Annotated in this window: 54 protein-coding genes (1 of these 54 only partly in view); 23 read left to right on the top strand and 31 right to left on the bottom strand. The window is 65.1% G+C overall.

The genetic code is table 11. The features are described 5' to 3' along the window. Positions 1-315, top strand: partial view of a MarR family winged helix-turn-helix transcriptional regulator gene (locus AC1RR3_RS30970; protein ID WP_492827803.1) — the 3' portion only. Its footprint begins 198 nt before the window's first position; only the last 315 of its 513 coding nucleotides appear in the window; its start codon lies beyond the left edge, outside the window; it ends in the stop codon at positions 313-315. A 168-nt stretch (positions 316-483) separates the two neighbouring features. Here AC1RR3_RS30970 and AC1RR3_RS30965 read toward each other — a convergent pair whose 3' ends face one another. The 5 genes from AC1RR3_RS30965 to AC1RR3_RS30945 form a co-directional block, all read right to left on the bottom strand. Beyond that, positions 484-2,097, bottom strand: coding sequence for a benzoate-CoA ligase family protein (locus AC1RR3_RS30965; protein ID WP_492827801.1), 1,614 nt, complete (start codon positions 2,095-2,097; stop codon positions 484-486). Continuing rightward, positions 2,094-3,248, bottom strand: a complete 1,155-nt coding sequence (locus AC1RR3_RS30960) for an FAD-dependent monooxygenase (RefSeq protein ID WP_492827799.1) — start codon at positions 3,246-3,248, stop codon at positions 2,094-2,096. The genes AC1RR3_RS30965 and AC1RR3_RS30960 overlap by 4 nt, the downstream gene beginning before the upstream one ends. A 193-nt stretch (positions 3,249-3,441) precedes the next feature. Further along, positions 3,442-3,657: a hypothetical protein gene (locus AC1RR3_RS30955; protein ID WP_492827797.1), complete on the bottom strand. Its 216-nt coding sequence runs from the start codon at positions 3,655-3,657 to the stop codon at positions 3,442-3,444. 88 nt (positions 3,658-3,745) lie between these two features. Continuing rightward, entirely contained in the window at positions 3,746-4,579 is an 834-nt protein-coding gene (locus tag AC1RR3_RS30950) for a cysteine rich repeat-containing protein (RefSeq protein ID WP_492827795.1), read from the bottom strand. A gap of 154 nt (positions 4,580-4,733) precedes the next feature. Continuing rightward, positions 4,734-5,735, bottom strand: a complete 1,002-nt coding sequence (locus tag AC1RR3_RS30945; protein ID WP_492827793.1) for an NADP-dependent oxidoreductase — start codon at positions 5,733-5,735, stop codon at positions 4,734-4,736. Between the two features lie 211 nt (positions 5,736-5,946). On the opposite strand from AC1RR3_RS30945, the gene AC1RR3_RS30940 reads away from it, so the two are divergent. Next, positions 5,947-7,245, top strand: coding sequence for a dicarboxylate/amino acid:cation symporter (locus tag AC1RR3_RS30940; protein WP_492827791.1), 1,299 nt, complete (start codon positions 5,947-5,949; stop codon positions 7,243-7,245). Positions 7,246-7,254: 9 nt separating this feature from the next. Beyond that, a complete protein-coding gene (locus tag AC1RR3_RS30935) occupies positions 7,255-8,181 on the top strand; it encodes an amino acid ABC transporter substrate-binding protein (protein ID WP_492827789.1) in 927 nt (308 codons plus the stop codon). A gap of 188 nt (positions 8,182-8,369) precedes the next feature. On the opposite strand, the gene AC1RR3_RS30930 is transcribed toward AC1RR3_RS30935, so the two are convergent. Then, positions 8,370-9,173 (bottom strand): ATP-grasp domain-containing protein, encoded by an 804-nt coding sequence (locus tag AC1RR3_RS30930; protein WP_492827787.1) that lies wholly within the window; start codon positions 9,171-9,173, stop codon positions 8,370-8,372. Between the two features lie 375 nt (positions 9,174-9,548). Here AC1RR3_RS30930 and AC1RR3_RS30925 point away from each other — a divergent pair, with 375 nt between their 5' ends. The 4 genes from AC1RR3_RS30925 to AC1RR3_RS30910 all read left to right on the top strand — a co-directional run bounded on the left by AC1RR3_RS30925 (position 9,549) and on the right by AC1RR3_RS30910 (position 13,506). Beyond that, positions 9,549-10,322, top strand: coding sequence for a ferredoxin--NADP reductase (locus AC1RR3_RS30925; RefSeq protein ID WP_492827785.1), 774 nt, complete (start codon positions 9,549-9,551; stop codon positions 10,320-10,322). Positions 10,323-10,453: 131 nt separating this feature from the next. After that, positions 10,454-11,332, top strand: a complete 879-nt coding sequence (locus tag AC1RR3_RS30920) for a patatin-like phospholipase family protein (RefSeq protein WP_492827783.1) — start codon at positions 10,454-10,456, stop codon at positions 11,330-11,332. A 203-nt stretch (positions 11,333-11,535) separates the two neighbouring features. Further along, entirely contained in the window at positions 11,536-13,161 is a 1,626-nt protein-coding gene (locus AC1RR3_RS30915; protein WP_492827857.1) for an FMN-binding glutamate synthase family protein, read from the top strand. Positions 13,162-13,266: 105 nt separating this feature from the next. Then, on the top strand, positions 13,267-13,506 hold the full coding sequence (locus AC1RR3_RS30910) for a PilZ domain-containing protein (RefSeq protein WP_492827781.1): 240 nt from the start codon (positions 13,267-13,269) through the stop codon (positions 13,504-13,506). 92 nt (positions 13,507-13,598) lie between these two features. Here AC1RR3_RS30910 and AC1RR3_RS30905 read toward each other — a convergent pair whose 3' ends face one another. Continuing rightward, a complete protein-coding gene (locus AC1RR3_RS30905) occupies positions 13,599-14,897 on the bottom strand; it encodes a hemolysin family protein (protein WP_492827779.1) in 1,299 nt (432 codons plus the stop codon). Between the two features lie 245 nt (positions 14,898-15,142). Between AC1RR3_RS30905 and AC1RR3_RS30900 the strand changes: the two genes are divergently transcribed. Together AC1RR3_RS30900 and AC1RR3_RS30895 are read left to right on the top strand one after the other, a co-directional pair. After that, positions 15,143-17,218: a methyl-accepting chemotaxis protein gene (locus tag AC1RR3_RS30900; protein WP_492827777.1), complete on the top strand. Its 2,076-nt coding sequence runs from the start codon at positions 15,143-15,145 to the stop codon at positions 17,216-17,218. Positions 17,219-17,333: 115 nt separating this feature from the next. Next, positions 17,334-18,065, top strand: coding sequence for a sulfite exporter TauE/SafE family protein (locus AC1RR3_RS30895; RefSeq protein ID WP_492827775.1), 732 nt, complete (start codon positions 17,334-17,336; stop codon positions 18,063-18,065). Between the two features lie 15 nt (positions 18,066-18,080). Here the strand turns inward: AC1RR3_RS30895 and AC1RR3_RS30890 are convergent, their stop codons facing one another. From AC1RR3_RS30890 to AC1RR3_RS30870, 5 genes are all read right to left on the bottom strand, one after another. Next, entirely contained in the window at positions 18,081-19,391 is a 1,311-nt protein-coding gene (locus tag AC1RR3_RS30890) for an ABC transporter ATP-binding protein (protein WP_492827773.1), read from the bottom strand. Positions 19,392-19,406: 15 nt separating this feature from the next. Beyond that, positions 19,407-21,143 (bottom strand): ABC transporter permease, encoded by a 1,737-nt coding sequence (locus AC1RR3_RS30885; RefSeq protein WP_492827771.1) that lies wholly within the window; start codon positions 21,141-21,143, stop codon positions 19,407-19,409. 39 nt (positions 21,144-21,182) lie between these two features. Beyond that, positions 21,183-23,189, bottom strand: a complete 2,007-nt coding sequence (locus AC1RR3_RS30880) for a carbohydrate porin (protein WP_492827769.1) — start codon at positions 23,187-23,189, stop codon at positions 21,183-21,185. Positions 23,190-23,561: 372 nt separating this feature from the next. Beyond that, entirely contained in the window at positions 23,562-23,825 is a 264-nt protein-coding gene (locus tag AC1RR3_RS30875) for a hypothetical protein (RefSeq protein ID WP_492827767.1), read from the bottom strand. Between the two features lie 139 nt (positions 23,826-23,964). After that, positions 23,965-24,771 carry a creatininase family protein gene (locus tag AC1RR3_RS30870; protein WP_492827765.1) on the bottom strand — a complete coding sequence of 269 codons (807 nt, stop codon included), beginning with the start codon at positions 24,769-24,771 and terminating at the stop codon, positions 23,965-23,967. Positions 24,772-24,922: 151 nt separating this feature from the next. On the opposite strand from AC1RR3_RS30870, the gene AC1RR3_RS30865 reads away from it, so the two are divergent. The 9 genes from AC1RR3_RS30865 to AC1RR3_RS30825 all read left to right on the top strand — a co-directional run bounded on the left by AC1RR3_RS30865 (position 24,923) and on the right by AC1RR3_RS30825 (position 31,745). After that, positions 24,923-25,945 (top strand): ABC transporter substrate-binding protein, encoded by a 1,023-nt coding sequence (locus AC1RR3_RS30865; RefSeq protein ID WP_492827763.1) that lies wholly within the window; start codon positions 24,923-24,925, stop codon positions 25,943-25,945. Positions 25,946-26,043: 98 nt separating this feature from the next. Then, positions 26,044-26,874: an ABC transporter ATP-binding protein gene (locus AC1RR3_RS30860; protein ID WP_492827761.1), complete on the top strand. Its 831-nt coding sequence runs from the start codon at positions 26,044-26,046 to the stop codon at positions 26,872-26,874. Beyond that, positions 26,871-27,689, top strand: a complete 819-nt coding sequence (locus tag AC1RR3_RS30855) for an ABC transporter permease (RefSeq protein WP_492827759.1) — start codon at positions 26,871-26,873, stop codon at positions 27,687-27,689. Before AC1RR3_RS30860 ends, AC1RR3_RS30855 begins: the two co-directional genes overlap by 4 nt. Then, on the top strand, positions 27,689-28,678 hold the full coding sequence (locus AC1RR3_RS30850; RefSeq protein ID WP_492827757.1) for a 2-hydroxyacid dehydrogenase: 990 nt from the start codon (positions 27,689-27,691) through the stop codon (positions 28,676-28,678). The genes AC1RR3_RS30855 and AC1RR3_RS30850 overlap by 1 nt, the downstream gene beginning before the upstream one ends. Beyond that, positions 28,678-29,373 (top strand): AprI/Inh family metalloprotease inhibitor, encoded by a 696-nt coding sequence (locus AC1RR3_RS30845; RefSeq protein ID WP_492827755.1) that lies wholly within the window; start codon positions 28,678-28,680, stop codon positions 29,371-29,373. The genes AC1RR3_RS30850 and AC1RR3_RS30845 overlap by 1 nt, the downstream gene beginning before the upstream one ends. Before the next feature lie 87 nt (positions 29,374-29,460). Further along, a complete protein-coding gene (locus AC1RR3_RS30840) occupies positions 29,461-29,835 on the top strand; it encodes a hypothetical protein (RefSeq protein ID WP_492827753.1) in 375 nt (124 codons plus the stop codon). Between the two features lie 48 nt (positions 29,836-29,883). After that, the gene (locus AC1RR3_RS30835; protein WP_492827751.1) at positions 29,884-30,336 is read left to right on the top strand and encodes a hypothetical protein; all 453 of its coding nucleotides are present in this window, start codon (positions 29,884-29,886) and stop codon (positions 30,334-30,336) included. A 134-nt stretch (positions 30,337-30,470) separates the two neighbouring features. Continuing rightward, the gene (locus tag AC1RR3_RS30830) at positions 30,471-30,776 is read left to right on the top strand and encodes a YMGG-like glycine zipper-containing protein (protein WP_492827749.1); all 306 of its coding nucleotides are present in this window, start codon (positions 30,471-30,473) and stop codon (positions 30,774-30,776) included. 105 nt (positions 30,777-30,881) lie between these two features. Continuing rightward, on the top strand, positions 30,882-31,745 hold the full coding sequence (locus AC1RR3_RS30825) for a DUF1444 domain-containing protein (protein ID WP_492827747.1): 864 nt from the start codon (positions 30,882-30,884) through the stop codon (positions 31,743-31,745). A 29-nt stretch (positions 31,746-31,774) separates the two neighbouring features. On the opposite strand, the gene AC1RR3_RS30820 is transcribed toward AC1RR3_RS30825, so the two are convergent. The 4 genes from AC1RR3_RS30820 to AC1RR3_RS30805 all read right to left on the bottom strand — a co-directional run bounded on the left by AC1RR3_RS30820 (position 31,775) and on the right by AC1RR3_RS30805 (position 35,255). Then, positions 31,775-32,563, bottom strand: coding sequence for a bestrophin-like domain (locus tag AC1RR3_RS30820; protein WP_492827745.1), 789 nt, complete (start codon positions 32,561-32,563; stop codon positions 31,775-31,777). Between the two features lie 104 nt (positions 32,564-32,667). Then, positions 32,668-33,342, bottom strand: a complete 675-nt coding sequence (locus AC1RR3_RS30815) for a hypothetical protein (protein ID WP_492827743.1) — start codon at positions 33,340-33,342, stop codon at positions 32,668-32,670. Between the two features lie 222 nt (positions 33,343-33,564). Further along, positions 33,565-34,278 (bottom strand): RadC family protein, encoded by a 714-nt coding sequence (gene radC / locus AC1RR3_RS30810; RefSeq protein ID WP_492827855.1) that lies wholly within the window; start codon positions 34,276-34,278, stop codon positions 33,565-33,567. 56 nt (positions 34,279-34,334) lie between these two features. Further along, positions 34,335-35,255, bottom strand: coding sequence for a DMT family transporter (locus AC1RR3_RS30805; RefSeq protein WP_492827741.1), 921 nt, complete (start codon positions 35,253-35,255; stop codon positions 34,335-34,337). Between the two features lie 133 nt (positions 35,256-35,388). Between AC1RR3_RS30805 and AC1RR3_RS30800 the strand changes: the two genes are divergently transcribed. Next, positions 35,389-35,994, top strand: a complete 606-nt coding sequence (locus tag AC1RR3_RS30800) for a bifunctional transcriptional activator/DNA repair enzyme AdaA (protein WP_492827739.1) — start codon at positions 35,389-35,391, stop codon at positions 35,992-35,994. A gap of 15 nt (positions 35,995-36,009) precedes the next feature. Here AC1RR3_RS30800 and map read toward each other — a convergent pair whose 3' ends face one another. Both map and AC1RR3_RS30790 read right to left on the bottom strand, forming a co-directional pair. Next, positions 36,010-36,828 carry a type I methionyl aminopeptidase gene (gene map, locus AC1RR3_RS30795; RefSeq protein ID WP_492827737.1) on the bottom strand — a complete coding sequence of 273 codons (819 nt, stop codon included), beginning with the start codon at positions 36,826-36,828 and terminating at the stop codon, positions 36,010-36,012. Positions 36,829-36,948: 120 nt separating this feature from the next. After that, positions 36,949-38,265 (bottom strand): mechanosensitive ion channel family protein, encoded by a 1,317-nt coding sequence (locus AC1RR3_RS30790; protein ID WP_492827735.1) that lies wholly within the window; start codon positions 38,263-38,265, stop codon positions 36,949-36,951. 425 nt (positions 38,266-38,690) lie between these two features. On the opposite strand from AC1RR3_RS30790, the gene AC1RR3_RS30785 reads away from it, so the two are divergent. Then, positions 38,691-40,484, top strand: coding sequence for a potassium/proton antiporter (locus tag AC1RR3_RS30785; RefSeq protein ID WP_492827733.1), 1,794 nt, complete (start codon positions 38,691-38,693; stop codon positions 40,482-40,484). Positions 40,485-40,618: 134 nt separating this feature from the next. Here AC1RR3_RS30785 and AC1RR3_RS30780 read toward each other — a convergent pair whose 3' ends face one another. Genes AC1RR3_RS30780 through AC1RR3_RS30760 form a run of 5 tightly spaced genes read right to left on the bottom strand, consistent with a single transcriptional unit; the run spans position 40,619 to position 45,299 of the window. After that, a complete protein-coding gene (locus AC1RR3_RS30780) occupies positions 40,619-41,527 on the bottom strand; it encodes a polysaccharide deacetylase family protein (protein WP_492827732.1) in 909 nt (302 codons plus the stop codon). A 4-nt stretch (positions 41,528-41,531) separates the two neighbouring features. Continuing rightward, positions 41,532-42,329: an ABC transporter permease gene (locus tag AC1RR3_RS30775; RefSeq protein ID WP_492827730.1), complete on the bottom strand. Its 798-nt coding sequence runs from the start codon at positions 42,327-42,329 to the stop codon at positions 41,532-41,534. Then, complete coding sequence (locus AC1RR3_RS30770; RefSeq protein WP_492827728.1) at positions 42,329-43,192, bottom strand: ABC transporter permease; 864 nt, start codon at positions 43,190-43,192, stop codon at positions 42,329-42,331. The genes AC1RR3_RS30775 and AC1RR3_RS30770 overlap by 1 nt, the downstream gene beginning before the upstream one ends. Next, positions 43,189-44,268: an ABC transporter ATP-binding protein gene (locus tag AC1RR3_RS30765; protein WP_492827726.1), complete on the bottom strand. Its 1,080-nt coding sequence runs from the start codon at positions 44,266-44,268 to the stop codon at positions 43,189-43,191. The genes AC1RR3_RS30770 and AC1RR3_RS30765 overlap by 4 nt, the downstream gene beginning before the upstream one ends. Continuing rightward, a complete protein-coding gene (locus AC1RR3_RS30760; protein WP_492827724.1) occupies positions 44,265-45,299 on the bottom strand; it encodes an extracellular solute-binding protein in 1,035 nt (344 codons plus the stop codon). The genes AC1RR3_RS30765 and AC1RR3_RS30760 overlap by 4 nt, the downstream gene beginning before the upstream one ends. 195 nt (positions 45,300-45,494) lie before the next feature. Between AC1RR3_RS30760 and AC1RR3_RS30755 the strand changes: the two genes are divergently transcribed. Next, a complete protein-coding gene (locus tag AC1RR3_RS30755; RefSeq protein ID WP_492827722.1) occupies positions 45,495-46,232 on the top strand; it encodes a GntR family transcriptional regulator in 738 nt (245 codons plus the stop codon). A 138-nt stretch (positions 46,233-46,370) separates the two neighbouring features. Here the strand turns inward: AC1RR3_RS30755 and modC are convergent, their stop codons facing one another. From modC to mepA, 5 genes are all read right to left on the bottom strand, one after another. After that, on the bottom strand, positions 46,371-47,033 hold the full coding sequence (modC, locus tag AC1RR3_RS30750) for a molybdenum ABC transporter ATP-binding protein (RefSeq protein ID WP_492827720.1): 663 nt from the start codon (positions 47,031-47,033) through the stop codon (positions 46,371-46,373). A 2-nt stretch (positions 47,034-47,035) separates the two neighbouring features. After that, the gene (modB, locus tag AC1RR3_RS30745; RefSeq protein WP_492827718.1) at positions 47,036-47,731 is read right to left on the bottom strand and encodes a molybdate ABC transporter permease subunit; all 696 of its coding nucleotides are present in this window, start codon (positions 47,729-47,731) and stop codon (positions 47,036-47,038) included. Between the two features lie 13 nt (positions 47,732-47,744). Continuing rightward, positions 47,745-48,530: a molybdate ABC transporter substrate-binding protein gene (modA, locus tag AC1RR3_RS30740; RefSeq protein WP_492827716.1), complete on the bottom strand. Its 786-nt coding sequence runs from the start codon at positions 48,528-48,530 to the stop codon at positions 47,745-47,747. A 187-nt stretch (positions 48,531-48,717) separates the two neighbouring features. Beyond that, a complete protein-coding gene (locus AC1RR3_RS30735) occupies positions 48,718-49,221 on the bottom strand; it encodes a hypothetical protein (RefSeq protein ID WP_492827713.1) in 504 nt (167 codons plus the stop codon). 157 nt (positions 49,222-49,378) lie between these two features. Beyond that, positions 49,379-50,338: a penicillin-insensitive murein endopeptidase gene (gene mepA / locus AC1RR3_RS30730; protein WP_492827711.1), complete on the bottom strand. Its 960-nt coding sequence runs from the start codon at positions 50,336-50,338 to the stop codon at positions 49,379-49,381. Positions 50,339-50,833: 495 nt separating this feature from the next. On the opposite strand from mepA, the gene AC1RR3_RS30725 reads away from it, so the two are divergent. After that, entirely contained in the window at positions 50,834-52,996 is a 2,163-nt protein-coding gene (locus tag AC1RR3_RS30725) for an EAL domain-containing protein (protein ID WP_492827709.1), read from the top strand. Positions 52,997-53,200: 204 nt separating this feature from the next. Here the strand turns inward: AC1RR3_RS30725 and AC1RR3_RS30720 are convergent, their stop codons facing one another. Both AC1RR3_RS30720 and AC1RR3_RS30715 read right to left on the bottom strand, forming a co-directional pair. Then, positions 53,201-54,352 (bottom strand): acyl-CoA dehydrogenase family protein, encoded by a 1,152-nt coding sequence (locus AC1RR3_RS30720; protein WP_492827708.1) that lies wholly within the window; start codon positions 54,350-54,352, stop codon positions 53,201-53,203. 104 nt (positions 54,353-54,456) lie between these two features. Then, the gene (locus tag AC1RR3_RS30715) at positions 54,457-54,906 is read right to left on the bottom strand and encodes a GNAT family N-acetyltransferase (protein ID WP_492827706.1); all 450 of its coding nucleotides are present in this window, start codon (positions 54,904-54,906) and stop codon (positions 54,457-54,459) included. Between the two features lie 205 nt (positions 54,907-55,111). On the opposite strand from AC1RR3_RS30715, the gene AC1RR3_RS30710 reads away from it, so the two are divergent. Continuing rightward, positions 55,112-55,264 (top strand): hypothetical protein, encoded by a 153-nt coding sequence (locus tag AC1RR3_RS30710; RefSeq protein ID WP_492827704.1) that lies wholly within the window; start codon positions 55,112-55,114, stop codon positions 55,262-55,264. Between the two features lie 35 nt (positions 55,265-55,299). Here the strand turns inward: AC1RR3_RS30710 and AC1RR3_RS30705 are convergent, their stop codons facing one another. After that, a complete protein-coding gene (locus AC1RR3_RS30705; RefSeq protein ID WP_492827702.1) occupies positions 55,300-55,569 on the bottom strand; it encodes a hypothetical protein in 270 nt (89 codons plus the stop codon). Between the last annotated feature and the right edge of the window lie 47 nt (positions 55,570-55,616).

The following is a 55,616-nucleotide window of genomic DNA, read 5'->3' as shown; positions in this document are numbered from 1 at the left end:
GTGATCGCGTTCGACCGCTCCACCCTCGGCAGCGTGATTGAGCGGTTGCAGGCCAAGGATTTTGTCGAGCGCAAGCCGGCGCCCGAGGACAAGCGGATCAAGCTGCTCTACCTCACCAAGTCAGGCGCTGCGATCCTGCGCGAGATCATTCCCGCCGTCGAACGCGCCCAGGCGCGGATGCTGGAGCCGCTCAAGCCTGCGGACCGCAAAGCGTTGTTGGGGCTGATGACGCAGCTCGTTGATCTCAACAACGAGGCCTCACGGGTGCCATTGCGGGCCGAGGACGCGCTGGAGCATTTGGCCAAGGGTGGGTGAGCGGGGCGCCTTTATCTCCGCCGTCATTCCCCGCGAAAGCGGGGAATCCAGTACACGGCGGCTTCTCGGCTCAATCACAACCGCCTCTGGAATACTGGATCGCCCGCCTTCGCGGGCGATGACACCAGTTGTGTCGCGGCGCTAGTGCGTTCCTTACTGTCCTCGGCCTCACATCCTGAGCAACGCCTGCCGGTCGATCTTCCCGGTCCCCGTCTTCGGCAGCTCGTCGATGAAAATCACCTCGCGCGGATATTTGTACGGCAAGAGCTTGCCCTTGACGTAATCCTGCAGCCGCCGCGTTGCCTCGCTTTGGTCCGCCGTGCGATTGTTCATCACTACCACCGCCTTCAGCGTCATGCGACGGTCCGGCAACTCGGCGGCGAACACCGCGCATTCGCGGATGTCGGGGTGGTCAGCAAGGCACAGCTCGACCTCGAGCGGGTAGACCCATTGCCCGGAGATCTTGATGAGATCGTCGGCGCGGCCGCGGAAGAAGTGAAAACCGTCAGCATCGCGGACGAAGCGGTCGCCGGTGTAGATCCAGCCGCCCTCGCGAATGGTCTCGGCGGACTTGTCCGGCCGGTTCCAGTACAGCGGCGTGTTGGAATCGCCGCGCACCCACAAAATGCCTTCCTCGTTGTCGCCGACCTCGCGACCGTCCTTGTCGCGGAGCGCGACCTCGTAGCCGGGCACGCGCAAGCCCGCGGCGCCGAGCTTCTTTTTCTCAGGACTGTTGGAGAGATAGATGTGCAGCACCTCGGTCGAACCGAGGCCTTCGACGATTTCGAGTCCGGTCAGCGTCTTCCAGCCGTTGAAGACTTCCGCCGACAAGACTTCGGCTGCGGAGAGCGCCATGCGCAGGGACGAAAAGTTCGTCCTGTCCGCGCCCTCGGCCTTGGTCAAGGACGTATAGAGCGTCGGCAGCCCGAAGAAGACCGTCGGCTTATACTGTTCAATGGCCGCAAAGATCGCCGCGGGCTTCGGCTGTCCCGGCAACAGCAGCGTCGCCGCTCCTGCCGAGAACGGGAAAGTGACGGAGTTGCCAAAGCCATAGGCGAAGAAGATCTTCGGCACCGAGAAGCAGATGTCATCCGGCGTCAGCTTCAGCACGTTCTGCGCGAAGGCTGTCTCGCTATAGGCCATGTCGTGCTGGAGATGCACGATGCCCTTGGGCCGGCCGGTCGAGCCGGAGGAATACATCCAGAACGCCATCTCGTCGCGATGAGTGTCCGCTTCCGCCAGCTCCGCCGGGAATTGGGCGAGCCAGCTTGCCGCCCCGACCGCCGTCGGCGCTGCGTGATCGCCGACCTCGCCGTTGACGACGATCAGCGTGCGCAGGTCCGTGTCCTTGCACGCCTCCGCATTGAAGCGCGCGCAGAACTCGGCCTCGGCGACCGCGACACGCGCGCCGGAATCGGCGAGATAGAATTGCAGGAGATCCGGCGGCGTCAGCGTGTTGATCAAGAGCGGCACGAAGCCGGCGCGCACCGCGCCAAAGAAGGCGGCCGGGTAGGCCGGCGTGTCGTCGAGGAACAGCAGCACGCGGTCGCCGCGCGTCAGGCCGAGCGATGCAAAGCCGTTGCCCCAACGGCAGGCCTCCGCGCAGAGCTCGGCATAGGTGCGTGTGCCCGCAGGACCAATGAGGGCGAGCCTGTCGCCGTGACCCTTGCCGAGATTGTCGAACAGCACGCGGCTGGCGTTGTAGATTTGCGGAACGGCAAAGCCGATCTCGCGGGCGCCCGGGCTGTCGGCGGGCACCTGATCGCGAATCTCGTTGCTCATGCCTCATCCCCGCCGTCCGCATCCTCGCCGTTCTTCGCAGCCTCGTAGCGGGCCATGAAGGCCGGCGACATGTGGCGCAGGCGTGCATCGTCGATGCGGCCGGAGCGGGTGATATAGCTGTAGGCAAAGTCCATCACATCGAGCTGCATGTGCTGGGCGAAGTGCTCGTACCAGAAGGCGCTGGTGCGTGCGGCATTGACCAGCTTCTGCACCACCGGCTTCCGCGCGGCCTGGTAGCGATGCAATGCGGTTGTCAGATGGGCATCTGATTCCAGCGCCTTGACCAGCGCGATGGCGTCCTCGATCGCGAGCCGCGTGCCCGAGCCGATCGAGAAATGCGCCGAGTGCAGGGCGTCGCCGATCAGCACCATGTTCTTGAACGACCAGTGCTCGTTCCAGACCCACGGAAAATTGCGCCAGACCGATTTGTTGGAGACGAGACAGTGTCCGCCGAGCGTGTCGGCAAACACCTCCTCGCAGACGCCCTTGGACTGTTCGACGTCCTTGTAGGCGAAGCCGTAGGCCTGCCACGTCGCGTAGTCGCATTCGACCAGGAAGGTGCTCATGGTCGGCGAGTAGCGGTAATGATGGGCGTTGAAGGCGCCGCGGTCGGTCTTCACGAAAGTCTGCGACAGCGTGTCGAAGCGTTTCGAGGTGCCGTACCAGACGAACTTGTTCGATGAATAGGACAGCGACGTGCCGAAATCGCCCTCATAGGCGCGGCGCACCAGCGAGTTCAGCCCGTCGGCGGCGACGATCAGATCGTGGCCGTTGAGCTGGTCGATGGCATGGATCTGCGTGTCGAAGCGTGGGGTGACGCCGACGTCGAGTGCGCGCTGCTGCAGGAACCTCAGGAGCTCGAGCCGCCCGATCGAGGAGAAGCCGACGCCGTCGATGGCGACGTGGTCGCCGCCGAGGTTCAGCGTGATGTTCTCCCAGCTCTCCATATGCGGCGCGATGGCGTCGACCGTTTCGGGGTCGTCGGCGCGCAGGAACTCCAGGGCCTGGTCGGAAAACACCACGCCAAAGCCCCAGGTCGCGTCGGCCGGGTTCTGTTCGAACAGGTCGACTTGATCCTCGGGGTGACGCTTCTTCCAGAGATAGGCGAAGTAGAGCCCTCCGGGCCCCCCGCCAATCACGGCGATCCGCAACGTCTGCCTCCCTAATTGACAGTATACTTACTATCTAGGGGTAGACTAATGTGCTCCGGTCGCCCACGCCAGCGGAAAAATCGGTTAAGCGCGGGCGCGCCGAAACTCACGTCCGGACACGCGTTTGGCGCGTGCCCGAAGCAGTGATGTTGCGAAGCATAGCCAAACCGCGGCGGCTTGGCCATCCGCCCTGTCAGACGCAGCGCTTCACGTAGACTCCGTCCACCAGCACCCTGGTACAGCGGACCACCGGAACCGGCTTGCGGACCACGACGGCCGCGTTCGGCCCGGCGCAGCCGGCGCGATAGACGCCGCGGGCGCACACCACCGCGTTGGCATCGGTGGCCTCGAAGGTCATGGTCGCGGCGAAGGCGAGGAGCGCAGAAGCAATGAGAAGCAATGAACGCATGTTGTCCTCCCGGTCTTGTCTCGATTGAAATCGATATTCGCAAAAGATCTGTTGCTACAAGCGCGCGAAAATTCATTCGCGCGCGGCCTTATTGCGCCGCGAACGGCGCGAGTACGTCCTTGCAGGCAGGCGACAATGACGCGGCATTGCTGGCGATGCATTGCACGATGCGGCCGCCGCCCGGGGCGACGCCGGCGCAGAGCGTGCGGATGTCGGCGCCGCAGGCCGAGCGCACGATGAACAGCTCTTCGCGCGGCCGCAGCGGACGCAGAACGATCACGGTCGGCGCTGCGGCGGGCGCTGCCCCAGCAGCCGGTGCGCTACCTGCCGCAGGCGCTGCGGTTGCAGCTCCACCGCCGCTGCCGGTCGCTGCGCTCACGGCCTTCGCGCAGGCCGCCGACACCTTCGCCTTGTTCTTCTCCAGACATTCGAGCGCGGGCGCGCCGCCCGGCGGTACGCTGGCGCAGACTTTTGGATAATCGGCGCGGCAGGCGCTCTTGACCGCGGCAACCTGCGCGCTGCTCGGTTGCTTTGCCGCGGCGGCCTTCGGAGCTGCGCTTGCTGCCGGCTTCGGCTCCGCCGCCGGTGCAGCTTCCGTCTTCGCCGGTTCGGACTTGCTTGCCGGTTCAGATTTGGCGGGCGCAGCTTCGGTCTTTGGCGCCGCCGCAGGCTCGACCGCGCGAACCGCGGTCTGGCATCCTGACGACAGGCTGGACATGTTCTTCTGCAAACATTGATACGCTTCCACGCCGCCGGGCGTCACGCTCGAGCAATGCGCCATGAAGTCCGAGCGGCATGCCGAGCGGATGGCGCTCTTCTGAGCCTCGGTCGGCGCTTGCGCGAAAGCGCTTGTTGCAGTTGCGAAGAGAGCGGCCGCAAGCAACGTCGTGCGCGTCGATGCATGTTTCAACGTGTTGAACATCTGAGTGAATTCCTGCCCTGTCGGTAACGCCGACGTATTATTAAAAGTGATGCAAACGCAATCGTCGCGGGTGATGCCGCGCGCGGCATCATTGGCCGCCGCGGCTTCTACCGCAAGTAGATATTACCTTTTCAATTGCGACGTAACTACGTCGTTATAGCCGGACCATGCGCTTGCCGCGGTTCTCGCCTGCGAGCAATCCGATCAGCGCCTTTGGCGTGTTCTCGAGGCCGTCGATGATGTCCTCCTGCACCTTGAGCTTGCCGGATGTCACCCAGGACTGAAGCTCGGCGAGCGCGCGCGGGCTGTCTTTCATGTAGTCCATCACGATGAAGCCCTGCATCACGAGCCGCTTCACCACGATCAGGCCGGGCACGCCGCGGGGCCCATGCGCGGAGGGCGCGCCGTCATATTGCGAGATCGCGCCGCAGCAGGCGATGCGGCCGTAATTGTTCATCTGCGGCAGGCAGGCTTCCAGAATGTCGCCGCCGACATTGTCGAAATAGACGTCGATTCCCTTCGGAGCTGCCGCGCGCAACGCCTTGAACACCGCGCCGTCCTTGTAGTCGACGGCGGCATCGAAGCCGAGCTCGGAGGTCAGCCAGTTGCACTTGTCGGCGCCGCCGGCGATGCCGACCACGCGGCATCCTTTGATCTTGGCGATCTGCCCGACGATCGAGCCGACCGAGCCCGCGGCCGCCGAGACAACGACCGTCTCACCCTCCTTGGGCTTGCCGACCTCCAGCAGGCCGAAATAGGCGGTGAGGCCGGCGATGCCGAACACGCTGAGCAGATGCGTCATCGGCTCGAGCTTCGGCATTTTTGTCAGATGCTTCGCCGGTACCGCCGCATAGTCCTGCCAGCCGGTGTCGCCGAACACGATGTCGCCGGCAGCGAGCCCCGGCGACTTCGAGCTCACGACCTCGGCGATGCCGCCGCCGGCCATCACGCTGTTGGCTTCGACGGCCGAACGGTAGGTCGCGCCGTGCATCCAGGCCCGGTTGGCGGCGTCGAGCGAGATGTAACGCACGCGCAGCAACGCCTCGCCGTCCTTCGGCTCCGGCATCGTGCCGTCGACCATTCCAAAATGTTCAGGGCCGAGCTTGCCGCTGGGCTTTTCCACCAGAAGAATCTGGCGATTGATGCTGCCGCTCATGGCGTTTCCCTCTTCGTTTGTTTGACGATTATTGATGCAGCCGCCGCAAAGAAAACGTGCAAGCCGCATTCGTTGTGCGCTGCATGAAGGCTAGATCGCGCGCACCGGTTTCGCAACGGGAACATCCGCCCCGGGCGGACGCACGCAAACCGTGTTGCGTCATTGTCATATCTGCGACATCATGAAGCGGCCGGTGTAGTGGGGGTCATTAATGTCGAACAGGTTTACGCAATACATTCTGGCCGCGATGGTGCTGGGCATCGTCATGGGCTCCGCGATCTACAACTTCCTGCCCGATACGCGCGGAGACTGGGCCTCATCCATCAACCTGGTCGCCGTGATCTTCCTGCGCCTGATCAAGATGATCATTGCGCCCCTGGTGTTCGCGACCCTGGTCGGCGGCATCGCCCATATGGGTTCGGGCTCCAAGCTCGGCCGCATCTTCGCCAAGACCATGGGCTGGTTCGTCAGCGCCTCCTTCATCTCGCTGCTGCTCGGCCTCGTGATGGTCAATCTGCTGCAGCCCGGCGCGAACTTCCCTGGGACGCTGCCCGACAAGGCGCAGTCGACCGGCCTGCCGGTTTCGGCCTTCTCGCTCGAGAAATTCCTGACCCATCTGATCCCGACCTCGATCGCGGACGCGATGGCGCAGAATGAGATCCTCCAGATCGTGATCTTCGCCGTGTTCTTCTCGGTGGCGATGGGCTCGATGCCCGAGCGCTCCAAGCCGATCCTGGCGCTGATCGACGACATCGGCCACATCATGCTGAAGGTGACGAGCTATGTGATGCTGTTCGCGCCGATCGCGGTGTGGGCCGCCATCACCGCGACTGTCGCCAAGAATGGCCTGCTGGTGCTTTGGAAGCTGATCGTCTTCATGGGCGGCTTCTATCTCTCGCTGATGATCCTGTGGGGCATCCTGGTGGTCGTGGGCTTCATCGTGATCGGGCCGCGCTACAGCCATCTGCTGAAGCTGATCCGCGAGCCGCTGATGATCGCGTTCTCGACCGCGAGCTCGGAGGCGGCCTATCCGAAGACGCTGGAGGGGCTGAACAAGTTCGGCGCCTCGTCACGGATCTCGAGCTTCGTGCTGCCGCTCGGCTATTCCTTCAATCTCGACGGCACGATGATGTACTGCACCTTCGCCAGCATCTTCATTGCGCAGACCTATCACATCGAGATGTCGCTCTCGACGCAGCTGGCGATGCTGGCGACCCTGATGATCACCTCGAAGGGCGTCGCCGGCGTGCCGCGCGCCTCCCTGGTGGTGATCGCCTCGACGCTGTCACAGTTCGGCATCCCCGAGGCGGGCCTGCTGATGATCATGGGCATCGACACCTTCCTCGACATGGGCCGCAGCGCCACCAACGTGATCGGCAACACGCTGGCGACCTCGGTCGTGGCGAAGTGGGAAGGCGAGCTCGGGCCCGAGCATGCGATGGGACCCGGCGACGCCGTGCCCGATGACATGGTGCCCGGCGAAGTGCCCGCCATGGCCGGCCATGGTTAGGAGCACATCATGGGCCAGACACTGACGAGGTCAGTGATCGGCGGCTGCCTGTGGCTCGCGGCATCGTTGCTCGCGACCACAGCGCTCGCCCAGACCGGCGGCGAGGGGCTCAGCCCGACGCTGTCGGCCATCAAGAAGGCGCACACCGTGCGGCTCGGCTATCGCGAGAGCTCGCCGCCGTTCTCCTTCATCGACCAGTCGGGCCGCCCGATCGGATATAGCCTCGAATTATGCGAGGCCATCGTTGAGGAGATCGGCCTTGAGGTCGACGATCCAAATCTCAAGATCGACTACGTCAAGGTCACCTCGGATGACCGTATCGACGCCGTGCTCCAGAACAAGATCGACCTGGAATGCGGTTCGACCACGGCCAATGCCGAGCGCGGCAAGCGCGTCGCGTTCTCGCCCTTGATGTTCGTCGCCGGCACCAAGCTGATGGTGCCGAAGGCGTCCAGCGTCCAGTCGCTGACCGATCTGAAGGGCAAGACCATCGTGGTGACGAAGGGCACCACCAACGAGCAGGCGATCCAGGCGGCCGACAAAAAGTCCTCACTGGGGCTGAACATCGCGGTCGGCGCCGATCACGAGCAATCGTTCCAGATGCTCGCCGACGGCAAGGCGGATGCGTTCGCGACCGACGACATCCTGCTCTCCGGCCTGATCGCCCGCCACAAGGCGCAGGACAAGTACCGCGTCACTGGCGACTACCTGTCCTACGACCCCTACGGCATCATGTTCAGGAAGGGCGAGCCGCAGTTCTCGGCCGTGGTCGAGCGCACCTTCCGCAAGCTCGGCTCCAACCGCGATCTCGTCCCGCTCTACAACAAATGGTTCACCGCCAGGCTTCCGACCGGCGAACGGCTCAACGTGCCGATCTCGCTGCAATTGGAAGAAGCGTTCAAGGCGATGGACGATTCAGCCAGCGCGAATAATTGAGCGGCAAGCTCGGTGCACCCTCTCCCCCTGTGGGAGAGGGTGGCTCGCCGCATAGCGGCGAGACGGGTGAGGGGTTCTCTCCGCGTGCACTCTTCTCACGTTTGAATGCGCGGATAGATACCCCTCATCCGGCGCTTCGCGCCACCTTCTCCCACAAGGGGAGAAGGATTGCACCGTGCGCGTGGCGCTCAGCGCCGTTCACCAAACACCCGATCCAATGCCGCATCATACGCCCGCTGCACCAGCTCCGGATGCAGCTTCGCCAGCGCCTCCATCATCACGCCGGAATTGATCTCGAGCACGCGCCAATCATTGTTGACGCGCACCACGTCGATTGACGCAAAGGCGATGCCGATGGCGCTCGCAGCATCGGTCGCGAGCTTCACGCAGGCTGTTCGAACCTCGCCGTCCTCCAGCAGCACCGGCTTTGCACCGGCATCGAGATTGTGCCGCCAATCCGAGCCACGCTGCTTGCCGTAGACGACGCGTGGCACATCATCGAGCAGGATCACGCGCACCTCTTGCGCGATCGCGACATAGGGCGAGATCACGAGCCCGGTGCTCATCGAAAAGACCTCGCTGGCCGCGTGGTCGAGTTCGGTTTCCGTCGTCACCTTGAACACCGAGCGCCCCGATGTCCCCTCGTTCGGCTTCACCACCACGCCTTGCGGATTGTCGTGAAGCAGCGCGAGCATGGCCTCTCGCCAAATGGGGCCGACAATATTCGTGCCCAGCTTTGGATTGAGGAAGAGGTGATGCGGAATGCAGGGCACGCCCGCAAGCGACAGCGCCTCTGATGTCGCCGATTTGTCGTTGGCGAGACGATGCGCAATCGCGCTGTTGAGGCCGATGTCGTAACCGAACGCGAAGTGGCGCTTCGCACCCCGCCGCATCGCGATCAGCCATCCGCCCGAGCGGACATCGACGTCGATGCCATGGCGCGCGCCATAGCGGCGGATGGCCTGGACGAATATCCGTTCATTGCTTGCCATGTGCTTCGATCATTCCTGTCGCCAAAAGCCGCAAAAATGCGGGAATCGGCACCAAGCCGGGGTGAAAATCAGAGCTATTCTTAATGAAATTCTCGCGAGCAAGACGGAAATTAAGTGCTGCGATTGAGGCTCTCTGGGAAAAGAAATTGCCCTCGATGCCGTCAGGACGGCAGATCCATTAATGATGCGGCCAGTTCTGCGGCAAATGCCTGATAGCCCGGCATCAATTGCATCCGAAACGAGGTTGATTATTGGTCTCAATGGCGTAGATCACACCCAAGAAATCCTCCGCCATGGCAATGGTGTCCGCCCCGCTTTCAGGGGCCGGGCAACGCTTTTGCCCTAAAACCGCAGCTATTCGGAATATCGAAAATCATGAGCGCGTTTTACCGAGAGAAGGTTCTTTCCGTCCAGCACTGGACCGACACGCTGTTCAGCTTCCGCGCCACGCGCGACACCGGCTTCCGCTTCCAGAACGGCCAGTTCGCGATGATCGGCCTCGAGATCGACGGCCGTCCGTTGCTGCGTGCCTACAGCATGGCGAGCGCCAATCACGAGGAAGAGCTCGAGTTCTTCTCGATCAAGGTTCAGGACGGTCCGCTGACCTCGCGCCTCCAGAAGATCAAGGAAGGCGACACCATCCTGGTCGGCCGCAAGGCGACCGGCACGCTGATCACCGACAACCTCATCCCCGGCAAGCGGCTGATGCTGCTCTCGACCGGCACCGGCCTTGCGCCCTTCGCCAGCCTGATCAAGGACCCCGAGGTCTACGACCAGTTCGAGAGCATCGTGCTGGTGCATGGCTGCCGTCAGGTCTCCGAGCTCGCCTATGGCGAGAAGCTCGTCGCCAATTTGCGCGAGGACGAGCTGTTCGGGGAGCTGCTGGCGGACAAGCTGATCTACTATCCGACTGTGACCCGCGAGCCGTTTCGCAATCGCGGCCGCATCACCGACCTCATCAACTCCGAGCAGATCTTCAACGACATCGGCCAGGGCCCGCTTGATATCGAGACCGACCGCGTCATGATGTGCGGCAGCCCGGCGATGCTCGAAGAGCTGAAGGTGATGTTCGAAGGCCGCGACTTCGTCGAGGGCTCGGGCAACAAGCCCGGTCATTTCGTGATCGAGAAGGCGTTCGTCGAGCGCTGATCGGCGCTCGACACCCTCACCATCCTCCCCCGACTTTGTTATTAGCGCCGCCGCGCTGAGCGCTGCTATATGCTCACCCCAAAATCTCGCCGCGATGTTGCGATGCGATAGACGGGGGAGTTGCACGCGCCTTGTCCGGGATCGACCATGGGCATCCGCCGAAACCGACTGCCTTCGTGCTGGCGGGCGGCGGCAGTTTCGGGGCGATCCAGGTCGGCATGATGCACTCGCTGGCCAAGCATGGGGTCGTGGCCGACCTTGTGGTCGGCTCCAGCGTCGGGGCGATCAACGGCGCCTATTATGCCGGCGATCCCACGCTCAAGGGCGTGCTCGGGCTCGAAGCGGTCTGGCGCGGGCTGAAGCGTCATGACGTCTTCCCGGTCAGCTGGAAGACCCTGCTTGGCTTCATGTGGCGGCGGGATTTCCTGATCCCTCATGATGGCATCCGCAGGCTGGTCGAGGACCGTCTGCCCTATCGCAACCTCCAGGACGCCCTGCTTCCGGTGCACATCGTCGCCACCGATTTCATCTCGGGCGACAGCGTGGTGCTGTCGGAAGGGTCGGCGGTGGAAGCGATCCTGGCGTCCACCGCGATCCCTGGCGCCTTCACGCCGGTCCGCTACAACGGTCATTTCCTCGCCGACGGTGCGATCTCCGCGAACACGCCGATCCGGGTTGCGGTCCAGAAAGGTGCGAAACGGCTGGTTGTGCTGCCGACCGGACATGCCTGCGCCGTTAGGGATCCGCCGGTGGGGGCGGTGGCCAACGCCTTGCATGCGCTGACGCTGCTGATTGCGCGGCAATTGGTGTCGGAGCTCGAAGGGCTTGCGCCCGACATCGACTATGTCGTGGTACCGCCGCTCTGTCCGCTGGTGGGGTCGCCTTACGATTTCTCGCGGACCGACGACCATATCGAGCGCGCGATCGCGAGCACCGATGCATGGCTGGCGCAGGACGGCCTCGAGCGGCACGGCCATATTCCCCATGAGGCAATGCCGCATGGTCACTGATTTGTCATTTCATTTGAGTCTATTGCGCTGCAAAAGCGCGCCATCGGGACGGATTGATTTGCGGCATCGGGATTCGGTAGCCTCAAGCCAGCTCCGCGTCATATCCATGGACGTGGCGCGGGCGTATCATACCCCGTCAGTCTGACGAGAGGGATGTGGTCGTGGCCAACGAGAACAAGACGCAAGCTTCGTCCGAAGGGCTGATGGAAACCCTGCTGCTTCCATTCTCGCCGCGCTTCATCATCCTGACGATCTGCGCGGTCGTCACCGCGCTTCTGATCGGCATCGGCTTCGCCGATGGCAAGATCTTCGACATCCTGCTGATCCCGATCGCCATCTTCGGCGCCCTGACGCTGCTCGGCGTGCGCGATCTCATGCAAAAGAGCCATGCGGTGCTCCGCAACTACCCGATCTCGGCGCATATCCGCTTCCTGCTCGAAGAGATACGCCCCGAGATGCGGCAGTATTTCTTCGAGAGCGAGAAGGACGGCATGCCGTTCTCGCGCGACATTCGTGCGCTGGTTTATCAGCGTGCCAAGATGCAGCTCGACAAGCGTCCGTTCGGCACCCAGGAGGACGTCTACCACGAGGGCTACGAGTGGATGCATCACTCGGTGTCGCCGAAGGCGCATGCCGAGGAGAAGTTTCGCGTCGTCATCGGCGGGCCGGACTGTGCGAAGCCGTATTCGGCCTCGGTGTTCAACATCTCGGCGATGAGCTTTGGCGCGCTCAGCCCGAACGCCGTGCGCGCGCTGAACGCCGGCGCCAAGAAGGGCGGCTTTGCGCATGACACCGGCGAGGGCGGCTTCAGCCCTTATCACGCCGAGATGGGCGGCGACATCATCTGGGAGATCGGCTCCGGCTATTTCGGCTGCCGTCATCTCGACGGTAACTTCGACCCCGAAGCCTTCGCGCGCGTCGCCGGCGAAGACCAGATCAAGATGGTTGAGCTCAAGATCAGCCAGGGCGCCAAGCCCGGCCATGGCGGCGTGCTGCCGGCGGCAAAAGTCTCGGAAGAAATTTCAAAGATCCGCGGCGTCGCGATGGGCGAGGACTGCATCTCGCCGGCTTCGCACCGCGCCTTTTCCACGCCTGTTGGCATGATGCAGTTCATCGCGGAAATGCGGCGGCTCTCCGGCGGCAAGCCGGCCGGCTTCAAGCTGTGCATCGGCCATCCCTGGGAATTCCTGGCGATCTGCAAGGCGATGCTGGAGACCGGCATCTATCCTGATTTCATCGTCGTCGACGGCAATGAGGGCGGCACCGGCGCCGCGCCGCTGGAGTTCATGGACCATCTGGGCATGCCGATGCGCGAGGGCGTCAATTTCGTCCATAACGCGCTGATCGGCATCAACGCGCGCGACCGCATCAAGATCGGCGCCTCCGGCAAGATCGCCACCGCCTTCGACATGGCGAGGGCGATGGCCATCGGCGCTGACTATTGCAATTCGGCGCGCGGCTTCATGTTCTCGCTGGGGTGCATCCAGTCGCTGAGCTGCCACACCGATCGCTGTCCGACCGGTGTCGCGACGCAGGATCCAACCCGGGCGCGCGCGCTCTACGTGCCGCTCAAGATCGACCGCGTCCACAATTATCATCATGCGACGCTGCACTCGCTGACCGAGCTGATCGCTGCGGCCGGCCTCGAACATCCCCGGCAGTTGCGCTCGGTCCATTTCAGTCAGCGGACCTCGACGACCAACGTGCAATCCTTCGCGCAGCTCTATCCGGCGCTGCGTCCCGGCGAGCTGCTCGAAGGCACCGAAGACCCGCGGTTCCGCGACGCTTGGCGGATGGCGCGAGCGGATACGTTCCAGCCCGTGCTATAGGGGGCGATCCACCGCATGGTACCGGTCGGAGCCGCGGCGGTGTGAATTCATGGGGGTACGTTGAGGCTTTAAGGTCTGTGTCAGCTTTGGGTGTAAATTGGCCCGATGGACGAGCGACGCAACAGAGCCAGACATCGCGTGCTGAAGGCCGGAACGATCGAGTTCGGCGGCGGCGCGATCGACTGCACCGTGCGGAATCTCTCCGACACCGGCGCAGCCCTCGATGTCACCAGCCCCGTCGGCATTCCCGACCGTTTCACCCTGTTCGTGCAGGTCGACGGAACGCAGCTCTCCTGCACCGTGGTCTGGCGCAAGGAAAAGCGGATCGGGGTGAGGTTCGGGTGAGGTCCGGCGTTTGACGCGCGCTTGAGCCACAAACTCCGCTGTCGTCCCGGGCTCGCGCGACGCGCGCCCGGGACGACAGTTGAGGTCGGAGCTTACCCTGTCTCTACCTCGCTCAGCCGGCTCGCCAGAATCTTGTCGATCCTTCTGCCATCGAGATCGACCACCTCGATATGCCAGCCGCCGAGGTCGAAGGCGTCGCCGACATTGGGCAGCACGTTGAATTCCTGTAGCACCAGACCCGCCACCGTGTTGTAGCGGTGATGCGGCGGCAGCGCGATGCCGAGCAGCTCGCCGAATTCGTCGACCGGCATCCAGCCGGCAACCAGCAGCGAATCGTCCGCGCGTTTGACATAGGCCGGCTCCGGCGGGCCTTCCTCGGAATGAAACGCGCCGACGATCGATTCCAGAATGTCAGCCGTCGTCACGACGCCCTCGAAGGCGCCGTATTCATCGTAGACCAGGCCGACATGAACCGGAGCGGCTTTCAGGATCGCCAGCACGTCGCGGGCGTCGGCGGATGCCGGAATGCCGGGCGCCTCGCGCACCAGCGCTCGCAAATCAGGCGCGCGCTGGTTCATGTAGGCGATCAGCAGGTCCTTGGCCTGGAGCACGCCGATCGGCTTGTCGCGATCGCCGTCCGAGACAGGAAAGCGCGAATGCGGGCTCTTCGCGATGATCGCTTGAATGGCCTCCGGCGCGTCGTTCAAATCGATCTCGTTGACCTCCGTGCGCGGCGTCATGATCGCGCCGACCGGCCGGTCGCCGAGCCGCATCACGCCCGCGATCATCTCCTTTTCGCCCGACTCCAGCACGCCCGCGTTCTCGGCTTCGCTGACGAGGTGATGGATCTCGTCCTCCGAGACCTTCTCCTCGGCCTTGCCGCCGCGGCCGAGCAGCGTGAGGATCAGCTTGCCGGAGAGATCGAGCAGGAAGACCAGCGGCAGCGACACCTTCGCAAGCATATGCATCGCCGGCGCGACCATGACCGCGATGCTTTCGGGGTCGCGCAGCGCCACCTGTTTCGGCACCAGCTCGCCGACGATCAGTGTGGCGTAGGTGATGAGCGTGACGACGATGCCGACGCCGACGATGTCGGCGATCCCTGCGGACAGGCCGAGCTCGACCAGCCATTGCGTCAGCCGCTGTCCGAGCGTCGCGCCGGAGAATGCGCCCGAGAGCACGCCGACCAGCGTGATGCCGATCTGGACCGTCGAAAGGAATTTTCCGGGGTCGGCGGCAAGCGTCAACGCCCGCTCTGCGCCGCGCACGCCCTTGGCGGCGAGCAGTGAGAGCCGGCCCGGGCGGGACGAGACCACGGCCAGCTCCGACATGGACAGCAAGCCGTTGATGATGATCAGGACGACGACGATGATGAGTTCGACGGAGAGCATTGGCCTTCTGGGGTAAGCGAGTGTGGCACGGATGGCCGCACACGCACTGATATAGGTATTCTGAGCAGAAATGCCGGTAATTCTGTCGCATTCCGCCCCGTAAGGGAACCGCGTGGTTCACGGCGTTGCGGAAGGTCCGCGACGAGATGACACTCCGCGGAACTACGGGCACAGTTGTTTAACGGGCCCTTAGTGGCGGCTCGCTAGGTTTTCCGCATTTGCAGAAATCTATTCGGGGACCAAGGATGCGGATCGGAAAGCTTTTCGCACTGTCGATGCTGACGGTGACGGTCTTTGCAGTCATCCTTGGCGCCGAGGTACTGGTGCCGCAGGCGCGGGTCTACACCAACCGCTCCGAGGCCATCAAGGCGGTCGACGCCTTTGCCGCGACCCTGATGGTCAGCCAGCACATTGCGGGCCTTCGGGCCCCCTATATCGGACCGATCTTCCAGGAAGTGCCGGCGACGCCGGCCCAGGTCGAGGCGGCCGCCAAGGCTGCGAAGGCCGCGGAGGCCGCCTTCGAGGGTGCGCGGCGGACCATCGTGGCGCTCGATGACGGCGCGCCGCTGATCGAAAACCTCGACCGCGCCGTGCGGCGGCTCAAGGAGATCTACACGGCGGCGGATCGCGCGATGAGCGTTGCCCTCAGTGCGCGCGACGCCACTGCGATCAAGGGCTTCCTGCCCGGCGTTGCCGAGGTCCTCGGCAATATCGAGCCGATCATGAACCGGCTCGAAGCCAAGGTCGTCAACGGCGACGCCTCGCTGGCGGCGCTGCTGAGCGTGGCGCGGACGGCGCAGGATCTGCGCGTCGCGGCCGGAGGCCGCGCGGCTGCGCTGTCGCCACCGCTGACCGCGCGCCGGCCGCTGACGGCGGCCGAGTTGTCGCTGATGGATCGCTTGCAGGGACGCGTTGAGGCCGATCGCGAACGCATCGAGGCCGGCATCGACCAGCTCGGAAGTCCGCCCCGGATCGCTACCGCGTTCAAGGCGGCGACGGAGTCCTATTTCGGCAAGGCTGCGCCGGTCATCGACAAGGAGATGCCGGCGGCGCGCGGTGACGGCAAATACGCCATCGGTGCCGACGACCTGGCCAACGTGATCGTGCCGGCGATCCAGATGTTCTACGGCGTGCGCGACGCTGCGCTCACCGAAGCGGCCGAGCGGGCCACGGCCTCGCGCGATGGTACGCTGGCGATGCTCGCCCTTGCAGGCGTGGCGGTGCTGGCGCTGCTCGGCACGCTCGCCGGCGTGACCATGATGCTGCGCAGCCGCGTGGTGACACCGCTCGCCAAGCTCGCCGATGTGATCGGCACGCTCGCCGCCGGACAGCATGAGGTCGAGATTCCGGCGACCGGCCGCGATGACGAGATCGGCCAGGTGGCGGGCTCGCTCCGGCACTTCAAGGATTCGCTTCTCGCCAAGAAGGCGGCCGACGAGGCGGCTGCGGTCGAAGCCGAGGCGAAGCTGCGTCGCAGCCAGCGCATGGACCAGATCGCGCGCGACTTCGAAGCCATGATCGGCGAGGTCATCAATACCGTCGCGTCGGCATCCTCGGAGCTGGAGACGTCAGCGGGTACGCTGACGAGCACGGCCGAGCAATCGGAAAAGGTCACCGCCACCGTCGCAGCCGCGTCCGAACAGGCCTCCACCAACGTGCAGACCGTTGCGGCGGCCGCGGAGGAGATGGCCTCGTCGGTCGACGAGATCAGCCGGCAGGTCCAGGACTCCGCGCGCGTCGCCGGCGAAGCCGTGCAGCAGGCCGGCCGCACCAACGACCATGTCGGCGAGCTGGCCAAGGCCGCCGGCCGGATCGGGGACGTCGTCGAACTCATCAGCCAGATCGCGGGCCAGACCAACCTTCTGGCGCTGAACGCCACCATCGAAGCGGCGCGCGCCGGTGAAGCCGGTCGCGGCTTCGCGGTCGTTGCCTCCGAGGTCAAGGCGCTGGCCGAGCAGACCGCCAAGGCCACCGGCGAGATCAGCCAGCAGATCGCGGGAATCCAGACGGCGACGGGGGATTCCGTCGGCGCCATCAAGGCGATTGGCGACACCATCACCCGCATGTCCGAGATCGCGTCGGCAATCGCCTCGGCGGTCGAGGAACAGGGCGCGGCGACGCGCGAGATTTCCCGCAACGTGCAGCAGGCGGCGCGTGGCACCCAGCAGGTCTCCGCCAGCATCGTCGACGTGCAGCACGGCGCGAGCCAGACCGGATCGGCATCCGCCAACGTGCTCGCGGCGGCCAAATCGCTGTCCGGAGAGAGCAGCCGTCTCAAGGTCGAGGTCGGAAAATTCCTCGACGCGATCCGGGCCGCGTAGAGGTCTATTGTGGGAGGGGGCGGCTTCACCTAGGCTTACAGCCCGGGGATGTCGCAGCCTCCCCGTGAAGTGGTGATCCCACGCAAGCGCTGCTCGCTGATGTATGGAGCGAGCAATGGACGGGATCGCAATCGAGCTTCCGCTTTTCCTGTTGGCCACCTTCGCCGGCGCGGTCGTCGCCGGCCTCTCCGGCTTTGCCTTCGGCCTCGTCGCAGCATCGCTGTGGCTCTATGTGCTGACGCCGCTTCAGAGCGCCAGCCTGATCGTCGGCTTCGGCCTCCTGGTGCAGGGCTACTCGGTCTGGAAGCTGCGCAGCGCGCTCGACTGGCGCCGGCTATGGCCCTTCATGATCGGCGCCGTCGCGGGCGTGCCGGTCGGCGTGTCGCTTCTGGCCTGGGCCGATCCCGGAAGCGTCCGCGTCGCGATTGGGGCGATCCTGATCGCCTACAGCCTCTATGCGTTCTTTCGGCCGCAGCTCAAGGTCGCGACCGTCGTGCCGCGCGCCGCCGACATGACGATAGGCTTCGTCAACGGCCTGCTCGGCGGGCTGACCGGCCTTGCCGGCATCATCATCACCATCTGGTGCAATCTGCGCGGCCTGCCCAAGGACGTCCAGCGCGCCACGTTCCAGCCGGTCGCAGTCGTGGTCTTCGCCATGGCGGCGCTTCTGTTGGGCGCCAGGGGAGCGCTGACGTTAGAGACGGCCAAGCTGTTCGTGCTCGGCCTGCCGTTCCTGTTTGCCGGCACCTGGCTCGGGCTGAAGCTGTTCGGTCGGATCGACGAGGCCACGTTCCGGAAGATCGTGCTGGCGCTGCTGCTCGTCTCCGGCGCTGCGCTGTTGTTCTAGGAAGGGCACCGCGTCTCAGCCTGGATTCTCCAGGCTGAACGTCTCGGACTGCTCGTCATAGGCGAACAGCTCGCCATAGCGGGCCCAGGACACGATCGTCTTGATCGTGTCGTCCGCATTCTCCTCGGACATGTAGTCCTCGAGCTCGTTGCGGAAACGTGCAGCCGGCGCCGTGTGCGACGGACGCTCGTCGAGCACGCGGCGGATTAGTCCCATCACCGGCACATAGGCGACCAGATGCTCGGCGAACAGCTTCTTGCGTGCGTCGGTCTCCAGATCGGCAAAGCGTTTGCCCGCGTCTGTGAGCATCAGGTCGCCCTCGCTGAGCTGGGCGAAGCGCAGCAGCTGCAAGGATTCGCCGAGATGCAGGATCTCGTCGGCCTCGAGCTGGAGCTGGCTCGCAAGCACGGGCAGGTCGGCATGCCCGTGATAGGGCGGCGCGGCCAACGTCTCGATCATGCCGGACAGCACGTTGGACGAGACGTGATGCAGCGTCATGCCGATGCCGGTGCCGGGGATGCCCTCGATCGACGGCGACCTCGGCTCGGCGCGCTGGGTCATCCGCGCATAGATATTGTCGACGAGCTGGCGGAAATAGGGATCGAGCCGGTTGCGGGGATGCGACAGCTCGACCTTGATCTCGGCGGCGACGCGCCCCGGATTGGACGAGAACACCAGAATGCGGTCGCACATCAGCACCGCCTCCTCGATGTTGTGCGTCACCATCAGCACCGATTTGATCGGTAGCCGGCCCTCGATCCAGAGATCGATCAGGTCGGTGCGCAACGTCTCTGCGGTGAGCACGTCGAGCGCGGAGAACGGCTCGTCCATCAGCAGCAGGTCCGGATGCACCACCAGCGCCCGGGCAAAGCCGACGCGCTGGCGCATGCCGCCGGACAATTCCTTCGGGAAGGCGGATTCGAATCCGTCGAGGCCGATCAGGTCGATCGCGGCGAGTGCGCGCTTGCGCCGTTCGGCGGCATCGATCCCGAGCGCCTCCAGCCCCAGCTCGACGTTCTGAAGCACCGTCAGCCAGGGAAACAGTGCGAACGACTGGAACACCATGGCGACACCGTTCGGCGGACCGATGATGGTTTCGCCGCGGCATGTTGCGCTCCCCGACGAGGGCGCCATCAGGCCGGCGATGATCCGAAGCAGTGTGGACTTGCCGGAGCCGGAGCGGCCGAGCAGGCCGACGATCTCACCGGAATGGATGGTGAGGTCGACCTTTTCGAGCACCAGCAGCTCTTCGCCGCTGCCCTTCGGAAACGACCGGCAGACGTTGCGGATGTCGACGAGGGCGGATGGCTTTACCTGGTCAAGCATGATTGTCCCTCCTCATCAGCCGAGACGCAGGCGGCGCTCGCCGAAGGCATAGAGTGGTCGCCAGAGCAGGCGATTGAACAGCGTCACCATGATGCACATCGTGGCGATACCAAGCACGACCCGCGGAAAGTCGCCAGCCTCTGTCGCCATGGCGATATAGGCGCCCAATCCGGTGGCCTGCAAATGCGTTTCGCCCCAGCTTGCGACCTCCGCGACGATGGACGCGTTCCATGAGCCGCCGGACGCCGTGATCGCGCCGGTGATGTAGTAGGGGAAGATGCCGGGCAGGATCACCTTGAACCACCAGCGCCATCCCCCGAGGTGGAAGCTGCCGGCGGCCTCGCGCAAATCGGTCGGGAACGCGCTTGCGCCCGCGATCACGTTGAACAGGATGTACCACTGCGTGCCCAGGATCATCAGCGGGCTCAGCCAGACATTGGCGCTCAAGCCATAGTGGACGATGATGAAGACGAAGACGGGGAAGGCGAGATTGGCGGGGAAGGCCGCCAGGAACTGCGCCAGCGGCTGCACGCGCTCGGCAAGCTTCGGGCGAAGCCCGATCCAGACGCCGATCGGCACCCAGATCAGCGTGGCGATGCTGATCAGCACGACGACGCGCAGCAGGGTGATCAGCCCGTCGCGGATCGCGATGAAGACGTCCGACAGGTCGAGACTGGCCGAGAGGTAGCGATAGGTCAGCCAGGCGGCATAGCCGGTGCCGGCGAGGATCAGGGCGACCCAGAGCGCGTCGACGAGGCGCGACGGGCGGCTCCTCTTGTTGCTTCCCGCAGGAGACAGCTTCGGCAGCGGGATGCGTAAATTCGAGACCATCCTGTTCACCGCGGCGAAGGGACGCGTGAGGGCGCGCAACGCGCGGGTGCGGCGGAACAGGTCGAGCACCCAGGAGGTCGGCGCCACGCCTGAGGCGGTCTGCTCGAAGCGGAATTTGTCGGCCCAGGCGACGATCGGCCGGAACAGCAGTTGATCATAGGCGATGATGACGAACAGCATCGCCAGGATCGCGTAGAAGATTGCGGAAAGGTTCTGCTGCTGGATCGCCATCGCCACATAGGAGCCGATGCCCGGCAGCGTCACCGTGGTGTTGCCGACGGTGATTGCTTCGGAGGCCACCACGAAGAACCAGCCGCCCGACATTGACATCATCGCGTTCCAGATCAGGCCGGGCATCGCGAAGGGCACGTCGAGGCGCCAGAAGCGCTGCCAGCCGGAGAGGTGGAAGCTCTGCGTCGCTTCCTCCAGATCCTTCGGCACGTTGCGGATCGACTGGTACATGCTGAAGGTCATGTTCCAGGCCTGGCTGGTGAAGATCGCGAACACCGAGGCGAGCTCCGCGCCCATCACCTGGCCGGGAAACAGGTTCATGAAGAACACGACCGTGAAGGTCAGAAACCCCAGGATCGGCACCGATTGCAGGATGTCGAGCAGCGGGACCATCACCATCTCGGCGCGCCGGCTCTTGGCCGCGATCGCCGCATAGGCGAAGGTGAAGATGGTGGAGCAGACGATCGCGAGCAGCATCCGCAACGTCGTCCGCAGCGCATAGAGCGGCAGGTTCGACGGGTCGAGCGAGACCGGCGTCAGCTCGAGCTCCGACAGCGGCGCCGTGGTCTGCTCACCGCCATAGACGATCAGCACCATGGCGCCGACCACCAGGATCAGCGCGGCGATGTCCCAGACATTGGGGCGAAGCGCCTGCCCGATCGCGGCGCCGCGAAAATCCTGGAGTCTCATGCTGCCTGCCCTTCTGGATGGTTGGGCTGAAGTGGTGGGCTAGAACTCGGCGTGCAGACGTCCGGAGAAGATCGAGGCCGGCCCACGGTCGGCGTTATAGGCCGGGTTTGTGATGAGCTGGTAATCGAACGTCATGGTCGTCCAGGCATTGAGCTTCCAGGCGTAGTAGGCTTCGAGGATGCGTTCCGGACTGTAGTTGAGCTGCCCGTCGCCGATCAGCAGGCCGGTGCCACCGGCGGCAAGAAAGTCGCGGTGGGCGGCGGAAAGCCCGTTGACGGCGCCGCCGATGCCGATCGTATCGTCCGGCCGCCCCCAATAGCTACCCTTGATCGACAGGCCGCCCGAGACGCTGCGGTCGATGTCGGTGAAGGACAGGATCTGGTTCTGGCCGTCGTTCCAGCTCCCGCGGACAAACAACCCGACGTCCTTGACGATCTGTTGCTCGAGGTTGACGTAGAAGCCGTATTTCGAACGGTCGCGCTGGTTGGCGACGGTGATGTCGTTGATGTCGAGCGCAGGGTTGGCAGCGGCGATCGCGACCACCTCGCGGTAATTGGCGGTATTGCCGCTATTGTAGAACGTACCGACCCGCAGCTTGCCGGGCTGCTCGAAGATCGAGTGTCGCTCCTCGAACTCGATCACGGCGCCGCCGGTCTTGTAGACCAGCGTATCGCTGTTGGGCGCATCGGGGACCTGGAACAGTCCGCCGCGCACGGCCCAGTCCTTGCGATTGAGCTCGACCACGGCGCCACGGGTATAGCCGGGCAGATCGGCTGGGAAGTCGTAAGCGCCTGACGACCACATCGCCCAGTTCATGAAGTCGGCGCGCGGGTCTTTTGCGTAGGAATTGCCGTCGAAGAAATCGCCGACGGCAAAGCGGCCGACGATCAGCGTGACGCGATCGATATCGCGCTTGCCGGCAAGCTGGTTCGGCGCGTCGGACACGTCTTCCTGTTCGCCGCCGAGGCCGAAAGTCTGCTTGAAGTAGTAGCGCTGCGCACGGATCTTCGGGAACGGCGCACCGGCCTTCTGCGCCTCGCCGTTGGAGAAGCCGGCAAGTCCGAGCGTGCCGTTGATGCCGAAGCCCTGCGCCAGTTCGGGATTGAAATAGAACTCGCCGCCGTCCCACAGCCGCGCGCCGAGGAATGCGGTCGTCGTCCATGTCGCCTGGAACTGGCCGCCGCCGGGCAGGCTCTGCGGGCTCGCATAGGGCGAGTGGATCGGCCCATAGCCCTGCGGCAGCAAAGTCGTCTGCGCGTGGACATTCCAGTCGTTGGACTCCGGCAGTTTGGTCTTGCCGTTGATCGGTGCCATCCAGGGCGTGTCGCCAAACTGGTAGTTGAGGCCGAGCTTGAACAGGTGGACGCGCGGTTCGACATCGACACTGGCGAGGCCGAAGCTGCTGAGGTCGTACGTACGGCGCGACAGCGCGACGTAATCGTACTCGGCCTTCGCGGTCCAATTGCCGCTGACGGCGAATTCGAGACCGAGTCCCGCCGTCCACCCAGTCTGATAATGGCCAACCGGAAACAGTTCGGTCACGCCATCGGCATCGTTGACGTTGATGTGCGTGTGGCCCCAGGCGAAACCGCCGGTCACGAAGGGCATGAAACGGTCGAAGGCATAACCGATGCGGCCGCGCACGGTGCCGACATAGTCGAGCGTGGTGTTGAAGGGCGCCGGCGATCGTTCATGCGCGACGACGTCGCGCGGACCGGTGAACGTGGAGTCCGCCTCGATGCCGAGCACGACGCGGTTTGCAAGCTGGCGATTATAGCCGAGCTGATAGCCGCCGCTGAAACCGGTGGCGCTGGGCGGCAGGATCACGCCTTGCAGCGGCAGTGAATTGGTGCCGGGTCCGAAGCTCGCATCGCCGTAGCCGAAATGGCCGCCGACATAGAAGCCGGTCCAGTCATAAACCGTCTTCGCGACGCGTGCCTTCAGCGGCAGGTCGGCTGCCAAGCTCGCGGCGGGCAGAGCCATCAGGCCCGAGGCAATGGCCGCAGCCGTCCGCAAATACCTGTAACGGTGATCTCTCAACGTCAAACGCACGCCCCCAAGACGCGAATGTGTCCCATCCGCCGCAACCGACATCCCTGCCGATTCGCAGCGGCCCTGTCATCAGGTCCCGGTCGTCCCCGCGGTCGCCCGAGATGATCTCGTTTCGACGCGGTTTCTTCCCAAGTCCCTGTGCCTGCTGCGAACCTTATTGCGATTAATTCGCAATAGCAACTGATGCGGAATGCCGCATGTGATGGTTCGCACCGCTGTGTGACGCGACTGCAACAAATTCCCGGGCCCAAAACGAATGACCCCGCCCGGGGGGACAGCCGGGCGGGGTCGGGGGCGCGACACGGGGTGGATGAGGCGCCCGTGTCGGACGCAGGATCCACGTGAGATCGGCCTCAGGTACTCAAATCAGTAGCAGGTGCGAACGTTGCCGACGTACTGGCCGAAGGCGTTGTAACGGGGGGTCCAGCCGCAGCGGTGATAGCCGTAGTAATAGGGGTCGTTGCTGGCGGCGATCGCGGAGCCGACCACGGCGGCGGTGGCGATGCCGGCGCCGACGCCCCAGACCCAGCCGGGCGGCTTGGCTTGCGCCTGCGAGGTGGTGGACACCATGGTGCCGGTGACGGCGAGGGCGGCGAGAGCTGCGGCGGCAATCCTGGTCTTGATCGACATGTGAAACTCCATCCGGGTTGAGGCGGTCCGTTGTGGCCCGCGTGCCCAGTTGGACGGAGGCATGCCGTGTCAGGTTCGAAAGCGCCTCGGGCGCTCTCGGGAGCCAGGTCTTTCTCGAATGATTTCAGGAGGATGTGAGCTAGCCGAGGGGGCCCCTGGCGAGCCTGTTCACGTCGAAGTTATCGACCTCGGTCAGCAGCTCGCAGAAAGCGCGCGCGCCCTGATCGAGCAGCCGCTCGCCCTTCTCCGCAACCGCCAATGTGGCGTTGCCGATCGCGCCGCTCTCGTGGAGATCCTGCGCCTGCCAGGCAAATGGTGCGGGCCGCTGCGTCGACAGCCAGCGATATTGCTGCTCCATCGCGATGCTGCTCGCGGGAAAATCCGTGATCGCATCCTTGCGCACCTGATCGGGATAGCGCGCCAGCATGATCGAGGTCTCGACCGCGCCGCCGTGAATGCCATGGCGCACCTCATCAGCCGGGAACAAGTTGTCCGCCCCCGATAGCCGCGACCATGACGTCGTCACCACGAACAGTTTTTGATGCGCGCGAAGATCCTGCGCGATCAGCATCATGGCCGCGCTGTTGCCGCCATGGCTGGTGATGATGACGAGCTTTTTAACGCCACGCCGCGCGATGTCCTCGCCGATCCCGGTCCATCGCTTCAGCGCGATTTCAGTCGCCAGCGTCTGCGTGCCCGGATAGTCGATATGCTCGGTGGAAATCCCGATCGGTTCAACGGGCAGGAACGTCGCCGGAACGCTCTCCGGCAAAAGCTCGCGCGCGCGTCCCAGATAGGCGTCCGCGATCAGCACGTCGGTTTCGAGCGGCAGATGCGGGCCGTGCTGCTCGGTCGCCGCCAGCGGCAGCACCGCGATCCAGCGCGACAGCTCCGCTGGGGCCGCATTGGCCCAGTTGATGTCGATCCAGTCGCGGGGCGGCGTCATCAAGTTTTCCTTGGAGGTTTCTTTGCCCGAATTTGTCACGTAATTTGGGGTATGGAGGGGACGCGGGCCTGGCCGGCTCGCGTCCCCGAATGTCATGCGGTTTTATCGCGTTGCCTTCACATCGGCCAGCCACGATCGACGGAGTGCCATCATGACCCCCTCTCATCTGCGGCGAGCGTTAACGGCGGGCTTGATGGCCGCTTTCGTCTCTCTTGCGCCGGCGCGCGCCGAGACACTGGACAAGGTCACCTTCGGCACCAATTGGGTGGCCGAGGCCGAGCATGGCGGCTTCTTCCAGGCGGCCGCCGACGGCACCTACAAGAAATACGGGCTCGACGTCACCATCGTCCCCGGCGGCCCGAACGAGAACAACCGGATGCTGCTGATCGCCGGCAAGATCGATTTCTTCATGGCCGCGAACACGCTGATGTCGTTCGATGCGGTGGCGAATAACGTCCCCGTCGTCACCATCGCCGCGGTGTTCCAGAAGGATCCGCAGGTGATGCTGACGCAGCCGGACGCCAAGGTCGCCAGGATCGAGGACTTGAAGCCGCTGACCTTGTTCGTCTCCAAGGAAGGCATGGGCAGCTATTTCCAATGGCTGAAGTCCGAATACGGTTTCAGCGAGAAGAACGTCCGGCCCTACAATTTCAATCCGCAGCCCTTCATCGCCAACCCCAAGAGCGCGATGCAGGGCTACGTGACGTCAGAGCCCTTCGCGGTCGAGAAGGCCGCGGGCTTCAAGCCGAATGTGCTGCTGCTGGCCGATGCCGGCTTCAACACCTACTCGACCCTGATCGAGACCCGCCGCGACATCGCCGAGAAGAAGCCCGACCTGGTGCAGCGCTTCGTCGATGCCTCCATGGTCGGCTGGTACAATTACATCTATGGCGACAATTCCGCCGGCAATGCCATGATCAAGAAGCTCAACCCTGAAATGACCGACGATCTGCTCGCCTATTCCGTCGCCAAGATGAAGGAATACGGCATCGTCGATTCCGGCGAATCCCTGAAAAATGGCATCGGCGCGATGAGCGACGATCGTTACGCCTCCTTCTTCAACAAGATGGTGAAGGCCGGCGTCGTGAAAGCGGATCTCGACTTCCGCAAGTCCTACACGCTGCGTTTCGTCAACAAGGGCGTCGGCGTCGAGCTGCGCCCGAGCAAGCCGTAACGCATGCCGAGACAGTTCCAAGGTGTGGCGGCGTCCTTCACCTCTCCCCGTTGGGGAGAGGTGGGCATCTCGGCTCAGCAGCTCAAACTCGACGTTCAATGGTAGAGCGCAAAACCTCGTCCACCGTCGAGGCCAGCCTGACGGCGCTCGCCGTCAGCCTGCGCGGCGTGACGAAGGCGTATGACAATGGCGTCATGGCGCTCGGTCCGCTCGACCTTGTCGTGCGCAAGGGCGAGTTCGTCTCGCTGCTGGGGCCGTCCGGTTGCGGCAAGTCGACGGCGCTGCGCATCATCGCGGAGCTCAGTGCGCCGTCATCGGGGATCGTGCGGGTGGCGCGCCACGAGGGCGCGGTGCTGCCGGACCATGTCCAGCCAGGTCACGGCATCGGCTTCGTGTTCCAGGAGCCGACGCTGATGCCCTGGACCAGCGTGCGCGAGAACGTGCGATTGCCCTTGAGGCTAGCAGGCGTTCCGAAGGCGGAGGCGCGCGGGCGTGCCGACGAGGCGCTGGCGAGTGTCGGCCTTGCCGATTTTGCCGAAGCCTATCCGCGAGAACTGTCCGGCGGCATGAAGATGCGGGTGTCGCTGGCGCGTGCCCTCGTCACCGACCCCGATATCCTCCTGATGGACGAGCCGTTCGCCGCGCTCGACGAGATCACGCGCTTTCGCCTCAACAACGATCTGCTCGCGCTGTGGCGCAGGCTTGGCAAGACCGTCATCTTCGTCACCCATTCGGTGTTCGAATCCGTCTATCTGTCGCAGCGGGTGGTGGTCATGACGGCGCGGCCCGGCCGCATCCAGGCTGATATCCGCATCGAGACCGTCGAGCCGCGCGGCGAGGAATTTCGGACCTCTGCCGCCTATTCCGACTATTGCCGGCGCGTCTCAGCCGCGCTGGCGCCGTCCTATTCGGGGCAGTCGACGCTATGAACGCGCAAAGCTCCGTCACCGCAAAGCCATCCGGCGCGCAACGCGCGATGCGGTTCGTGCTTCCCGTCGTCGTGTTCGCGGCGGGCCTTCTCGCCTGGGAATTGGTCGTCCGCATCAGGGACATCCCACCTTACGTCCTGCCCGCGCCCTCCGTCATTGTCCTGACGCTGATCAAGGACTGGGCGGTGCTGTCACAATCGCTTGCGGCCACGCTGCTGACCACGCTGGAAGGTTTTGTGGCCGCCAGCATCGGCGGTATCGCGCTGGCGCTGCTGTTCAACCAGTCGAAATGGGTCGAATATTCGCTGTTCCCCTATGCCGTGGTGCTCCAGGTGACGCCTGTCATCGCGATTGCGCCGCTGCTGCTGATCTATCTGGAGCAGCAGACCGCGGTCGTCGTCTGCGCCTTCATCGTCGCCTTTTTTCCGGTGCTGTCGAACACCACGCTCGGGCTGAATTCGGTCGACCGCAACCTCGCCGGGTTGTTCCAGCTCTATGGCGCATCAAAGCCGCAGACCCTGCGCTTCCTGAAGCTGCCGGCGGCGCTGCCCTATATCCTCGGCGGCCTGCGCATTGCCGGCGGCCTGTCGCTGATCGGCGCGGTGGTGGCCGAGATTGCGGCCGGAACGGCCGGCGCGGGCTCCGGGCTCGCCTACAGGATCGCCGAGTCAGGTTACCGGTTGAACATACCCCGCATGTTCGCAGCGCTGCTGCTGCTATCGCTGGCCGGGATTGTCATCTATGGGGTGCTGGCGCTAATTTCCCACCTCGTTTTACGGCGCTGGCATGAGAGCGCGCTTGGAAAGGAAAACTGATGTCTACCGGTTCGATTTCGTCCGACAAGATCGACCTTCTGATCTATGGGCCGGCGCGGCCGATCCTCGAAAACGGGTTTTCCGATCATTTCGTCGTGCACAAGGCCGAGACGCGAGGCGACCTCGAGCGGCTGACTTCCGCGATCCGCGAAAAGATCCGTGGCGTGGCTGTGACGGATCACACCGCTCGCGTCGACAAGGATTCATTGGCGCAATTGCCCAAGCTCGAGCTCGTGTCGAGCTTCGGCGTCGGCTACGATCATGTCGATGCCAAATACGCGGCCGAGCGCAACATCATTGTCACCAACACGCCTGATGTGCTGACCGAGGAGGTCGCCGACGTCGCGATGGGCCTGCTGATCTGCACCTTGCGCGAATTCATCAAGGCCGATCGTTATGTGCGTTCCGGTCTCTGGCAGACCCAGAACTACCCGCTGAGTGTCGGCTCGTTGCGCGACCGCAAGGTCGGCATCGTCGGCATGGGCCGGATCGGCCAGGCGATCGCGCGCCGGCTCGATGCCTCGCTGGTGCCTGTCGTCTATCATTCGCGCAATCCGTCCAAGGACGTCTCCTACAAGCACTACCCCGATCTGGTCGAGATGGCGAAGGCGGTGGACACCTTGATGGTGATAGTGCCCGGCGGCGCCAGCACGAACAAGATGGTCAATGCCGAGGTGCTCAAGGCGCTTGGGCCCCGCGGCGTGCTGGTCAACGTCGCGCGCGGCTCGGTGGTCGACGAGCAGGCGCTGGTGCAGGCGCTGAAATCCGGCACGATCCTCGCCGCCGGCCTCGATGTGTTCGCGGCCGAGCCGAACGTGCCGGACGAGCTCAAGACCATGCAGAACGTCGTGCTGCTCCCGCATATCGGTTCGGCCTCGGTGGTGACGCGCAACGCGATGAACCAGCTCGTCATCGACAACCTCAAGTCCTGGTTCTCGGGCAAGGCGCCGCTGACGCCGGTGGCGGAAACGCCGTTCAAGGGGCGCTGATGAAACTTCTTCAGGTCGTTGCATTCGCCGTGGCGGCCTGCCTGGCCGCGATCGGCAGTGCGCCTGCGCAGGATGCGACGACCCTGAAGAAGGAGATGGTCGGGCAATGGGAGCTTTCGACCACCGAGCGCAGCAAGACCTGTGTCGTCACGATGAAGGGCGACGCCGCGGGCCAGGGTTTCAAGCTCGAGCTGGAGCCGGCCTGCAAGGCGGCGCTGCCCTTCACCAAGGACATCGTGGCCTGGAGCATCAAGGGTCTCGGAGACATCGTTCGTTTGCAGGATGCGACCGGCGAATCCGTGATCGACTTCACCGAGGTCGAGGCCGGCATCTTCGAGGGCCTGCGCCAGGGCGAGGGCGTCTACATCCTGCAGGACCTCGCCGCCGCGCGCTCGATGGCCAAGTCGATGGACCAGATGATCGGCGACTGGTCGATGGTGCGCGGCAACGGCCAACCGGTGTGCGGGCTGACGCTGACCAACACGGAAGCCGGCCAGGACAATTTCCAGGTCTTCCTCAAGCCGAAATGCGACGCGGCCATCGCGCAGTTCAATCCGACGCAATGGCGGCTCGAACGCGGCCAGATCATCCTGATGTCGAAATCGGGCGACGCCTGGCAGTTCGAGGCCGACGACAACGCGCAGTGGCGGCGCGTCCCCGACAGCGCCGATCCCCTGATCATGCTGCGTCAGTAGGGAACCTCGCGGGCGACCTCGTGGTTGGCATGCCGGTGGCCGCGGGCGCTACGCTGCGGTCGCTCGCGAAATTCACTGGAGCGCGGCATGGCCAAGCGTGTTCTCGCGATCGGCATCGAACCCGGCAGTGCCGATTACAGCGCATTCCCGCAGCTCACGCCGGAGCTCGTGCGCAGCTATATCGAGACCCAGCTATTGCGCCTGCGCGATCTCGGCTACGAGGTCACGAGCTGTCTGATCGATCTCGACGCGACCGCTGAAGCCGGCGTCGCAGCGGCGCTGCGCGACCAGCGCTTCGACTGCATCGTGATCGGCGCGGGCCTGCGCGAGCCGAAGGAGCGCCTGCTGATGTTCGAGAAGGTGCTCAACCTTGTGCATCGGCTGGCGCCGGAAGCTGCCATCTGCTTCAACACCACGCCGGCCGACACCGCGGAGGCCGTGCAGCGCTGGATCGAACCATAGCCGCGCTGCCGCAGACAATTGTGGTCGGCGGCTCGGTGATCCATCATCATGACGCTCGGCAAACGCCCGCATCCGGCATGTCGGGGTTGCACGGTCTTTTCTGGCGTGCGCACCATGGATGGTGCATGGTGCGATCAATGCAATCTTTCCGGGTGCGAAAATTCCATGCGGGCCTCCCCGATGTTCAGAGCCGCCATCATCATTGCCCTCGCCTTTGCCCTGTCCGGCTGCGATGCTTTTGGCGCGCTGAAAGACGGAATGCAGCACGCGCAGGCCGTCGAGGGTGATCTCGCGCAGTCGACCGGCGTCAGGCCGCAAGTCGGCTTCAACTGGCACAATGGACGCCTCACATTGGTGACCGTCACGTTCCCGAGCCTTTATCAAAAGAAGCCTCTGGGCGATCTTGCCGGCCTCGTGCGCGAGACGGTGACCAGGGAATTCAAGCAGGCGCCGGACACGATCGTGCTCTCCTTTGCTCTGGCCAAGGGCCCCTCGGTCTGAGGGCCGCATGCGCGGCTGTCGCGACATGCCGGCCCCTTGGCGCAGCGGGCGAGGGCGGGTGGACCGCGACAATGGGTCTGGCCCGGGATGGTCCCGAACGCTATGACTGGCAGCGTCAACCGGGAGGATTCGGGATGCTTCGAGCTATTGGAATGGCGGTGTGTCTGACGGTCGCGATGGCGGTGCCGGCACATGAGGCGGCGGCCCAGGATGCCGTCGGTGGCGCGATCATCGGCGGTGTCGGCGGAGCGATCCTCGGCGGCGCGCTCGGTGGAGGCCGTGGCGCCGCAATCGGCGCCGTCGTCGGTGCCGGCACGGGCGCCGCGATCGCCTCCGAAGGCGATCGCCGCCGCTCCGGCTACTACGCCTATCAGCGTGGCTGCTACATGCAGCGCCCGGACGGGTACTACGTTCGGGTCGATCCCCGTTATTGCTATTGATCGATCAGCCGCCGGCGTCACAGGATCGACGGCGGCTGCCGATAGATGGGGCGGGCAGGGGTGAGTATCGGCGACGCGAGCCGCCGTCCCGAGATGGTGGGTCGCATGAGTTTCCGATCTCGCATGTGCCGGTGGCTGCTCGCCGCGATCGTGGCCGGCAATCTCGTCGGAGCCGGGGCCGCCCGGGCGCAACAGATTCCAGCCGACGAACCCGCGTTTACCGCTTTCGTGGCAGAGCGCATCCGCGCCGAGATTCGTGACACTCCGGTCGTGATCAAGGGACCGCTGACGCTGTCGGTCGGTCCTCTGCAGGCCAACCTCGATCGCATCTACGCCTTCTGCAAGGCCAACACGAGTGCCTGTGCCAAGGAGATCGGCACCTTCGTCAGCGGCGTCAAGGCAACGACGAGCAGCCGGAACGATCCCCCGACCAGGGCGGCCCTGCGGGTGGTCGTGCGCTCGGCGGATTACATGCGGCAGGCGCTTCGGGAGGTCGATGCGCGCGGCCCGGCCCTGATCCGGCCCTTGGCAGAGGGGCTGGTGATCGTCCCGGTGCTGGATTCGCCGCGGGCGGTCAGGGTGTTCAATGACCGGGATCGTGCTGCGCTCGGCTTGACGCAGGATCAGGTCTTCGACATCGCCATCGCCAATCTGCGCAGCAGCATGAAGCCGATCACGACCGTCGCAAAAGCGGTCCCATCAGGACAATTCGGCACGCTGACGGGGGACTATTATCAGACCAGCCGGCTTGCGCTGCTCGACAGCTGGGCGCCGCTCGCGGAAGCCCAGGGCGGTGTCCTGATCGTCGCGGCGCCGTCGGCGGATCTCCTGATTTATTCAAGCGAAGACAGCAGCACTGCAATCGATGCGCTGCGCACGCTTACGAAGAATATGATGGCGCGCGCGCCGAAGCCATTGTCCGGAGCGCTGCTGCGCTGGACGCCGAAGGGGTGGCAACTCGTTCGGTGAGGTGCTCTCTTGCGGGGCGGCCGCTCTGCTCAACTCTTGCCGGGGTCTGCCGGCATGATCTGGAGCAGCGGCTCCGGCTGGATCGAAATCTGGCCGGCGAAGGGCCGGTCATGTGCGGCGATGAGCAGCACCGAGGTGGCGACGCCCGTCGCGAACAGGCCCATCGCGATCGCCGATCCCAGGCGGTTGTCGCAGTGAACGAGGCCGATCACCAGCAGCGCGCAGGCGGCCTGGAGGTACAGGCACCACCATTTGACCGGATTCACCGCGGCGAGGCTGACGATGATCCGCTGCCGCCGCGCATCCAGCGCCTGCTCCAGCGTTGTGATGAGCTCGCGCTGCACGTTCGCCTGGCCGGTGCCCTGCGGCGTCATCGCGACGACGAGCTGCAAGGCTTCCGCGAGCGCAGGCGGGGTCACCTTCAGCGTGGCCTGCTGATGCGCCATCATCGGCCATTCCACCGCGACGGCCTGTCCGACATAGTCGCGCACCAGGCCGCGCAGCTTGGCCTCCTGCTCCGCCGGCAGGCCTCCGGCCAGCAGCACCGCGCTGCGCAGCGCGCTGGCCTCGCGGCTCACCGCGGCGCCGGCGCGGTCGCCGTCGCCCCAGACCTGTGCCGCAGTGAAGGCGACGAACAGGCCGAAGATGATGCCGAGCACCGGCAGCATGCCCGGCGAGATCGCCTTCAGCGATTTCGCTCGCTCCTCGGTCGCGGCAAGCGCGACGCCGGCGAAGATCGCCGCGGCGAAAAGGTAGGTGAACCCGAAGATCACCAGTGCCATCAAGGGCAGCGGCAGATTGTGCAGCCAGTCGCTCATGCCCTTCTTGCTAAATGATTCGGCGCCCTGGAGCAGCCGCGTGGCCGCGAAACTTGGCGTGACTGCTCCTGCCGGCGCAGAGCTTGCTGCTCTCGTCGACCCGCTCAAGCCTGAAAGGCGCGAACCAGGTCCTTGCGATACGTCGCATCCTTTTCCCGCAGGGAGCCGCTCCGTGCCGAAAGGTCGAGATCGAGATAGATCTCAGGATTGCCCTCCGTCAATTCGAAGAAAACCTTGCAATTCAGTCGCGCGATCTGGGCGAACGGCACATTCGGGGGATCGGCTGTCAGGATGATGAGGCTCGTTCTCACCAGCGGATCGAAGCGGAGGTCTGCGCGAGGAACGTCGGCATATTCGGCAAGGATGTCGACCAGGCCATCGCTCGCAGGACCGGTGCGCGACCAGTCGCAGATCGCGACCGGACCGTGGGACATCGTCAGGGTGATCGCAAAGCCGAATGCATGTCCGCGGTGCTCGCCGCTTGCGCGCAGGTTCAGGCTTGCATCGCTGACCTCGACCGATTCCAGGCTGAACGCAATCGGTAGCCAGGGGCGTTCTGCTGCGACCTGATTGGACCGCTCGATGTCTGCAAGAACTTCCGGTGGCAGGTTCCTGATGAAGGTGGCGACCCTGGCGGCTCTGGTGAGCTGGGCCCGTCGCACGTACCATTGCGAGCCCAGGGCAAGAGCGCCCATTCCGAGGAATACTGCAATGGGGGCCAGAAAGGTGAGTGGAGATGGGGCCGCCGGAGGCGGTGGGCCTACCTTGTAGACCGGCATGGGGTCTCCGAGCGCCCACTGGGCGCGGGAATCTCCCTTGGCTGCGAGTGGGCCCAACAGCCGCGCTGCCGCCTGAGCATCGCCGCGACGGAGAGCGTCCATGCCGTCCTCGAATTGCCCCGCGGTGGCGATGCTGGCCCATGCCAGCGCGCAGCCAATCGCCGCGAGGACCAGCGCAAAGCGATGTCTCATGGTCATGGGTGGTGGCATCATCCGCGCGTCCTAGATCAGCCGCATCCCGCGCAAACTGGCATGCCCGCTTCTGCCCACGATGATATGATCGTGGACGGCAATTCCGAGCGGTTTTGCGATCTCGATGATCGCCTTGGTCATCTGGATGTCGGCCTGTGACGGCGAGGGATCGCCGCTGGGATGGTTGTGGACGAGGATCAGCGCGGTCGCCGACAGCTCCAGCGCGCGCTTGATCACCTCGCGGGGGTAGACCGGGGTGTGGTCGACGGTGCCGGTCTGCTGTACCTCGTCGGCGATCAGCTGGTTGCGCTTGTCGAGGAAGAGCAGGCGGAATTGCTCCTTGTCGGAAAACGCCATGCTCGAGCGGCAATAGTCGATCACCTCGTTCCAGGACGACAGCGCGTTGCGGCTGTTGACCCCGCCCTTGGCGACGCGATGTGTCGCCGCCGCGATCAGCTTGAGCTGGTGGATCGCGGATTCGCCGATGCCGTCGACCTCGCGCAAGCGCGCCACCGGCGCATGAACGACCTCGGCGAACGAGCCGAAAATCTTGATCAGCGTCTTTGCCAGCGGTTTGGTGTCGCGCCGCGGCAGCGCCGGAAACAGCGCCATCTCCAGCAGCTCGTAATCGCTGAGCGCATCCGCGCCGGCGCTATAGAAGCGCTCGCGCAGCCGCTCGCGATGGCCGAGATAATGCGGCGCGTCCTCAGGCTTGCTCTTGTCGTGGTCGGCTTTGGCGGGCATCGGCCGCAGCATCGCCGCGTCGGGGAAGTTTTTCAACCGGCAATTGTGGGCGCCCCTCATGGCCTCCGCATGGGCACGGTCACCGCCACTACACCCATGACGATGAGCGCCATGCCGGCCAGCATCGACCATGTAAAACTCTCGCCAAGGAATGCGGTCCCGAGCACCACGGCGAAGCCCGCGCGCAGATAGCTTCCGCTCGTCGTCCCGAGCGGGCCGAGTGTGCGGATCAGGCGGAAATAGATCACCATGGCGAGCGCGGTGCAGATAACGGCGAGCACGATGACCGCCGCGATGGACTCCATGGGCGGCGGCGGTAGCGTCCATGGCTGCTCGAACAGGACGGCCGCAGGGACCATCAGCGCTGCGGCGCAACTCATGGCCCCAGCCGCGGTGACGATTGCTGGCAGGCCCGAGAAGCGCTGTCCCCATATCGGTGCGAGCGCGTAGCACAGGCTCGCGCACAGCACCGCGACCTGAGCCAGCGGAGCCGCCGTGCCGATTCCCGAGAGTGCATCGGCCCCCATCGTCACGATAACGCCGGCGAGGCCGAGCGCGACGCCGATGATCTTCCGGCCGCTGACGGTTTGCCGTCCGCGCCCGGTCGTCAGCGCAATCGCGAGCACGAACATCGGCGGCGTCGCATTGAGCACGCCGGCGAGACCGCTTGCGATATGCATCTCGCCCCAGCTGATCAGGGTGAACGGCAGCGCGCTTTGCAGCAGTCCTTGCACGAAGAAGGCCACCCACACCGACCCTCGGCCGGGAAGGGCGTGTCCCTGCGCGCGAGCGATCACGACCAGCAGAATGGCCGCGATCGTCACGCGTGCGGCGACCATCGTGACGGGCGGGATCGAGGGGATCGCGACCTTGATCAGCGTGAACGAGCTGCCCCAGACCAGCGAGAGCAGCAGCAGAAGCCCGATTTCGAGCGCGAGAGGGGGTCCTGACGTCGTGTGTTGCGGCTGCGTGTGCATTGCGAATCTGATCCGGGATGGACAGGGACCATGATCCGGCGCGGCGGCGCAGGCTGGCCGAATTCGGACCTCATCGCCCGACTGAGTCCGATTTCGGCTACCCGGTGAGTTCGGATGAAACTATGATTCCGCCATGACGAAAGTCCTGGCGAAGGTTTCCGCGCAGCAGCTGACATTGCCGCCGCATCTCGATTGGGAGACCTGCGACCGGGCTCGGCTGGCGCGTGTGCGCGCGTTCGACGGGCTGTTCTTCTCTGGCGTCCGCTCGACGCGGATCTACTGCCGGCCGGTCTGCCCGGTTCGTCCGGCGCGCTCGGAGAACGTGACCTTCTACCCGACCGCTGCTGCCGCAGAGCGGGCCGGCTTTCGCCCATGTCTGCGTTGCCGGCCGGAAACCGCGCCGGGGTCGCCGGCCTGGATGGGGACCGTCACCACCGTGGCGCGCGGGATGCGCCTGATCAATGACGGTTTCCTGGATCGTGCGTCCATGGCGGAGCTTGCCGAGGCGCTTGGGGTCGGGCCACGCCATCTCTTGCGCCTTTTCATGCGCCATGCCGGCGCAAGCCCGAGCGAGATCGCGGCAACACGGCGCGTGCAGGAAGCCAAGCGCCTGATCGATGGGACCGATATGACCCTGGCGGAGATCGCGTTCGCCGCGGGTTTCGGCAGCGTTCGCAGATTCAACGATGCCTTTGCCGCCACCTACAAGCGGCGGCCATCGTCATTCCGCCGCCGCTAGGACGAGGCGCCGGGCTCACCCGATCTGCTTCTCGCCGTGCCGCTCCGACAGCGTAAAAATCTCGACGCCGGTGGCGGTGACGCCGACGGAGTGCTCGAACTGCGCCGACAGCGAGCGGTCGCGGGTCACCGCGGTCCAGCCGTCGGAGAGAATCTTCACATGCGGCTTGCCGAGATTGATCATCGGCTCGATGGTGAAGAACATGCCGGGCCTGAGCACGACGCCTTCGCCGGGCCGGCCGATATGGATGATGTTCGGCTCGTCGTGGAACATGCGGCCGAGGCCGTGGCCGCAGAAATCGCGCACCACGCTCATGCCCTGTGGCTCGACGAAGCTCTGGATGGCGTGGCCGATGTCGCCGGTGGTGGCGCCGGGCTTCACCGCCGCGATGCCGCGCATCAGGGATTCGTACGTCACCTCGATCAGCCGCTCCGCCTTGCGGGCGATCGGGCCGACCGCGTACATCCGGCTGGAATCGCCGTACCAGCCGTCGACGATGAAGGTGACGTCGATATTGACGATGTCGCCTTCCTTCAGCGGGCGGTCGCCGGGCATGCCGTGGCAGACCACGTGGTTGAGCGAGGTGCAGGTCGAGTAGCGATAGCCGCGATACATCAGCGTCGCCGGATAGGCGCCATGATCGAATGCGAAGTCGCGGACGAACTGGTCGATGCGCTCGGTCGGCACGCCCGGCCCGACGATGTCGGTGAGCTCGTCCAGGCACTTCGCCACCAGCGCGCCTGCCTTGCGCATGCCGGCAAAGGCGCTCGGTCCATGCAGCTTGATCTGTCCGGTCTTGCGCAGCGAGGTATCGGTGGCTTCGACGTAGCTCATGCGGGGCGGTCTTCTGGGCTCAAATCTCGATATCGGCGGAAGGGCTTGATTTCAGGCCCCAATCTAATGATCGCGGGCCTTCATGCAAGCCGGGCGTGCACCTTGCGCCCGAAACCGGGCCTAATTCGGGACTTCTACGGTGGTTTCCACCGGCAGGGCGCCGCCGCGGACGCGGATTTCGCGGACGGGGTAGGGAACCCGGATGCCCTCGCGCTTGAAGGCGTCCCACAGCGCCAGCATCACGTCGCTTTTGACATTGTCCATGCCGTCGGGATCGGCAAGCCAGAGGGTCAGCGAGAACTTCATCCCGGCTTCCGCGAACTCGGTCAGGATGCAGTTCGGCGGCTTGGCCTTCTGCGCGCGGGGATGGGCGATAGCCGTCTCGATGGCGAGCTTGCAGACCAGCCTTGGGTCGGCGTCGTAATTGGTGCCGAAGGCGATCTTCACCAGTGTATTCTTGTCGGTATAGGTCCAGTTGACCACCTTCTGCGTCACCAGATCCTCGTTCGGCACCAGGAATTCGCGGCCGTCGCCGGCGGCAACGGAAATATAGCGCGTCTTCATCGCGCTGATGCGCCCGGTATTGTCGCCGATGGTGACGAGGTCGCCGGGCTTCACCGATTTGTCCGCGAGCAGGATGATGCCGGAGATGAAATTGGCGACGATCTTCTGCAGGCCGATACCGATGCCGACGCCGACTGCGCCGGAGAAGACTGCGAGCGCAGAGAGATCGATACCGACTGCGCCGAGCGCGATGACGATCGCGATCGCAAGCAGGCCAATACGGATGATCTTGACCAGCAGCACCTGGACCGAGGGCGTCAGATCGGTGGTCGAATTGATCCGGCTCTCGGCGAAATTGCTGGCGATGTTGGTGCCCCAGAGCGCAATGAGCAGCAGCGCGCCGGCCTTGATCACCAGCAGCGGCGTCAGCCGCAGGCCGCCCAGCACGATGGCGAAGGAATCGAGCAGATCCACCGTCGCATCGAGCTGGCCGATGATGGAGAGCGCCGCGACGAACCAGGCCGTGATCGACACCAGCTTGACGATAAAGGCGTTGCGCAGCACCGAGGTCACCAGCCGGATCGCGAGCCAGGCCAGCCCCAGCTTGGCGGCGACCATCAGCAGGTAGGAACGGCTCGGCCAGGTCGCGTGATACATCGCCACGCGGGAGACGATCACGAGCAGCGTGAACACCGCCGTCGAGGCGCTGGAGACCATCACGCGGGCGAAATGCCGGAGCGGCAGCGGCCAGCGCATCGCCAGCGACGTCATGTCGACGCGGTTGCGAACGGCGGCTTCCGCGGCATAGGCGATGCCGGCTGCGGCGAGAATGAGACCAAATTGCAGGTAGAACCAGGGTGAGGAGATTTCCGCCCCGACGCTGCGTGCGGTGGTCTGCACGAACTCCATGAAGTCTTTGAGGTCCATGTCCATCGGTCTCGTCGGGAAGCGGGGCGGGAGGATTTTGATTCGAGGGCGCCGCAGAATCCCACAAAGGGCGCGGCCGGGCCATCGATACACCGCGAAGTGAAGTGCGCAAAAGCCGTAAAATGCGGGCAGATTGCCGCGAGCCGGAGAAAATGGGTTGGCGCGCCGGGGCCGCGACGATAAGGATGCATAAGCACATGTTTTTGAGACGGGAAATTTCGCCGGGGCGGCGCACTTCGCCTCTCCCCGCTTGCGGGGAGAGGCCGAAATTCGAGCGCAGCTTGAATTTCGGGTGAGGGGGACTCTCCACGAGCCCAACTCTCACCGCCCTCGCGGAGGCTCCCCCTCACCCCACAAGCGGGGCGAGGGAGTGCACGGCCGGTGGCCCCCTGACTAAATTCGTCGATCTCCCGGAGTAACCGCAACAGCGCATGGCCTCTCTCGACTCCGTCAGCCTCGCCATATTGCTCGGCGCCGTCCTCGTCATGGCCGGTATCCTGTCGAGCCTGCTTGCGCTGCGTTTTGGCGCGCCCCTGCTGCTCGTGTTCCTTGCGATCGGCATGCTCGCCGGCGATTCCGGTCCCGGCCAGCTCCAGTTCGACGACGTCCGCACCACCTATCTGGTCGGCTCTGTCGCGCTCGCCTTGATCCTGTTCGACGGCGGCCTGAAGACGCGCTTTGCCAGCATCCGCACCGTGCTCGCGCCATCGGTGGTGCTTGCCACTGTCGGCGTGCTGCTGACCGCGCTGGTCACGGCGCCGTTCGCCAAATACGCGCTCGACCTCAACTGGACGGAGGCGCTGCTGGTCGGCGCCGTGGTGGCTTCGACCGACGCCGCCGCGGTGTTCCTGCTGGTGCACACCCAGGGCCTGCGCCTGCGCCCGCGCGTCGGCGCGACGCTGGAGGCCGAATCCGGCACCAATGATCCCTTCGCGATCTTCCTCACCTTGATGCTGGTCGAATACATCTCGCTGGGATCGAGCTCGGCAGGCCACGTGGCGATGGAGTTCATCCAGGAGGCGGCGCTGGGCGCCGTCGTCGGCTTCCTCGGCGGACGCCTCGTCGTCATCGCGCTCAACCAGGTGGCGCTGCCGCAGGGGCTGCATGCGCCGTTCGTGACGACAGGCGCGCTGGTGATCTTCGGCGGCTCGCAGATCATGCATGCCTCCGGCTTCCTTGCGGTCTATCTCGCCGGCATCATCATCGGCAACCGGCCGACCCGCGCGCATAATTCGGTGGTGGCCTTCCTCGATGCCGCGACCTGGCTGGCGCAGATCGTGATGTTCGTGCTGCTCGGCCTGCTGGTCTCGCCGAGCCGGCTCGGCTCGAGCGTGCTGCCGGCGGTCGGAGTTGCGTTCGTCCTGATGCTGGTCGCGCGGCCGCTCGCGGTGTTCGTGTGCCTGGCGCCGTTCCGCTTCAACTGGCGCGAAAAAATCTTCATCGCCTGGACCGGCCTGCGCGGCGCCGTCGCGATCTTCCTGGCGTCGATCCCGATGCTGGTGGGGCTGTCGAAGGCCTATCTCTATTTCGACGTCGCCTTCGTCGTCGTCATCATCTCGCTCTTGCTGCAGGGCTGGACGCTCGCACCCGCCGCGCGCAAGCTGCATGTCGCGCTGCCGCGCGCCGAGCGCGGTCCGCGCCGCGTCGAGCTGGATCTGCCCGGCCAGCTCGAGCAGCAGCTGGTCGGCTATCCGGTGCGGCCCAAGAGTCTCTATTTCCGCCGCGGCCTGATCCCGTCCTGGTCGAAGCCGACGCTGGTGATCCGCAAGGAAAGCATTTTGACGCCGGTGGAAGCCGAGCCGATCGCGCCCGGCGACTACATCTATCTGCTGGCGCCGCCGGAAAAGGCCGAGGCGCTCGATCGCTTCTTCGTCGACATGCAGCCGGGCACCGCGCCCGATCCGCATCTGCTCGGTGACTTCATGGTGTCAGGCGAGCACACGCTGGCCGAGCTTGCGGAGATCTACGGCGTCAAGGTGAGCGAGGACGAGGGCAAGCTCACGCTCGCCGACTATTTCGACGTCCATCTCGACCGCGCGCCGAAAGAGGGCGCCGAGCTCGCGCTGGACGAGATCGTGCTGGTCGCGCGCAGCATCTCCGGCGGCCGCGTCAACCTCGTCGGCCTGCGTCTGCCGGAAGACGAGGAAGCGCCGGTACCGCTGACGCGCAGCCAGACGCTGCGGAAGAAGCTCGCGGAGCTGTGGGCGTCGGTGGCGGGGGTGTAAGCGGGGCTCGTGTCCCGGACGCGCTGCAGCGTGCAACGCTGCTGCGCTGAGCCGGGACCCAGAATGCCGCAACATGGGCCCCGGACGCAGCGCACCACTTCGTGATGCGCTGCGTCCGGGGCACGGAGAGTGCGTCACACCCCCGCCGGCACCACCTCGCGCCAATGCCGCGCGATCGCCGCGCGTGGCGCAACCCAGGCCGCGCTGTTGCCCGCGATATGCGCCAGAATCCGGTCCAGCGCGCCGATCCGCCCGGGGCGGCCGATCATGCGCAAATGCAAACCAATCGACATCATCTTCGGCGAAATATCGCTTTCACGCGTCAGCCACTCGAAGGCGTCGATGACGTAGTCGGCGAAATCCTGCCCGCTGAAGCGACCGGCATTGTAGTACTGCATGTCGTTGGTATCGAACGCATAGGGCAGCACCAGATGCTGCTTGCCTGAGACCTCGCGATAGTACGGCAGGTCGTCATTATAGGCGTCGCTGTCGTAGAGGAAGCCGCCGTCCTCGACCAGCAGGCGCCGCGTGTTCGACGAGGTCGCCGAGCGCGTGTGCCAGCCGACCGGGCGTTGCCCGGTGACGCGTTCGATCGTCGCCACCGTCTTGGCGATGACCGCCCGCTCGCTTGCCTCGTCCATGTCGGCATGGCTCTGCCAGCGCCAGCCATGGGCCGAGACTTCGTGGCCCCGCGCGATCGCATCGCGCGCCAGCTCCGGCGAGCGCTCGACGGCACGGCCGCAGGAGCTCACCGTTGCCTTGACGCCGTAGCCGTCGAACAAATCCATGATGCGCCACCACGCCGCGCGCGTGCCGTATTCGAAATGGCTGTCGATGCAGGAGTCCGGGCCGTCGAGCTTGTGCACGACCTCGTAGATCGCCTCGTTGCCGGTATCGCCGTCATTGATGGAGAATTCCGAGCCCTCCTCGAAATTCACCACCAGCGACACGGCGACGCGCGCGCCATTGGGCCAGCGCGGGTTGGGCGGCTTGCCGCGATAACCTGCGAAGTCGCGCTGCGAAGATTTTTGTTCGTTGCTCATGAGATCAGTCCGAGGTTCCGGCCATGCGGTGCAGGCCGACGACGCGGTCGCTGACGAACAGCAGGATCACTGTGCCGGCGAGGATGAGGGTGGAGAGCGCTGCCAGCGTCGGGTCGGGCGCCTCCTCGATATATTGCAGCATCCGGATCGGCAGCGTCTTGGTGCGGACGTCCGCGAGGAAGATCGACACCGGATAATTGTCGAACGAGGCCAGGAACGAAAAAATTCCCGCGATCAGGAACGACGGCGCCAGTGCCGGCACCATCACCCGCAGCACGCTGCCGGGATAGGTGCAGCCGAGCGTGCGCGCGGCCTCGATCAGCGTGAAGTCGAACCGCGCAAGTCCCGCGATCATCGTGCGCGCGACGTAAGGCAGCGTGATCACGAGATGCGCGACCAGCAGCGTCGCCCAGGGAGCGGTGAAGCCGACCGCGCGAAAGCCCTGCAACAGCGCGATGCCGAGCACCAGGCCTGGCATCATCAGCGGCGACACCAGCGCGGTGGCAAAGATGCCCGCGCCCGGCAGCTTTCCGCGCGCGATCGCGATGGCCGCGAGCGTGCCGCAGACCAGCGAAATCGCGGTCGAGAACAGCGCGATCTGGAGCGACAGCAGCAGCGATGGCCAGAAGCCGTCGAGCCGCCCGATCCGGCCGTACCAGCGCGTCGATGCGCCCGTCAGCGGCAGGTCGAACACCGGCGTCGGCGAGAAGCTGGCGGCCGCGATCACCAGCAGCGGCACGAGCAGGAACAGCGCCAGCCCGATCGCCATCACCCAGCAGACAATGATTGCGGCTCGCGTCATCACCTCGGCTCCCGTGACAGGCGCGCGCTCAGCGTCACGACGGCAATCGCGATTCCCAGCAGGACGACGCCGGCGGCGGCGCCGAAGCCGGGCTCGCGCGCGAGCAGATAGGCTTTTGCGATCGTGGTCGCGAGCGTCGGATATTTCTCGCCGATCAGCAGCGTCGGCACCACATAGGCGGAAACCGAGAGCGAGAACACCAGCGCGACGCCGGCGATGATGCCGGGCAGCGTCAGCGGCAGGATCACGTGAAAGAACGTCACGACCGGCGAGGCGCCGAGCGTGGAAGCGGCTTCCGCATAGCGCGGATCGAGCTGGGCCACGATGGCGTAGATCGGCAGGATCATGAACGGCAGGAAGATGTTGACCGCGCCGACGATCAGCGCGGTCTCGGTAAAGATCATCCGGATCGGGTCTTCGATGATGCCGAGCGCCATCAGCGTCTCGTTGACGATGCCGTCGCTGCGCAACAGGATCGTCCAGGCGAACGCCTTGACGATGACGCTCGCCGCAAGCGGCAGGAACAGCGTCGCCAGCAGCACGGAACGCAGCGCACCGCGGGCGCGCGCCAGCGCGAAAGCGGCGGGATAGCTGATCAGGAAGGCGATCAGCGTGGTGAGCAGCCCCAGCCGCAGCGAGTTCCAGATCACGCCGAGATAATAGGACGTGCCGAGCAGGCGCTTGTAGTGCGCGAAGGTCAGTCCGTCGGCGTCGACGATGCTGACGCCGAGCAACAGCACCAGCGGCAGCGCGAACACGCCGGCGATGATGACGAAGGATGGCAGCACGAATCCGATGGCGGTGAGCCGCTCGCGATCGACCGCGGGCGCGGCCAGCGGCACGGGAAGTGCGGCCTCGGTCATGCCTGCGCCTCCATCGGAAACGCAAAGGTCTCGGTCACAGGCCAGCTCAGGCGGATCTCGTCATGCACGCGCGGGATCGCGCCATCACGCCCGGAGAGTTCGGCGAGCAGGCTTTCGCCGGCGCCGGCATCGACCTCGACCAGCGTGCGCGAGCCCTGGAATACGACGGAGCGGACGCGCCCGGCCGCGGAGTTGGCTTCGCCCTGCTCACCGAGGCGAAGCTGCTCGGGGCGCGCCGCGACGATGACGGGCGAGCCCGCCTGGAAATTGCCAAGCGCCGAGAGGCGGCCGACTTTGGTCTCGACATCGACCTTGCCGTTGTCAGCCGCCAGCACCGTACCGGCAATCCGCGTCGACAGCCCGACGAAATTGAGCGCGAACAGGCTGGCGGGCCGCAAATACAGCTCGCGCGGCTCGGCGAGCTGCTCGATCCGCCCCTTGTTCATGACCGCGACGCGGTCGGACATGGTCAGCGCCTCGTCCTGGTCGTGCGTGACGAAGATCGCGGTCGCCTTGACGTCCTGGAGCAGCCGGCGCAGCTCGACCTGCATCTCCTCGCGCAGCTTGCGATCGAGCGCGGACAGAGCCTCGTCGAACAGCAGCACATCAGGCTCGACCGCGATCGCGCGCGCCAGCGCCACGCGCTGCTGTTGGCCGCCCGACAGTGCCGAGATGCGCCTGCTGGCGAGATGGCCGAGCTTGACCAGCGACAGCGCGCGCTCGACGGTCGTGTCGATCTCGCGTTTCGCCGTGCCGCGCACCTTCAGTCCGAATGCGACATTGCCGGCGACGGTGAGATGCGGAAACAACGCGTAGCTCTGGAACACGACGCCGACATTGCGCTTGTGCGGCGGCACGTTGGTGATGTCGCGCCCGGCGAGCTCGACCTTGCCGGAATCAGGCTGTGCCAGCCCGGCGATGGCGCGGAGCAGCGTGGTCTTGCCGCAGCCGGAGGGGCCGAGCAGCGTGACGAGTTCGCCGCGGCGGATGGTGAGATCGATGTGATCGAGCACCGTGGTCGGCCCGTAGCGCTTGGAGACGCCGCGGACGACGAGATGCGGGCTGCTCTCGCTCATGTCATCTCCTTGCTCCAGCGGTCCACCCAGCCCGCGCGGTTCTTGGCGACGAACGCCCAGTCCGGCGCGAACAGCGTAGCGGGATCAGGAAAACCCGCCGGCGTCGGCGTGCCCTTGTTGGTCGGCGCGACGAACGCCTTGTCGGCGAGGATGGTCTGCGCCTCCGGGCTCAGGAAGAAGTCGATCACGGCATCCGCGAGATCGCCGGCCGGTGCGCCGTTCACCTTGGCGATGCCGGACGGCATGGCAAACCCGCCGTCCTGCGGCACGGCGAGATCGACCGGTGACCCCTCGGCCTTGCGGATCAGCGTGTAGGCCGAGAACTGGCCGCCGATCATCCAGGCCTCGCCCTGCTCCATCAGATTGATGGCCTGCGGCGCGTTGGTATAGACGTTCAGCAGGTTCGCCTTCAGCTCCTTCACCTTCTTGAAGGCGGCGTCGATCTCGTACTGCGCTTCCTTGTAGGGCTTGCCGGTCTCGAGATGCGCAGCCGCAAGAAGCGTCCAGAAGCCTTCGGTGTTGGAGAGCGACGGCACGATCACCCTTGAGGCGTATTTCGCGTCCCACAAATCGGACCATTTGGCGGGCGCCGTCTTCATGCGCTTGGTCGAATAGGCGATGCCGGCCCAGGGTCGCTGGTAGTTCGCCCACATCCCGTCCTGGTGCACCGAGCCGTCCACGAGCTTGCCGAGATTGGCAATGGACGAAGCCGACATCTTCGTGATCAGGCCGTCAGCCGCTGCCGGCAGCATCACCGGATCGTCCATGATGACGACGGAGATTTTCGGCGCGGCCTTGTCGGCCTGCATCTTCTGGAGATTGGTCAGCGAGTTGGTGCCCTCATAGAGCACCTTGCAGTCGAGCTTTTTCTCCAGCACCGGAAACAGATCGGCGTTGAAATATTTCGCGGCGCCCGCGGGGCCGCCGATGACGATCTCCTTGGGGGCGGCGCGCAGCCGCCCCGGGGCCGCCAGAACCGCGGCAAGCGCCGCGCCGGATTTCAGAACGCTGCGTCGGGAGAGGGTGAGCATGGGCGTATCCCGTTTGTTGTGCGTAAAGCTTGCAGCGAAGCAGCAGCAAGCGCCATGCCAAATGTGCACATTTTTATAAAAGTAAGTAATTTCAGTATCTTGGTTCAGGTATTGATCTGGCGATCGCGCAGTCGCGCAGAAAATGTGCACATTTTTGGAGGTGACGCTGCGCATCCTTTGGGCCTAGCTAGCGCCATGACGACGCAGCGCAGGCGAAACGGCAAGACAAACGGCAAGGCGAATCCGGCAGAGGACGAGGCGGTCTATCAGGCCATCCTGCACGCGCTGCTGGAGGGCAAGCTGAAGGCCGGCACCAAGCTCGCCGAGCCGCCGCTCGCCGACATCTTTGGCGTCTCCCGCGAGCGCATCCGGAAAGTGCTGCACCGGTTGGGCGCAGAGCGGCGGCTCGAGATGATCCCCAACCGCGGCGCCCGTGTGCCACGCCCGACGCTCGACGACGTCCGCAGTGTTTACGAGGCGCACCGCGTGCTCGAAGCCGGCGTGCTGACGCAGCTCGTGCGCTTGGTCGACGACGCCCTGATCGAAAAATTGACCGCGCATCTCGCCGAGGAGCGCGCCGCCGCGACGCGCGGCGATCGCGCAGCGTCGGTGCGGCTGTCAGGTGCGTTCCACGTCCATCTGGTCGAGGCGCTCGGCAATGCCGAGCTCACGCGCTTCCTCGCCGATCTGCTCAGCCGGTCCTCGGTGATGGTCTCGGTCTACGAGCCGGCGACGGATTCGATCTGCGCGGTGGACGAGCACGGCGCCATCGTCGAAGCGTTGCGCGCCCGCGACGTCGCACGGGCCATCGCCGTCTCGCGCGAGCATTTTCTGCACGTGGAGAGCCGGCTGCATCTGGATGATGCGGTGCCGGCAGCCGAGGATTTGGCGGCGGTGTTCGGGGCGGTGAAGCCGAAGCGGCGGAAGCGCTGATTATTCGCGCCGACCTCTCCACGCGTCATTGCGAGCGTAGCGAAGCAATCCAGTCTGCCGCCGCGAAAAGATTCTGGATTGCTTCGCTGCGCTCGCAATGACGGGGTTGGGCCATAGGCCTTCATCCAGGCTGCGGCCTCACGTCAGCACCTTCACCCCGCCGAACGACGTCACGCGCCCCTGCTTCAGCATCACGATCTGCGTCGCCAGTTGCCGCAGCTCGGCGACGTCGTGGCTGACATAGACCATGGGGACATTGGCCTCGTCGCGCAGCCGCACCAGATACGGCAGAATCTCCAGCTTGCGGCCTTCGTCGAGCGCGCCGAGCGGCTCGTCGAGCAGCAGCAGGCGCGGTTTTGACAGCAGCGCACGCCCGAGCGCGACGCGCTGGCGCTCGCCGCCGGAGAGTTTTCCGGGGCGGCGATCCAGCAGCGCGCCGATGTCGAGCAGCTCGATGATGCGCTTGTGCTGGGCAGGATCGGGCGCAAGGCCGTTCATCCGCCGGCCATAGTCGAGATTCTGTGCGACGTTGAGATGTGGAAACAGCCGCGCGTCCTGGAACACATAGCCGATGCGACGTCGCCAGGTCGGGACATGGATGCCGGCGGCGGTGTCGTCCACGGTCTCGCCGTCGATCACGATGGTGCCGCGGTCGGGCCGCAGCAGGCCTGCGATCATGTTGACCAGCGAGCTCTTGCCCGCGCCTGAGGCGCCGAACAGGCCGATGACGCGGCCTTCGCTGCTGAAGGACGCGGACAGCGAGAATTCGCCGAGCTGTTTTTCGACATCGACCCGCAGCATGATCAGTTCCCGTGCAGGCGTTTTGTGGCGCGGCGGGCGAACCATTCGGCTGATATCAGCGCGCCCAGCGCCAGAATGACCGAGACGATCACGAGCCGGCCTGCGGCGGCATCACCGTCGGGCGTCTGGATAAGCGAATAGATCGCCGACGAGATCGTCTGGGTCTCGCCGGGGATGTTGGAGACGAAGGTGATGGTGGCGCCGAACTCGCCGATCGCCTTGGCAAAGCCGAGCACCATGCCGGCGAGCACGCCGGGCAGCGCGAGCGGCAGCGTCACCGTGAAGAACACTTTCCACGGTGCCGCGCCAAGCGTTTCGGCCGCCTGCTCGAGCCTGCGGTCGATCGCCTCGATCGACAGCCGCATCGGCCGCACCAGCAGCGGAAACGACATGATCCCGCAGGCGAGCGCAGCGCCGGTCCAGCGAAATGCGAAGACGATGCCGAGATGATCGGCGAGGAAGCCGCCAACGAGGCCGCGGCGGCCGAAGGTGAGCAGCAGCAGATAGCCGGTGACGACAGGCGGCAGCACCAAGGGCAGATGCACGACGGCGTCCAGCACCGACTTGCCCCAGAAATCCTTGCGGGCGAGCAGCCACGCCAGCGCAATGCCGAACGGCGTTGCCACCAGCGTGGCGATGACGGCGACCCTGAGCGAGAGCAGGATCGCCGTCCATTCGGCGGGAGAGATGTCGAGCATCAAGCAGCGAACATCAGGTCGTGGGGCTGACCAGGAACTTGAAGCCGTATTTCTCCAGAATGGTCTTGGCGGCCGTCGAGCGGAGGAAGGCGAGATAGTCGTTGGTCTCGCCCTTGGCCGTCGTGGTCGCGGCGACCGGATAGATGATCGCGGGATGCGAATCGGCCGGGAAGGTGCCGACGATCTTGACGCCGGGCTCGACCTTGGCGTCGGTGGAATAGACGATGCCGAGGTTGGCCTCGCCACGCGCCACCAGCGTCAGCGCCGCGCGCACGCTCTCGGCCATCGCGAATTTCGGCTCCGCCGCGGTCCAGGCGCCGAGCTTCTCCAGTGCAGCCTTGGCGTATTTGCCGACCGGCACGGACTTGACGTCGCCGGTCGCGATCTTGCCGTCGCCGGCGAGCTTTGCGAGATCGAACCCCTGCGCGATCGTGACATTGTCGATCTTGGAGTCTTTCGGCGCGATCAGCACGATGCTGTTGCCGAGCAAATTGACTCTGGAAGGCTCGTTGATGGTCTTCTTGGAGATGGCGTAGTCCATCCAGTCGGTGTCGGCGGAGACGAACACGTCGGCCGGTGCGCCCTGCTCGATCTGCTTGGCGAGCACGGAGCTTGCGGCATAGCTGACGCTGAACTTGACGCCGGTCTTGGCGGTGTAGGCCGCGTCGATCTCGTCGAGCGCGTTCTTCATCGAGGCGGCCGCGAACACGGTGATGGTCTTGTCCTGCGCGGCGGCAGGCGGGAGGGCCGCGCTCGCGAAGAGGACGAAGGCGGTGAAAAGTCCGGCGATACGAATCATGGATTGCGCTCCGTGCGAGCTCGCGCGCACAAATGCACGCGCAAATCTGGCGTTGGGTTAAGTCAGGTCGCGACGGGGCGGAAGCGCTGTTCCACGGGACCTTGCAACGGCTTACGGCCGGCAGGGATATCGCAGCTGCGAAGATAGCAGGCCGGGGCCTCAGGTCAAAGGCGACCGTTTGTCTAACCTATTGGGCCGGCAGGATCGCGATCGAGAGCGAATTGTCCCTGGCGCCGCTGATCTGGACCACGAAGGGCTGTGCCGACAGCTGGTATTTCATGGTCTTGCGGATGCCGTCGCAATCGGTGGCGCCGCTGAAGGCCACGGGCTTGAGGAAATGCCCGTCCTGGACCACGTCGACCCAGGCCCCGCTGGACAGGCTGATCGTGTAGAGGCCTGCCTTCGCGGCCTTGACGCTGGTGAAGCCGGCAAAGCTGCCGTCCTTCGGCGCCCGCTCCGGCGGCGTCGGCAGCTTGGCGTCCGCAGGCGCGACCAGGCCCAGCGTGATGGCCGATGACGGCAGCGCGGCTTGCTCGGCCCCTGACGCGAGCTTGGCACGGTCCGGCGCGGTCAGCGCAGCGCGCTCGCGCTCGATCGGCCATTTGAACTTGTCGCAGCCACTCGGCTCTTCGGCGGCCAGAGCGGAAGTCGCGCCGAGCGAAAGCGCAGCGAGGAAAGTGAGGACGCGCATGTCAGATCTCATCGTTGGCCACGCAAAAGATGCGGGCTTGCGGTCAGGCTTGTCGAACGACGGGATGCGCATCCCGGAATGCCGCGGGCTTACGGCACGGCGGCAGGGCGATCCTAGCGCATTTCAGCGCACTGAGACCAGCGGGCTGACGAACTTGTTACGGCTTCGCATCGCCTGCGTGCAGCACCACTTTGCAGGCCGCCGGCATCTGCGCCAGCGTCATCGGCGGTTTCGGCTTGGGCGGCTCCGGCGGGGGCTTCGGGTGCAGCACGCCGTCGCTGAACCAGTAGGCAAGATCGGCGGGCTTGCAGCCCTCATCCTCGGATTGCGACGGCTGGCCCTCGCATTCGCCGGCGCTCTCCGGGCAGCGCATGCGGATGTGGAAGTGATAGTCGTGGCCCCACCATGGCCGGATCTTCGACAGCCATGAGCGGTCGCCCTTGGCCTTGCGGCACAGCGCCTTCTTGATCGCGGCATTGACGAAGATGCGCTGCACCGCCGGCTCCTGCGCCGCGTCGCGCAGCACCAGCACATGGGCAGGCGTGAACACCTTCGGATCGATGTCGAGCCGGTCCGGCCGCACCATCATCACCGCCGACATCTCCTCGCGCTCCTCGCGCGAGAGCCGATGGTCCGGCATCGGCGTCAGCCAGATGTCGGCATCGAGCCCGACCTGGTGGCTGGCATGGCCTGACAGCGCCGGCCCGCCGCGTGGCTGGCCGATGTCGCCGACCAGGATGCCCGGCCAGCCCGCGTCCTTGTGCGCCCTGGCGGCAAGGCGCTTGATCAGCGCGATCATGTCGGGATGGCCGAAATTGCGGTTACGCGACAGCCGCATCACCTGCCAATTGTCGCCGTTCAGCGGCATCTGCATGGCGCCGCCGATGCAGCCCTTGGTGTAGGAGCCGATCACACGCGCCGGCCCGGTCGAGGGCAGCAGTTTTCGTGCGAACAGCTCCCTGGCGCCGATCGTGGGATCGTTCGGATTGGCCAGCGGCGGCAGCGGCTTCGGGGTCACGCTGCCCTTGTCCTGGGCCAGCGCGCCGCCGGCAGCCAAGACTTTTATGACGACGAGCGTCATGACAAGCAGGAGAGGGGCGATGCGGCGGGGACTCATGCTGACACCCTTATAGCCCAACCCCACGCCGATGCCGCACACGATCTTCTTCCATCCAGAGCCCCGTTCTCAGTCCATTGGAACGGGAATGTTTCCAGCTCGTCACAAAGTCGCATGCCGGCAGGCCGTTTTTAACGGCGTGATAACCGTATGCTGCATTGACCAAAATTCATGCGCGGAGTGAGGAATATCCGCGGGCCGCATGCAATTGCGCGCGATCGCGGAAATGATTCAAGCGAGCGCGCAATTTTGCGCCAGCGTTCCCGTCCGATTGCGACGGTCGGGCAGGTTTGGTGCGCGCATCAGCGGTATCGCGCCTTGCAAACAGGCAACGAGGTGTGCCCCACACGGCCTGAAGCGACGATGCGGCCGCCGAAGATTACTTTTTTTTCAGACACTTGCCCCAAGACTTGCGACCGCTGGGCGTGATTGGGACGAGTGAAGTTGAGTTTGGGGTCTCGAAAACCAGGGAAGCGAAAGCGCAACGAGCGTGCGATGGCCGGCCGCCGGCCGCGCAAGCCGCGATTCGCGCGCGCGCCGCATCCGCCCGTCCAGCACGACGAGCTCGTGCAGAGCCGCGCGGAAACCGAGGCCGCCATCACCGAGGCGCGCAAATCGCACGAGCGGCTGCGCCAGGCCGTCGACCTGTTGCCGCAGGGCATCGTGATCCTCGACCCCGAAGGCCGCTACGTTCTCTGGAACAAGCAATATTCCGAGATCTACAGCAAGACCGCCGATCTGTTTGCCGAAGGCGCGCGCCTCGAAGACACGCTGCGCGTCGGCGTTGCCCGCGGCGACTATCCGGAAGCCGCCGGCCACGAGGAAGAGTGGATCGCCCAGCGGCTGAAGAAGCTCTACGAGCCCGGCAAGCGTCATGAGCAGACGCTGTCGGACGGCCGCGTCATCCTGATCGAGGAGCGCCGCACCGACGACGGCGGCGTGGTCGGCCTCCGCGTCGACATCACCGAGCTGAAACAGCGCGAGGCCTCGTTCCGCCTGCTGTTCGACGGCAATCCCGTCCCCATGATCGTCTGCGCGCTGGACGACGAGCGCATCCTCGGCGTCAACGATGCCGCGGTCGCCCATTACGGTTATAGCCGCGCCGAATTCGAGAAGCTGAAGATCCGCTCCTTGCAGGCCTTCGACAGCGAGCCGCCCTGGACCATCGATCGATCCAGCGAGGAGCAGGCCGGGCACACCTGGAAGCACGTCAAGGCCGACGGCGCGCTGATCGACCTTGCGATCTATTCCCGCGAACTGACCTATGCCGAGCGGCCCGCGGTGCTGCTCGCGCTGATGGACATCACCGAGCGCAAGCGTGCCGAGGCGCGGCTCGCCTTCATGGCCCAGCATGACGGCTTGACCGGCCTGCCCAACCGCAATTTGCTGCGCCAGCAGGTCGACGAAATGCTCGCGCACACGCGGCGCAGCACCGACAAGGTTGCGCTGCTGATGCTGGGGCTCGATAATTTCAAGGCGGTCAACGACACGCTGGGACATGCGATCGGCGACAAGCTGCTGCGCGGCGTTGCCAAGCGGCTGCGCTCCACCTTGCGCGAGGAGGACGCGCTGGCGCGGCTGAACTCCGACGAGTTCGCGATCGTGCAGAGCGGGCTGACGCGCCCCGAGGACGCCGTGATGCTGGCAAAACGCCTGCTGGAAGCCATCTCCGATCCCTATCTGCTCGACGGCCATTCCGTGGTGATCGGCGCCTCGATCGGCATCGCGATGGCGCCGGGCGACGGCGATGATTCCGAAAAGCTGCTCAAGAACGCCGACATGGCGCTGTCGCGCGCCAAGCTGGACGCCCGCGGCACTTTTGCGTTTTTCGAGGCTGCGCTCGATGCCAAGGCGCAGAGCCGCCGCAAGATCGAGGTCGAGCTGCGCGACGCGATCCAGAACGACGTGCTGCGTCCCTATTACCAGCCGCTGATCGACCTCTCGAGCGGTCGCATCACCGGCTTCGAGGCGCTGGTGCGCTGGCCGCATGCCGAGCGTGGCATGGTTTCGCCGGCCGAGTTCATTCCGGTCGCCGAGGAAACCGGCCTGATCAATCCGCTCGGCGGCCTGATGCTGCGCCGGGCGTGCCTCGACGCCGTAACCTGGCCCGACGACGTCCGCGTCGCCGTCAATCTGTCGCCGCTCCAGTTCCGTAGCGGCAATCTGCTCTCGGTCGTAACGGACGCGCTGAAGCATTCCGGCCTGCCGCCGCGGCGCCTCGAGCTCGAGATCACCGAGACCCTGCTGCTGGAGAAGAGCGCCCAGGTGCTGGCGACGCTGCATGCGCTGCGCGCGCTCGGGGTGCGCATCTCGATGGACGATTTCGGCACCGGCTACTCCAGCCTCAGCTACCTCAGAAGCTTCCCGTTCGACAAGATCAAGATCGACCAGTCCTTCGTGCGCGATTTAGGGGCCAACCGCGAGGCCCAGGCGATCATCCGTTCCATCGTCAGCCTCGGCAAAGGCTTAGGCGTCACCATCACCGCCGAAGGCGTCGAGACCGAAGCCGAGCTGAGCTGCCTCCGCGCCGAAGGCTGCGACGAGGGCCAGGGTTTTCTGTTCAGCAAGGCCCGCCCGAATATCGAGATCATCAGCCTGCTCGCCGCGCAGCGCGGCATCGATGGCACCGACGACGAAGACGCCGCGATGGTGGCGTGAGGCGATACTGACGTAGGGGGCGCGCCGCTCTCTCGGTTAACCTCTCCCGCTTGCGGGAGAGGTCGCGCCGAAGGCGCGGGTGAGGACTCTCTCCACGCTGGGACTCCCACCGCGGAGACACCCTCTCCCCAACCCTCTCAGCGCGAGCGAAGCTCGTCGCGACCTGCAGGCGGGGGAGGGAGCGCGGCGTGGTCGTGGCCGCCCTCATCCTCCCGCCAAAATCGCCTTCCCCACATCCTCGTAATGCGTATCCCGCGCCTGGATCTGCTGCGCGATGGCGTGCATGTCGCGAAAACGCCGCTCGAACGGATTGCTGCGGAATACGGCCGTCGCGCCGGCCATGTGATAGGCGGCGTCCACCACCTTCGCCGATTGATGGATGGTCCAGGTCGCGGCGAGGCGAACCGCGCTGCGATGCGCGGCGCTGAATTCGCCTGTTACGCAGAGGTCGCGCCACATCGCATTTGCCGTCGCATAGAGATAGGCACGCGCGGCGCGAAGATCGCCCTCGGTGCGGCCGATCAGGCCCTGGACCGCCTGGTTGTCGCGCATGGTGCTGGCGGCCAGCGACTGATGCTTGCCGCGCGCCAGCGCGATTGCGGCATCCAGCGTGGCGCGCGCCACGCCGAGCGACACCGCGGCAAACCCCAAGCTGAATGTCGAGCCGGTGCCGATCCGGTAGAGCGGCCCCGTCTCGCGCAATGCAGACGGCACGTCACGAAACGCCGTGAAGCGCTCGGGGACGAAGAGGTCGCTCACCTCATACGAATCCGTGCCGGTGCCGGCGAGCCCGATCGCCTGCCACACGTCGTGCAGCACGGCGCTTGCGACCGGAAACAGGATGGTGCGCACCTCCGGCGATCCCTCGGCATTCTTGCGCGGCGTGCCATCTGCATTGAGGATGCGGACATGCGCGCCCAGCCAGCTCGCCTGCCGCGAGCCCGAGGCGAAATCCCAGCGCGCCGTGACGCGATAGCCGCCCTCGACCGCCCGCGCCTCGTGCGCGATCGCACCCCAGGCGAGGATGCCCGGCGCCGTGTTGAAGATCTCCTGCGCGGTGTCGTGGTCGAGCCAGGCTGCGATCATCGCGCAGACGCTGCATTGGCCGAGACACCAGGCGGTGGACGCGTCCGCCTTCGCGACCTCCTCCAGCATCTGCATGAAGTTATCAGGCGTAGCCTCGGTGCCGCCGAGGTTTTGCGGCAGCAGCGCACGATAAAGCCCGTTTCCGGTCAGCGCCGAGACGACCGCCGGCGTCAGCCGCCGCGTGCGCTCGATCTCGTCCGCCTCGCCCGCGATCAGCGGCGCGATGGCCCGGGCACGTTCGACGAGGCCAACTCCGGGAGTTGCGTTCATGCGCGTTTCCTCGCCCATTCTTGGTGTGAGCGGTGAGAGGCGCGATGGTGGTCTATTTGATGGGCGGGATCAAGGTGGAAGCCACCATCATTCCGGGCCACGGACTACAGCAACCGCTCCATGATGATCGTGCGTTCGTCGCCATGATAGCTGTCGCGCACGGCATTGAATCCGAGCCTTGCGTAGAAAGTCTCCGCCGTGACCGACGACGGCACCGTCAACGCAGCCTTGCTCCGCTCGCGCGCCGTCCGCTCGATCTCGGCCATCAGCAGCTTGCCGATTCCTTTTCCCTGAACATCGGGAGCCACGAAGACCGTACGGACCACGCTTCCGTCAAGGCTCGCCGTCCCAACGACGCGGCTGCCGAGCGTGGCAACGAAAACGGTGCGCTTCCGGATCAGCTCTCGCACGGCGTCCGGGCTGAAGCTGCGCTCGACCCTCTTGATGATCTCGTCCGTGTAGTCCTTCGCATTGGTCTCGCGCAGCGCGCGCAGGATGACTGCGCTGATGTCATCGGCGTCATTTTCGAGCGCGGGCCGGATCGTGCAGTCCATGGACCGTTCCACTGTTTAATGCTACCGCATGTAGCATGTTCGCAGGACACCGTCCAAGAGGCAGCAACGAGGTCAACGCGGAGAAGGCATCGGCGCCTACATGAACCGGCACAAGCTCGACGCCGTGCTGTTCGCCGGCGCTACGGGCGCTGCGATGGCTGCCTAGGCGGGATATCCTGGCGTCATTGTGCCTGGCGGCTTCATCTTGGGTGCCGGCGAGAAGGAGACGCCGGACGATCCGCTGGGCGTCACCTTCGCTGGGCCCGCCTGGAGCGAGCACAAGCTGCTGCGCCTGGCCTACGCCTACGAGCAGGCGTCGAACATGCGCAAGCCGCCACCCGGTTTGCCGGCGCTTTAGATTTCAAAATTCTTGTCGAGGCAAACGGCGGACGCTCATCCGTTCGGCAGCCACCATCCGAAGATCGCAACGACAAGGCACCCCGCCAGGCACACGGCCTGATGGCCCATTTCCATCCAGTACTGCACCGGTGCGGTGTCCCTCTGGAAAACCTGCCGCGACCAGTCCAGCAGCCAGATCACGAGATCGGGACTGAACGCCCTGATTTCCCGCTTGGAATAGCCATCCCGCAGCATGCGGCCGCAATCGACGCATAGATAGATCGCGACGATTCGAGCGACGATCTCGCAAAGGAAAAACTGCATCCGCAGACCCGTTCGTCCGTATCGCGCGTTCAAGGGCGGGATACGGC

This window comes from Bradyrhizobium sp. GW821-FHT13H05 (assembly GCF_058804065.1).
The sequence above is the reverse complement of the archived record's forward strand: the minus strand, read 5'-3'. Positions and strand labels throughout refer to the sequence as shown.

Bases quoted from the DNA above. Each gene is read 5' to 3' on its own strand.
- AC1RR3_RS30705 (WP_492827702.1), bottom strand. From the start codon at position 55,569: ATGCAGTTTTTCCTTTGCGAGATCGTCGCTCGAATCGTCGCGATCTAT.
- AC1RR3_RS30800 (WP_492827739.1), top strand. From the start codon at position 35,389: ATGACGAAAGTCCTGGCGAAGGTTTCCGCGCAGCAGCTGACATTGCCG.
- AC1RR3_RS30765 (WP_492827726.1), bottom strand. From the start codon at position 44,268: ATGAGCGAGAGCAGCCCGCATCTCGTCGTCCGCGGCGTCTCCAAGCGC.
- AC1RR3_RS30925 (WP_492827785.1), top strand. From the start codon at position 9,549: ATGAGCGCGTTTTACCGAGAGAAGGTTCTTTCCGTCCAGCACTGGACC.
- AC1RR3_RS30790 (WP_492827735.1), bottom strand. From the start codon at position 38,265: ATGGACATGGACCTCAAAGACTTCATGGAGTTCGTGCAGACCACCGCA.
- AC1RR3_RS30780 (WP_492827732.1), bottom strand. From the start codon at position 41,527: ATGAGCAACGAACAAAAATCTTCGCAGCGCGACTTCGCAGGTTATCGC.
- AC1RR3_RS30775 (WP_492827730.1), bottom strand. From the start codon at position 42,329: ATGACGCGAGCCGCAATCATTGTCTGCTGGGTGATGGCGATCGGGCTG.
- AC1RR3_RS30895 (WP_492827775.1), top strand. From the start codon at position 17,334: ATGGACGGGATCGCAATCGAGCTTCCGCTTTTCCTGTTGGCCACCTTC.
- AC1RR3_RS30860 (WP_492827761.1), top strand. From the start codon at position 26,044: ATGGTAGAGCGCAAAACCTCGTCCACCGTCGAGGCCAGCCTGACGGCG.
- AC1RR3_RS30870 (WP_492827765.1), bottom strand. From the start codon at position 24,771: ATGACGCCGCCCCGCGACTGGATCGACATCAACTGGGCCAATGCGGCC.
- AC1RR3_RS30770 (WP_492827728.1), bottom strand. From the start codon at position 43,192: ATGACCGAGGCCGCACTTCCCGTGCCGCTGGCCGCGCCCGCGGTCGAT.
- AC1RR3_RS30905 (WP_492827779.1), bottom strand. From the start codon at position 14,897: ATGCTCTCCGTCGAACTCATCATCGTCGTCGTCCTGATCATCATCAAC.
- AC1RR3_RS30830 (WP_492827749.1), top strand. From the start codon at position 30,471: ATGCTTCGAGCTATTGGAATGGCGGTGTGTCTGACGGTCGCGATGGCG.
- AC1RR3_RS30940 (WP_492827791.1), top strand. From the start codon at position 5,947: ATGTCGAACAGGTTTACGCAATACATTCTGGCCGCGATGGTGCTGGGC.
- AC1RR3_RS30840 (WP_492827753.1), top strand. From the start codon at position 29,461: ATGGCCAAGCGTGTTCTCGCGATCGGCATCGAACCCGGCAGTGCCGAT.
- radC (WP_492827855.1), bottom strand. From the start codon at position 34,278: ATGCCCGCCAAAGCCGACCACGACAAGAGCAAGCCTGAGGACGCGCCG.
- AC1RR3_RS30945 (WP_492827793.1), bottom strand. From the start codon at position 5,735: ATGAGCGGCAGCATCAATCGCCAGATTCTTCTGGTGGAAAAGCCCAGC.
- AC1RR3_RS30955 (WP_492827797.1), bottom strand. From the start codon at position 3,657: ATGCGTTCATTGCTTCTCATTGCTTCTGCGCTCCTCGCCTTCGCCGCG.
- AC1RR3_RS30820 (WP_492827745.1), bottom strand. From the start codon at position 32,563: ATGAGCGACTGGCTGCACAATCTGCCGCTGCCCTTGATGGCACTGGTG.
- mepA (WP_492827711.1), bottom strand. From the start codon at position 50,338: ATGAGTCCCCGCCGCATCGCCCCTCTCCTGCTTGTCATGACGCTCGTC.
- modB (WP_492827718.1), bottom strand. From the start codon at position 47,731: ATGCTCGACATCTCTCCCGCCGAATGGACGGCGATCCTGCTCTCGCTC.
- AC1RR3_RS30900 (WP_492827777.1), top strand. From the start codon at position 15,143: ATGCGGATCGGAAAGCTTTTCGCACTGTCGATGCTGACGGTGACGGTC.
- AC1RR3_RS30805 (WP_492827741.1), bottom strand. From the start codon at position 35,255: ATGCACACGCAGCCGCAACACACGACGTCAGGACCCCCTCTCGCGCTC.
- AC1RR3_RS30760 (WP_492827724.1), bottom strand. From the start codon at position 45,299: ATGCTCACCCTCTCCCGACGCAGCGTTCTGAAATCCGGCGCGGCGCTT.
- AC1RR3_RS30950 (WP_492827795.1), bottom strand. From the start codon at position 4,579: ATGTTCAACACGTTGAAACATGCATCGACGCGCACGACGTTGCTTGCG.
- AC1RR3_RS30825 (WP_492827747.1), top strand. From the start codon at position 30,882: ATGAGTTTCCGATCTCGCATGTGCCGGTGGCTGCTCGCCGCGATCGTG.
- AC1RR3_RS30845 (WP_492827755.1), top strand. From the start codon at position 28,678: ATGAAACTTCTTCAGGTCGTTGCATTCGCCGTGGCGGCCTGCCTGGCC.
- AC1RR3_RS30885 (WP_492827771.1), bottom strand. From the start codon at position 21,143: ATGAGACTCCAGGATTTTCGCGGCGCCGCGATCGGGCAGGCGCTTCGC.
- AC1RR3_RS30875 (WP_492827767.1), bottom strand. From the start codon at position 23,825: ATGTCGATCAAGACCAGGATTGCCGCCGCAGCTCTCGCCGCCCTCGCC.
- AC1RR3_RS30890 (WP_492827773.1), bottom strand. From the start codon at position 19,391: ATGCTTGACCAGGTAAAGCCATCCGCCCTCGTCGACATCCGCAACGTC.
- AC1RR3_RS30910 (WP_492827781.1), top strand. From the start codon at position 13,267: ATGGACGAGCGACGCAACAGAGCCAGACATCGCGTGCTGAAGGCCGGA.
- map (WP_492827737.1), bottom strand. From the start codon at position 36,828: ATGAGCTACGTCGAAGCCACCGATACCTCGCTGCGCAAGACCGGACAG.
- AC1RR3_RS30850 (WP_492827757.1), top strand. From the start codon at position 27,689: ATGTCTACCGGTTCGATTTCGTCCGACAAGATCGACCTTCTGATCTAT.
- AC1RR3_RS30865 (WP_492827763.1), top strand. From the start codon at position 24,923: ATGACCCCCTCTCATCTGCGGCGAGCGTTAACGGCGGGCTTGATGGCC.
- AC1RR3_RS30815 (WP_492827743.1), bottom strand. From the start codon at position 33,342: ATGCCGGTCTACAAGGTAGGCCCACCGCCTCCGGCGGCCCCATCTCCA.
- modC (WP_492827720.1), bottom strand. From the start codon at position 47,033: ATGCTGCGGGTCGATGTCGAAAAACAGCTCGGCGAATTCTCGCTGTCC.
- AC1RR3_RS30930 (WP_492827787.1), bottom strand. From the start codon at position 9,173: ATGGCAAGCAATGAACGGATATTCGTCCAGGCCATCCGCCGCTATGGC.
- AC1RR3_RS30935 (WP_492827789.1), top strand. From the start codon at position 7,255: ATGGGCCAGACACTGACGAGGTCAGTGATCGGCGGCTGCCTGTGGCTC.
- modA (WP_492827716.1), bottom strand. From the start codon at position 48,530: ATGATTCGTATCGCCGGACTTTTCACCGCCTTCGTCCTCTTCGCGAGC.
- AC1RR3_RS30735 (WP_492827713.1), bottom strand. From the start codon at position 49,221: ATGCGCGTCCTCACTTTCCTCGCTGCGCTTTCGCTCGGCGCGACTTCC.
- AC1RR3_RS30915 (WP_492827857.1), top strand. From the start codon at position 11,536: ATGGAAACCCTGCTGCTTCCATTCTCGCCGCGCTTCATCATCCTGACG.
- AC1RR3_RS30855 (WP_492827759.1), top strand. From the start codon at position 26,871: ATGAACGCGCAAAGCTCCGTCACCGCAAAGCCATCCGGCGCGCAACGC.
- AC1RR3_RS30725 (WP_492827709.1), top strand. From the start codon at position 50,834: ATGGCCGGCCGCCGGCCGCGCAAGCCGCGATTCGCGCGCGCGCCGCAT.
- AC1RR3_RS30965 (WP_492827801.1), bottom strand. From the start codon at position 2,097: ATGAGCAACGAGATTCGCGATCAGGTGCCCGCCGACAGCCCGGGCGCC.
- AC1RR3_RS30715 (WP_492827706.1), bottom strand. From the start codon at position 54,906: ATGGACTGCACGATCCGGCCCGCGCTCGAAAATGACGCCGATGACATC.
- AC1RR3_RS30720 (WP_492827708.1), bottom strand. From the start codon at position 54,352: ATGAACGCAACTCCCGGAGTTGGCCTCGTCGAACGTGCCCGGGCCATC.
- AC1RR3_RS30785 (WP_492827733.1), top strand. From the start codon at position 38,691: ATGGCCTCTCTCGACTCCGTCAGCCTCGCCATATTGCTCGGCGCCGTC.
- AC1RR3_RS30835 (WP_492827751.1), top strand. From the start codon at position 29,884: ATGACGCTCGGCAAACGCCCGCATCCGGCATGTCGGGGTTGCACGGTC.
- AC1RR3_RS30755 (WP_492827722.1), top strand. From the start codon at position 45,495: ATGACGACGCAGCGCAGGCGAAACGGCAAGACAAACGGCAAGGCGAAT.